This is a genomic window from Shewanella indica (assembly GCF_002836975.1).
In the GTDB taxonomy this organism is placed as follows: Bacteria; Pseudomonadota; Gammaproteobacteria; order Enterobacterales; family Shewanellaceae; genus Shewanella; species Shewanella indica.
The window spans coordinates 57,672-114,192 of record NZ_NIJK01000022.1 but is presented as its reverse complement, the minus strand read 5'-3'; the positions used below and the strand labels follow the sequence as shown (position 1 = coordinate 114,192).

The following is a 56,521-nucleotide window of genomic DNA, read 5'->3' as shown; positions in this document are numbered from 1 at the left end:
AGTGCCCCGGCAGCTCAACAACTCTCTGACTGTTGAAGTGCTTGGGCTCAATCACTCTGACTTTTACCTCGCCATTGGCACAGCGGCTCAGATCTTGGGTCAGGGTCTGCTCGACGGCTTCAGTACTGTCAAAGCGGGTTTGATTGAAACTGTTCAGATAGAGCTTGAAGGATTTGGACTCAATTAAATGCTCACTGTTGAGATCCAGCTGGAACTCGGCGATGGCTACCATGGGCTTGCCCTTGGCATTGAGCCAGGAGAGCTCATAGCCGGTCCAGATATCGGCCCCCTGAAACGGCAGAGGTGCACTCAGGTTGATTGCATCACGGTTGAGTTTGCGGGGCACACCCTGCAACAGCTCTGGGGCGTAATGCTCTTGATAATCTGTCTGCTGACCCAGTGTCAGGCCAGATAAGGCTTCGGCGTTCCGGTAAGGGTCGTGATTCTGTGTCATCAAGCGGGTTTCCGTGTCAAAATAGGTCACCATTATACCTGAATTTGGAAGTGCGATAAGTGTCTTGTGCCCAGGCGTTGGAGCAATTTTTCAGCCGTTATCATCAAAGTTACCAGTCGAGTCTGGGGGAAGGCCCCAGATATTATGCCAGGGGAGAAGCCTCGCCCTGCTTGCTGCAGGAGGATGGCGAAGATCCACTACTGTGGCAGACTATTCGCCGTGAACAGCCTGGCAGTTTTGCCAATGTCAGTCATGCGCTGGAGTTGCCGCTGCATGCCGATATCGACGAGTTTTATGGGCAGTTTTTTGCCGCGCATCTGTTGTTTGAAGCCGATTTCGGCGAAGGGGAACTATTGCAGCCCTGGAGTCAGGATGATTTTGAGTTTCTGCAGCAGAATCTGATTGGGCATTTGATGATGAAACGCAAGCTCAAGCAGCCACCGACCTGGTTTATCGGTCTATTGGGGCAAGGTGATGAGATGATCTGCGTGGATAATGAAACCGGTGCTGTCTGGCGCGAGACCCCGGGTGAGCTCCCCTCAAAGAAGCTGGCAGACAGTCTGGAAGAGTTTCTCACTTTGCTGCGCCCCAGAGTGGCGCCGGCAATTGAGCCAGTGGAGCCGGCCATGGCGGATGTCGACCATCCCGGTCTCTGGGCGCGGATGAAGCTTATGTGGCAACACCTGTTTTCCCGCCGCTGACAGTCGGGGTTACCACAATCACTATTGATTGATGATCACTGTTATTGATGATCCTAGGCTATTGATTGTCCCAGTTTATTGATGATCCCAGGAGAGGTTGGAGACTATCCGGCAGTTGTCACAGCGGAAATGAAATAGATCCAGCAACGGGCTGGGTTGGCGCCAATCCGGGTTGCCGCAGCGGGGGCAGGGACGGGCCAATTCGGCTTGTTTACTCTCTCCCCCGACCCGGTAAAGGTAGTAATAGGTAGGAATTTTTGTCAAATATTCGATACGGCCACGCAAATCCCAGCCGCGGCGAAACAGATCGCTGTCCGGGCAGGAAAGCTCCTCAAGGGCGGCAAATTCGGCCTTGGTTGCTGCGGCCATCTGCAGTTCATCACAGGCTTGCCACTCGGTTTGCCAACGGATCACCCGCTTGTGATCGCCGTTGAAGGTCGCGGGAATACGGTAGAGGGGAATGGGTAGCAAGTTATCGCCGCTGCGCAGTGGCGAGCACATATGCACATAGCTGGTATAAAGCAGCTGCCAACTTGGGGGCTCCAGGGTGCTGACCTCGGAATTGATATCCTGACCTATGAGCTTTTCCTTGGGGGCCAGCAATTTGGCCTCGGTTAACTGTTGCAACGCCTGTTTGGCCCAGGGACTGTTATGCCTGTTGGCCAGACTGGTTTCTTCCGGCAGCAGCAGCCTGACTCTGAACTCCCCGTCTCTAAAGGCCACCGCAAATTCCCTCCCCAATACCTGACCATTGGCTCGCCAGGCTTCAAGCAGGGTGTTGATGGCTTTTTCTGCGGCGCTGATCGTGGTGTTGGCAAAGCATTCAAACCTGAGTTCGCAGACAAACATTATTGCTGCTCCTCAAGCTTGGCGAGCCTTTGTTGCAAGTCCGCGAATTCTTGTTTCAGTTGTTGTTGTTCCTGGCGTAGCCAGCTGATTTCCTGCTGAAGAACTTCTACTGTGGGCACTGCTTGCTGTGGTGCAGTTTCATCCTGTTGAGGTTGGCTTTGAGACATTTTTTCCCGTTCACTCTCTGGTAGGGATTTGAAGCGCTGTAGACCTTCAACCAGCAGTGGCATTGGTAACTTGTTGCCGAGTCTTGCCTTAATCAGTGCCAGAGAGGGAGTATGGCCGCTTTGGGCTACTGCCGCAGCTGCGGCCATGACCTGTTCCAGTGGAGTGGACATCTTGGTAAAAAACCTCACATTTTCGCCAATAGCTACATAGTGCAGCTGGCGTTTGTTTTTATCTTTTTGATATTTATTGAATTATTTATTGGCCCACATGTTGCATTGCGTTTGCTGCATTTGCTTAACAAAAGTCAACATTTGATAAATATAACAAGGAATGACAATGAATAAGTTATTACTGCCACTAGTGGGGATTGCAAGCTTAGGGCTTAGTGCCTGTGTGGTCAATGTCGGCGATCACGAAGCCAACTGGGATGAAAAGGAATCCTGGCAATTACAACAACAGCAAAATCAGCAACAACTGGCCAAGTTGAACCTGGGGATGGATCAGCAACAGGTGCAGCAGCTCATGGGGCAGGCCGACTTTAATGAAGCCTTTCTCTCCAATGATCAGCAAGTACAGGTGCTCTTTTATCGTACCCGCCACAGACACAGTGATGGCAAGACCACCAAGGATGAGTGCACCCCCTTGGTGTTTCGCGATCAACAGCTGATAGGCTGGGGCGATAAGGCTTACGCGCAGCTGTAATTCAAACTCATTTCAATCAACTCCTGAGCTGGGCGTCCAAATGATCTATGGTATCTGACCATTGGGCGTCTTCGGCCAGAGCCTCTGTTAAAAAAGTGCGTTGCGCTTCATTCCAGAATGGTGCATCCACCAGTTTGACTCCCTCGGGGATAGAATGTGCGTCGATAAAGCCTTCTATCGCCTTGCTGCCGCTGGGGAGTCCCAATTGCTCAAACAAATGGGCCAAGTCTGTGTGGGTGGTATCCATATTCTGACCTCCTGAAATCCCGGCATATTGCCAAGTGATGAGTGATGGGCGAACAAGCCTTCATAAAAAAAGTAAGTATTATTGCTTCCTTAGCTTATATCAATTGAACAGCAGATCCATTTCTTTAAATTGAGGAGGGGGCGCTTGTGCACCAGGAGCGCCTAAAGGCTTGGATGCAAGGTTGTAGGTCAAGAGCTTAGTTAATCCCATCTATAATTTGAATAGATACGCTGCCGGCAGAAACTGTGGTGATAGTTGGTAAGCAAGATGTTGTACTCTGATCCAATATTGTTAAATTGGAAAGTGCCCTTTTGGCTGACAAGGACAACAACAAATGGAAACTCAGACTCCTGATTCCCTGCGTGCCGTTTACCTGACGGCAGAAGATTTACGCTTGGCCGCATCAATTCTTTATAACGCCTATCACGATGATGCGTTTTTTCTGCAGACCTTGCCGGCTGCCAATGCCACCGAATATGAACAAAAGCTCAGGGCCGCAATTCGTGAAGAGCTCAATGAACTTTGGCAACAGGAGCAGCCCCTTATTGGTTTGTTTGACGCTGAGCGCTTGATTGGGGTTGCCTGCGTGGTGACTTCATCACTTCCTCAAGGCGAAGGGCGCTATTGGCATTGGCGTTTGAAAATGCTGCTGGGGACGGGCTGGCAGTCGACGCAGAAGTTGATGCAGAAGGAAAATTCAATTCTGGAGCACCTGCCGGCGACAGAGTACGGCGTTATTCAATTTATCGCAGTAGCGTTAACCGAGCAACACAAGGGGTATGGCAAGTTGCTCGTCCAGGCGGTATTGGGTTGGTGTGATGAGCAGCCGGAGCTGGAAGGAGTTGGGGTCTTTGTGACCGAGGATGGTCATTCTCATCTGTTTCGAGAGCAAGGCTTTGTACCTGTGGTTGAGCTCAATATAGGGCAGTTAACCGGAGAGTTGCTCTTTTACCACAGTCATACCGATGATGACGTCTACCAATAACAGGAGTTAAGAGTGGAGCAAAAGTACAAGAGTTTTGCTGAGTTTTATCCTTTCTATCTATCTCAGCATTCCGATCCCGTATGCCGAGGTTTGCATTATCTAGGTTCGACCCTGGTATTGCTTTTTCTGTTATTCAGCTTGCTTAGTGGACAATTTGTATGGCTCTTGGCTCTGCCTGTGGTGGGTTATGGCTTTGCCTGGATTGGTCACTTTGGTTTTGAACACAATAAGCCGGCGACCTTTCAATACCCAGTCTATAGCTTGATGGCTGACTGGGTCATGTTGGCCCAGTTTGTCAGTGGCAAACGTCGTTTCTGAGTGTTTTTGGTTATTTACCAGTACCAATGTGAGACATGTCTCACAAAGCTGTGCGATAAACATAAGCCTTATTGGCTGTTCTTACTGGTGAATAATTAAATATTGTTAATAAACAAGAGATTAGACTTATATCAGTGACTGATGAATATTTGTTGTTCCCAGCCTGTTCTAAAATCGACCATCTCAAAGAGGGGTCTTTGGGTACACTTAAGTTGTGGTCAGGGCAGGATGCTTTGACAGAGCTTCCAAGGAAGAGGGAGCAGCAAGGAAAGCAACGCCAAGGAGTTTAAGGTGGCAGCCAAGGAAGGGCAAGTGTCAGGATGATACGTTTTGGAAAGGCCTATTCAAGGATGAGCTGCAAGGAAGCCTGATAAATGGATTTTAATCATGGATGACAATCAAGACAGGACGTCTTGAAACCATTGCAGGGAAGTTAAAGCCAAGGAAACGGCTCGCAGGGAAAGCAGACACCAGGATGGATCCACAGGAGATTTTTTCCGGTAATAAGGAAATTGCCGCGCCAGGAAAGGCCATTTGAGACAGGAAGGTCTGCTAAGGAAAGTGTTCAGGATGAAGTAGAGGACAGGCTCAGGGATGCCAGCCTTTGGGTTAAGGGAAAACCCAACTCATGGACGACACCGCTCGTGGATGGGCAAACATGGAAGATGAGTGCCAGGAGGCCACAAGGAGGCTCAAGGGAATTGAGCAGACACCAGGATGGTTGTAAGCAGGGATGAAAAGATGGCTTGGAAGCTGTCATCACTGAGACAAGGTGTCCACAGGAAGAAATTCATACGCATGGAAGGTGCAGGGAGCACAACTCAGCGGGATGGCTGACAGTAGTAAATAGGGCGCGTCTTAGGACGCGCCTTTTCTTTGTGCGTCAGGCTGTAGTGACCAACTCGTTTCAGTTCAGTTCAGTTGGTGTTGGTAGGATGCCATTGTAAGCCCTCTTTAAGCCCGGTCATGGACGCCATTGGCTGTACGGCGAGGGAGCGCATCTTGAGGTGGGAAAGGAGTAATATGGAAAATAGCTCACAGATCTGACGAACTGGAATCGAATAGATGTACCTGCAATGGCTGAAGTAAGTGGATTAAAGTTCAGCATTGAATTGTCACCAATAATCCAGACACTTACCTGCTGTTCTTTCCGCTGAGTGACATGCCATTTACACTGTCTTTTGTACTGTTTGAAACCTGGATAGAGCGATGACTTCTCTGCTTTGTGAGAATAGCATTTGTTTATCTGGCCTCTCTTTGGCGAGAAGGTACAACAAACACAGGATAAAGAAACCTCCAAGCAAGGTGGATTTTTACTTTTTGTCATCCTCATGGCTTGATGATTTGGCGATTTTGTTGGTTACCACAAGTGAGCCAAGCTTGGCATTTAAACCTAGACAGAACACAAACTGAAACCGTTTGCTGTTTTCTTTGCAATAAAGATGAAAATTTTTCCGATTTCGCCCTTGATCTCCCGCTTCAGTCTCGGCATATTGTAATGTCGTAATGGTGTACCGCTACAGTAATGCGTTCAGGTATGCCGCACAAAATAATTTCAGGTGATCAGAATGCAGTCCAGTAACATAGAGAATGTGCACATCAGTGCCGAACAAGTCCTCATCACTCCCGAAGAACTCAAGCAGCAGTTGCCACTTTCTGATCACGGCTATCGCTATATTCTCAGCGCTCGCAAGACGGTTTCTGACATAGTTCACAAGCGTGACAACCGGGTGTTGGTCGTTACCGGCCCTTGCTCTATTCACGATATTGAGTCGGCCAAGGAATATGCCCTGAAACTGAAAAAGCTCCATGACGAGCTCAAGGATCAGTTTTTTATCCTGATGCGGGTCTATTTTGAAAAGCCCCGAACGACTGTGGGCTGGAAAGGGATGATCAATGATCCCGATATGGATGAGTCCTTCAATATTGAAAAAGGGTTGCGGATGGCGCGGGAGTTGATGCTGTTTCTGGCCGAACTCGAGTTGCCGGTTGCCACTGAAGCGCTGGATCCCATCAGTCCGCAATATATTTCCGAGCTGGTGACCTGGTCAGCCATAGGCGCCAGAACCACAGAGTCACAAACCCACAGGGAGATGGCCTCCGGGCTTTCCATGCCGGTAGGATTTAAAAACGGTACGGATGGCAATCTGGGGGTGGCCATTAACGCCCTCAAGTCGGCGGCCAGCAGTCACAGATTCATGGGGATCAATCAACAAGGGCAGGTGGCTTTGCTGCAAACCGCCGGTAACCCGGATGGGCATGTGATCCTGCGGGGTGGTGCTGGCCCCAACTATGACGCCGATTCGGTGGCTGAGTGTGAACGGCAGCTGCATGGTGCCGGGCTCAATGCCAGACTGATTATCGACTGTAGTCATGGCAACTCCAATAAAGATCATCGGCGGCAACTGCCTGTGTGCCGGGATGTACTTGACCAGATAGCGGCGGGCAATCGCTCCATCATAGGTTTGATGTTGGAAAGCCATCTGTTTGCCGGTAGTCAGGCCTGTGACAAGCCGCTTGCCGAGCTTGATTATGGGGTTTCGGTCACAGATGCCTGCATAGATTGGCAGGATACGGAGCAACTGCTCAGGCAAGGGGCAGCGCAACTGAGTTCTATTTTACCCACTCGCTTTGATATGCTCAGGGTGGCAAATGGCTGACGGAAGATTTGAGATGAGTGAGAAAACCACGGCAGAGCTGGAAAAGTTACGCGGACTGATTGACGGCGTCGACCAAGAGTTGCTCAAGTTGCTGCGTCAGCGGCTGGATCTGGTGGCCCAGGTCGGCGCGGTCAAACACAATGCCGGCCTGCCCATCTATGCACCGCAGCGGGAGGCCGCCATGTTGGCCAAGCGCCGCGTAGAAGCCGAAAGTCTGGGGGTATCGCCGCAGTTGATAGAGGATGTGCTCAGGCGTCTGATGCGGGAATCCTATCTCAACGAGAAGGATGTGGGTTTCAAGCAGGTGAACCCGGATATCAACAAGGTGGTGATCATTGGCGGCCGTGGCCAGTTGGGCACCCTGTTTGCCCAGATGCTGACACTCTCCGGCTATCCAGTACATCTGCTCGATAAAGATGATTGGGATAATGCCGATGCTATCCTCGACGGTGCCGGTCTGGTATTGGTCACTGTGCCGATTGCCATTACCTGTGAGCTTATCCGCTCCCGTTTGCGGCACTTGCCCAAGGATTGCATTCTTGCGGATCTGACCTCGATAAAGTCGGAGCCGCTGCAAGCCATGCTCGAGGCCCACAGCGGGCCAGTGGTGGGGCTTCATCCCATGTTTGGCCCGGATGTGGGCAGCCTTGCCAAGCAGGTTGTCGTGGTATGCCATGGTCGGCAGAGTGAGGCCTATGCCTGGCTGCTGGAGCAGATAGCTATTTGGGGAGCGCGGCTGGTGGAAGCGGATGCCGGCAAACATGATAAAGCGATGCAACTGGTGCAGGCGATGCGTCACTTCTCCAGTTTTGTCTATGGCCTCAACTTGTGCCGGGAGCAGGCCGATCTCGATAGTCTGCTGCAGTTCAGTTCACCGATTTACCGGTTGGAGCTGGCCATGGTCGGTCGCTTGTTTGCCCAAAGCCCAGAGCTTTACGCCGATATCATCTTCGCCCAGCAAGAGAGCCTGGGTGCTATCTCCGACTATCTGGACAACTATGCCGGCGCTTTGGCCATGCTCAAGGCCGGTGACAGAGACGGCTTTGTGCGCCAGTTCCGTGAGGTGGCCGAATGGTTCGGTGACTTTGCACCACAGTTTCGCAGCGAGAGCCGCAGCATGCTGCAGTCGGTCAATGATATGAAGAGTCACTGATCTCAAGGCGGTCAACTCCGCTGGCAGTGCAACGCGATTTATCCAAGGGAGCCTTTTAGGCTCCTTTTTCATTTTTATCAGCCAGATAGAAGTCAAAAAGCCATTTATTCAGCAATCGCTTAAGGTGATCTCCTTCAAGCTTTATGACTCACGCTCTTTCGTCTGAGCGATGAAAGAGTACACTGATTTAAAACATGCAAAAATAAAGCATGATTAAAGGAGATATGCCGTGTTTTGTATTCAGTGTGAGCAAACCATTCGAACCCCGGCCGGTAATGGCTGCAGCTATGCCCAGGGGATGTGCGGTAAATTGGCCGCGACCTCGGATCTGCAAGATCTGTTGATTTACATGTTGCAGGGGCTGTCCGCCTATGCCGTCAAACTCCGGGAGTTTGAGGTTATCGAGCCGCAAGTTGATACCTTTGTGCCCAAGGCATTTTTCGCCACTCTGACCAATGTTAACTTCGACGACGAGCGGATTAGCGAATATGCAAAGGAAGCCGCTCGCTTGCGAGACCAGCTAAAGCAGCGCTATCTGGAGCTTTGCGAACAAAGGGGCGTGACTCCCGAGCCTATGTCCGCCGCGGCGACTCTGCTGCTGGGGGCGTCCAAGGCCGAGCTGTTACAGCAGGCCAAAGTGGCTGCGCCCAACCGCGGTGATGACCTCAATGAAGATATTCTCGGTCTGCGACTCCTGTGCCTCTACGGCCTGAAAGGGGCGGCTGCCTATATGGAACACGCCCGGGTTCTGGATCAAACCAGCAGCGAAGTGGCCGGTCGTTTCCACGAGATCATGGCCTTTCTGGCGACTGACAGCACAGATGCTGACAAGCTGTTTGCCACCGCGATGGAGATAGGTCAGCTCAACTATTCTGTGATGGCTATGCTCGATGCCGGTGAAACTGCGGCCTTTGGTCATCCAGAGCCGACTCAGGTCAACACCAAGCCGGTGAAGGGCAAGGCTATCCTGGTATCGGGCCACGATATGAAAGATCTCGAGCTCATCCTGCAACAGACAGAAGGCAAGGGCATCAATGTCTATACCCATGGTGAGATGTTGCCGGCGCTGGCCTATCCCGAACTGAAGAAATACCCGCATCTGGTGGGGAACTACGGCAGCGCCTGGCAAAATCAACAGAAGGAATTTGCCAACTTCCCCGGCGCCGTGGTGATGACCTCCAACTGCATTATCGATCCCAATGTCGGTCAGTATGCCGACCGCATCTTTACTCGCAGTATCGTTGGTTGGCCGGGCGTGACTCACCTGACCGGCGACGATTTCAGTGCTGTTATCGACAAGGCACTGGCGCTTGAAGGCTTTGCCTATGATGAGATCCCCCATATGATCACCATAGGTTTCGCCCGCAACGCTTTGATGAACGCGGCGCCTGCCGTGGTTGAAAACGTCAAGAACGGCAATATTCGTCACTTCTTCCTGATTGGCGGCTGTGATGGTGACAAGGCTGAGCGCAGTTACTTCACCGACCTTGCCAAGGCGGCCCCCAAAGACAGCCTGATCCTGACCCTGGGCTGTGGCAAGTACAAGTTCAACAAGCTCGAATTCGGTGATATCAACGGTATCCCCAGATTGCTGGATATCGGCCAGTGCAACGACGCCTACTCGGCGATCCAGCTGGCGCTGGCACTGTCTGAGATATTTGAGTGTGATATCAACGAATTGCCGCTGAGTCTGGTGCTGTCCTGGTTTGAGCAGAAGGCGATAGTGGTCCTGTTGACCTTGCTGTCACTGGGAGTGAAGAACATACGTACCGGCCCAACCCCACCGGCCTTCCTGACCGCCAATTTGCTGAAGGTACTGGAAGATAAGTTCGGCCTGCGCAATGTTGGCACGGTTGAGGAAGACCTGGAGGCGATTCTCGGCGCCGCTTGATGCGTATCTCTTGAGGCCGGGATGCCAGTAGGCATGCCGGCCATTTCTTTCTCTGTAGAGGGAGTTTCGATGACACTCAATCCATTACAAGTTTCGCCGGCAATCAGTCAATATCAGGCTGGTCAATGGGTTCCCGGAGAGCTGCGGCTCATTTGTGTCGCCCGCTGGCAGGAAACCCCGGATGTGGTGAGTTTTCGTTTTAAAGCAGCCCAGCCGCTGTCTTTTCATTTCAAGCCCGGGCAGTTTGTGGCATTGCAATTGGAGATTGCCGGTGAGGAGTATCGCCGCTGTTATACCATCTCCTCTTCGCCATCTCGGCCCAACTCATTGATGCTGACCATCAAGAGGGTCGAGGGCGGCAAAATTTCCAACTACCTTATTGATAATCTTAAGCCGGGTCACAGCCTGATGGCTTCAGGGCCTTACGGCCAGTTTAACCTTATCGATATACCGGCCGAGCGCTATCTGTTTTTAAGCGCCGGTTGTGGCATTACGCCGATGTTTTCCATGAGTCGTTTTCTGACCGACAGTTATCTTGACAGCGATATCGCCTTTATTCACAGTGCCAGAAGCGAGCAGGATCTCATCTTCCGAGACAGTTTGCGGGCCATGAACAGCCGTCACGATAATTTTAAGCTGGGCTATCTGCTGGAGCAGGGAAGTGAGACTGCCTCAGTCTCCGGGGACCTTGCCGAGTGTCCTATGTTACCGGGACGCCTGAGCTTGGCGGCACTGGAGCAACTGGTGCCGGATTATCGCCAGCGCACTGTGTATGTTTGTGGCCCTGAGGCTTATATGACGGCCACAGAGCAGATGCTGGCGCAAGCGGATTTCGATATGACGCGTTTTCATAAGGAAAGCTTTGCTGAAAATACCTCGGCGCCCGCGGGTGACGGTTCGGCCAATTACCGTTTGAGTGTTGCCGGCCTTGAGCTCAGCATCAATGGCGAGCAGACCCTGCTTGAAGCGCTGGAGTCTGAAGGTTTGCCCATTATTGCCGCCTGTCGCAGCGGTGTTTGTGGCTCCTGTAAGTGCCGGGTTGTCTCCGGTGAGGTGGAAAGCAGCAGCCAGCAGACACTCAGCCAGGATGAGATTGACTCAGGTATGGTGCTGGCGTGCTCCAGCCGGGTGAAGAGTGATATTCAACTGGAAACCGGCCCCTTCTAATTCTGTTTCCGGCATTGCAGAAGTGGCGATCTCACAGTATGGTTAAAGCAGGGCAAGAGCTTTGGGCCCTGCATTCCAGATGTTGGCCGGAGACAGACTATGACCAGCTTACCCTCAGAAGCATTTGCCAGTGAAGATCGCAGCATGGGCCATTTTTTATATGCGCTTATGTGTGCCTTTCCGTTGTTTTTCCTGCCTGTGATCCTGAGCCTGTTGATTAACTTAAGCCAAAGGCAGGTTGCACCTCTGTCGCTGCTGGGCTCTCACTTGCGCTGGCAAAGGCGCAGTATTATGGGTTTGGCACTGCTACTGGTTATGGGCTACTGGGTCAATCCACTGTGGCTCAGCCTCAGCTTGTGCGCCCTGGGAGTTATCTGGTTCAGCTACCGGATCTTCAAGGGCTGGCTCAGCCTTACAGATGGACAAGCCATGTAGCTCTTGTCTGCTACCAGGGAAGCGGTCAGCCTGATCGCAAGGAAATATGACGGACTATCAACTCTTCTGTGTGCTGGCGGCGCTGGCACTGATTATCTCGCTGTTATCCAGCCGTTTTCACTCACTGCAGGAAACCATTGCCATCACAGGCCTGGCCATGCTCCTTAGCCTGATTATCCTGGTGGTGGGCAAGTGGTTTGAGCTGGATATCCATATCAAAACCATTTCGGTATTGCAGCGCCTCGACTTTCAGGCGCTGCTGCTGAACGGTATGTTGGGTTTTCTGCTCTTCGCCGGTGCACTGCAGATAAGGCTCAAGGTGCTGGCCAGCCAGAAATGGGAAATTCTCTGTCTGGCTCTGTTTGGTACTGTGATTTCCACTCTGACAGTAGCGGCGCTTTGCTTCTATTTGATGCCGCTGCTGGGGCTGGCGCTACCCTGGAGTTACTGCCTGTTGTTTGGGGCCTTGATATCACCAACCGATCCGATAGCGGTTTTGGCCATCTTGAAAAAACTCGGCGCGCCTGAGGATATTGCCATTCAGGTTGAGGGTGAGTCGCTGTTCAATGATGGCATTGGCCTGGTGCTGTTTGTTGCTGTTTCGCAGCTGGCTTTTTCCGCCGAGGCCCTGAGCCTGGCCGATGTCGGCGCGCTGTTTTTCCATGAGGCCGTTGGCGGCATCGCCTATGGCCTGGCGCTGGCCTTTGCGCTACATCAACTGATGAAACTCACGGATGAAGAAACCCAGAGACTCTTGATTACCTTGGTGGTGCCTACCGCAGGTTATGTGATGGCAGAAAAGCTTTCGGTGTCCGGCCCTCTGGCCATGGTGGCCGCTGGAATCGTGCTGGGTAATTTCACAGTGCCCAAATGCTTTGGGGTCACGGGGAGAATATTGTTGCAAAGGTTCTGGGGCCTGCTTGAGCACTTCTTCAATTCGCTCTTGTTCCTGCTATTGGGACTCCTGCTGCTGTTGACCCATCTGGATATGCAACTCTGGTGGTTTGTGCTGCTGAGTATCCCTGTGGTGTTGTTGGCAAGATGTGTCAGCGTGTACTTACCTTATCTGGGGTTCAGGCGTATGCGGCAATACAGCCAAGGCGCGGAGGGGATCCTTATCTGGGGCGGGCTCAAGGGTGGCCTGGCGCTGGCTATGGCCATTAGTATTCCGGCGGGGATAGTGCTGACCCCCGAGCTGGAGCTCAGGGATCTCTTGCTGGTAATGACTTATGCCGTGGTGGTCTTTTCTATCATGGTGCAGGGCTCAACGGTTTCCCGTTTGATCCGCCGCAGCCGTGAGGCGGCAGAGGCCGGTAAAGCCGCTGCCGAAGCGACTCAGGTTGTCTGATACAGCTTGGTGATTAAGCCTGCATGTTGCTGTGGATGACGGACATCGGCAGCGATGATTAAACCATCTACGCCCAACGCCTTGATAGCCAAGGCCTGAGCCGTCAGTGTTTGCTCACTGCTGCTTGGGTTGAGGCACAGGCTTGGATTTACCAATAGCGGCAGGTGACTCAGGGTTTTTAGTTCCACCAGGGCGGCGAGATCCAACACAAGTTGTTCTGGTTGATTCAATCCACTGACCCCCGCATCACAGAGGATCAACTGCTGATTCCCGCCGGCGAGCAGGGTATCGGCGCTGGCCAGCCAATCCTGTTGGCTGGCCATGGGATTACGCTCCAATATTACCGGCAGGTTCTGTCCACCAAGCGCATTGAGCAGCTCTGTGTTGTACATCTGTTTGCCGCTGAGCAATAGCATGTCGGCCGTGGTCTGGGCCAGAGCCAGATCTTCTGCATGCTCCAGGGCAACAATGCTCTGCAGCCCGGCTTGGTTCAACAGGCTCTGCAATTTGGGCAGTTGCTGCTTGGCATCGGGCTGACGCGTCAGCGCACTGAGAACCACCCCTTGAAATCCGGCTTCCCTGAGGGCCTTGGCGCTTGGGGCAAAGCTGTCTGTATCTATGGGGAGGTTCAGTTGCGCCAAGGCGGCGAACTGGCCTTGTCCCAGTTTGAGCTGACCGCAACTAATTTCTGTGCTTGCCGGTTTATAGTGGCGGGAATGTCTCTGGGGTGACGGTTTGGCGCTGTCCTGCCTGGAACTCTCTGGTTCAATCAACAGTTGGCTGTGACTCAGCTGAGTTGGCTCGACCGTCTCACAAGGGTAACAGCCAAGTACCTTGATAAAGCGGGTGAGTCGCTCAAGCTCGGCAAGTGCTTGCTGCATAGCTATGGATGCCAGATTGGCATCGACATCCAGATAAAACATCTCTTCCCAAGGCGTGCCCGGGATAGGGCGTGACTCCAGCTTACTCATATTGAGGTTGTGATCTTTGAGGATCAGCAAAGCTTCCACCAAGGCGCCTGGCTTTTGACCGGTTGCCATAATCAGTGTGGTTTTGGCCGGCAGTTGCTCCGGCACTTCTATCGCCTTGCGGGCCACTACGATAAAACGGCTCTGGTTGATTTTTTGATTGGCCAGTTCCTGCTCCAGAGGTTCCAATTGGTAGAGGGCGCCGCCTTCACTGGAGCCGATAGCGGCCACAGTGCTATCGCCCTGGAGAACCTTTTCCATCGCTTCGGCGCTGCTGGCACAATATTCCAGACGAAAGTCGGGATGGCGGCTCAGGTAGCGACTGCATTGGCTGATGGGTTGGGGGTGAGCGTAGACGGTTTTGATATCGGCAAGTTTGCTTCCCGCTTTGGCCAGCAGACAGTGGCCCACTTCTATAGTGGTTTCACCCACAATAGCCAGGCTGGTGTGCTGCAACACATCATACACTTCGTTGATGGAGCCGGATGAGGTGTTTTCTATCGGCAGAAACCCATAGTCGGCATGGCCGGACTCGACAGCCTGCACTATATCATCAAAGTTCTGGCAACCCAGATCCTGCATCTCTACCTGACGGCGTTGACAGTAGCGACTGGCGGCCAGGTAGGAATATGAACCTCTGGCGCCCAAATAGGCGATGCAGTATTGCTGTTTTTGGGTTTCTGGATTGGCTCTGCCCTGGAGGTAGGCCTGCTGGTTCAGCACTGAATCTTCAATTATGGCCTGATAGAGACTGATGACATAATGGGCATCCAATCCCTGTTCCCGCCCTTGGCGAACCAACCTTGCCAAGAGTTCTTTTTCTCTCTGGGTATCACGGATAGGGCGAATGTCCACCTCTTTGCTGCGGGCGACTTCCAGGCTGAGTTGTCGACGTTTGGCCAACAGCGCCAACAGATCCCTGTCCAGGGTAGTGATGTCATCCCTTATTCGCTCCAGCGGCGGTACTTTATTCATTCAGACCTCTAAACCAGTAATACTCAGTGCATGATACAGACAAAAAAGCCTCCCTGGTGGGAGGCTTGGCAATTTTCATTTTCGTTTTTACACGTCAGGGCCGCCTCCGGGAATAAGGTGTAAAAAAGAAAATAAAAAACGAGCGATTAATGTATGGCATGACGATTAAGCTAAAACTATCCCCTTGGGCTGTCAATCAAAAAATCCTAGGCTTCAATAATGAAAAGCGCACCCGGAGGTGCGCTGGTTAGTGGGAGATTGAAATATCAAGCTGCGTAGTCCTCCTTGTAATCGTATTCGAACTCAGGTTCGGTGGCTTCGGGTTCAAAGGCACCACGCTGAGCTGCGGGTTTGTGGGTCAGGCGATTGAGCTGTTTTTCCAGCTTTTGTCCCATTGCATTTATGGCTGCGTAGAGATTTTCATGTTTCGCCTGGGCAAAAAGTTGTCCGTTGGCCAGTTTAATTGATGCTTCTATTTTAAAGAGTGGCCCTTCTTTGAGGATGATGACATGGGGATTAATCAGCTGAGTATCGTAACGGTCCAGTTTGGTAAGGCGACTCTCAACACGTTCACGGATGGCAGCTGTGACTTCAAATTGCTTGCTGGTGATCTTTAGCATATTGTCAAACCCTCTGTTGCTTCCTTGGCTTCAGATTAACAATCCCCAGACTTAAAAATGTGATCCAGATCAATGTTTGTGGCGAGTCAGAGAGCGTTTGTCACTTATTTGATCACTTAGACAAGTTTGGATTATTTTGCCCTGAAAAGTCTTGAACCCTGGTTGATAAAGGGCCATATTTGATGAGATCACTGAGTATCAGTCCTTTCCGATTGCCTCCTCCCGTCGCTTTAAATATCATCATGTGTATTATCTACAACTCTTTACCCTTATGCCGTTCGGGCCAAAACGGGTGATAACAGGAAGTACTTTATGAATAACAACGAAGTTAAAGTGAAGGTCTGGGATATACCTGTGCGGGTGTTTCATTGGGGCATGTTGCTGCTCTTGGGCGGGCTGTGGTGGAGTGCCGATCAGGGCGAGATGAGCTATCACCAGTTGTTCGCCTATAGTCTGATGATCTTGTTGGTGGTACGGCTTATTTGGGGCTTTATCGGCAGTGACACCGCCCGCTTCAGTCATTTTGTTCGCCATCCCCGTCAGGCATTGGATTATCTTGCCAAAATGCGGGCCAAGCAGGCTCCTCATTCTCTGGGGCATAATCCTCTAGGGGGTTATATGGTAATACTCTTGCTGACCATCATCAGTCTGCAACTGGTGTCGGGGTTATTTGCCACAGATGAGATATTTACCGAAGGACCCTTGGTTTCTTTTGTTAGCGGTGAAACTGCCAGTTGGTTTACCTGGCTACACAAGAAAAATTTTGATCTTTTATTGATCCTTGCCGGGATTCATGTGGCCGCCGTCTTGCTGCACCGCTTCAAAGGTGAAAAGCTGGTGGGGGCAATGTTCAGTGGCTATAAGCGCTTACCGGCTGCGGAAGCGCAGCAACCCAGGTTTGCCTCTTTGATACTGGCATTGGTGCTTTTATTGGTAGTCGCCGTGCCTGTGGTGCACTTTTTGATGATGCCCGTGATAGGTATGTTGTAAGCTTCCAAACAATAAAAAGCCTGCTTGATGCAGGCTTTTTTAATGTAATCAACGAAAGAGATTAGTCTTTCTTGTATACGTCGTGGCAGCCTTTGCAGCTCTTGCCAACGGCACCGAAGGCTTTTTTCAGCTCATTCTTGTCGCCGCCTTTGGCTGCAATAGCCAGGGCGTCGGCATTGGTTTGCAGTTCTTTGAACTTGGCTTCAAAGTCAGCCTTGTCGGCCCAAATCTTGGCCAGGGCTTCAGTATCACCTTTGTCTGAACCATCGATAAAGCCTTCCAGTGGCAGTTTCGCCAGGGCTGCCACATTGGCTGCACGCATAGCTGCAACATCGGCGTTAAAGTCTTTCTTGCCTTTGAGCATGGCACCGATATCACCGAAGTTATAGGCCATCAGGCTGAAACCAGACTGACGGTACTGGATGGCATCATCGCTGCTTTCAAAGTTGTGGGCCTGAACAGCTGTAGCGCTAAGCGCCGCGGTGGCGGCTAACATCAGTAAGTATTTTTTCATTATCATTCTCACAAGTTTGTGCGTTAATGTGACATTGCTTGGCTATTGTACACATTTTGTTTGACCTAGGGAGTAGACTTTTTCAGTTTACATGTAAAGTTTTGTCAGTAACTGGCTGCTAAAACACGACTTTTTTTCGCAAGAAAACAACGCTATACTGTGTTCACGTACCATTACGTGAACACGAAAGAGTTGCTATGCGCCCTGATTGGATATCAGTACTGGAGAAAGTACTGACTCACAATAATCCCGAAGATCTTAATTGCCTGTTTGAATTACTGCTGACCGATGATGAAAGACATGCCATCGCCGGCCGTTTGAAGGTGTTTCAGGTATTGCTTGAAGGTGAGATGAGTCAGCGGCAGATTGCGGCCGAGTTCGAGGTGAGCATAGCAACCATAACCCGTTGCTCCAATTATTTGAAGCATATGCCCGAAGCGCTTAGAGAAAAAATCCGCGCCTTGATCCTTTGAGTCACATCAGGGGTTGTCGCGGCAATTTGTGGCGGCGGTATAGATGGCGCTGATTCAAAATATAGCCGCCCCAGGCACAGATGAGCAGTCCTAATAGTTGATATACTTCCTGGTCGGCAAACCTTAACAGCAACATGCCCGACAACAGCCAGAGGAAAGGCAATCCTGCATACAGGGGGGCGGGCCAAACTCCTCCCCGTCGCAGGCGTTTGGGATCGCTGCGTCTGTGACTCGAACGCAGGTTGTAAATCCGGGCCGCAACCAATATAAGCAAAACTGATCCCAGGATCCCAAGTAAGGATTCGAGTAAATAGAGCGTCAGGCTACCGGTTAAAAAATACAGATAGGGCAGGCTCTCATAGACCAATCTGGATAAGATCACGGGGCATTTCTTCGCATCCGGGAGTATCTATTAATTTTAGTCCAAAGCAGGGCACCAGGCCTTGTTTTTCCAAGTGCTATAAACAAAGAGTCCGGCATTGGCCGGACTCTCGATTGTAATCAGTAATATGTTTAGGCGTCAGTATGACTGGCTATCAACCTCGGCAGCCGCAACCACCGTTACCGTCACAACCTTCTTTCTTGGCGTCTTCTTCGGCATCTGAATTACAGCAGCCGCCGTGTTCGTGATCGTGACCGCCACAGCAACCGCCGTGATCGTGGCCGTGACCACCACAACCGCCATGGGCGTGGATATGGCCGTGATCAATCTCTTCGGCTGTCGCTTCACGCACGTCCATCACTTCGACATTAAAGGTCAGTGATTGGCCTGCCAGAGGGTGGTTGCCATCAACGATAACACTGTTGTCCAGTACTTCGGTCACTTGTACCGGGCGCTGGCCCATTTCAGTTTCGGCGATGAAGCGCATACCAGGTACTATGTCCTGGATATCGCCAAAGGCTTCCAGAGGAACTTCCTGACGCAAACCATCATGGTATGGGCCATAGGCTTCCTCGGCATCTATGGTCACTTCCAGCGTATCGCCTTTGCTCTTGCCTTCCAGTGCTTTTTCAAGTCCCGGGATCAGGTTTTCCATACCGTGGAGGTAGACCATAGGATCTGCCTCAAAAGAACTTTCTATCAACTGACCCTTGGCGTCAGTCAGGCGGTAGTGAATGGTAACCGCGCTGTGTTGGGTGATTTGCATATCGCCTCCCGTTCAGAATGTGGCCGCATGATAACGTGCTTTTTCCGCGCTGGCGATATCCGAGCGTTGCTTATGCCAACTGTTGCACAGAGTTTTGCCACCAAGATGACATTTTGGGGCAGCTTGGCATTAGAAAAGCCATTATTGTTCAGGCGTCTTTTCTAAAATTTCCATTTGGGGGTACTGACTTGAATCTTGGTGTGCTTGACTGCGCTTGCTTGGCTGATACTCAACTTTTAATCCAATACACTTTACGTCAAGGTTAAAGGTAATAAGGGAGTTTTGTTGATACTTATCCAGTTAAAAACAGACTTTGGTGAGACTTATTTAATGAGATTGGCATTTTATTAAAACTTTCATGAAAACGCCCCTTGACAAGCGCCACATAAAAAAGCAATCCTGTTTGCATTGCTGCCATTCCTGGGAGATTGACTCCTGAATGAACCGGCCTGAATAAAAGAGAACGAAACGAGTATAGAAACCTAATGTATCAGCTAAGCTCAGTTGTAATTACCACCATTACAACCACCACCATTACCAGTGTGGGGGCGGGCTGACTATACCCTGAAGAATTGCAAACAAGAAGCCCGCTCCCATCCAGGAGCGGGCTTTTTTGTTTCCTGGGCGGGCGCGGTAATTAAAGGAGATACAGATGAAAGTGATGAAGTTCGGCGGTACCTCGCTGGCAAACTGGCAAAGGTTTGAAATGGCAGCAGAAATTGTTCTGACCAGTGCCAGAGAAGAGCAAGTGGCCACAGTACTGTCGGCGCCGGCAACCGTAACCAACAATCTGTTGGCCATGGTCAATATGGTGTTGGCCAAGGGGGATGTTGACGAGGCCCTTGCCAAGGTGGCTGAGGTATTTGAAGCCTTGTATGCCGATGCATCTGTATCTCTCGCAGAGGAAGCCAGACAGCAGTTGAAGAAGGTATTGGCACGGCAACTGGCGAGTTGGCGCGCAAAATTGGCAGGAGTTCAGCTTCTCGGGGAGTGTCCTGACAGTGTGCGGGCCGAGATCCTGGTAGCCGGGGAGCGACTCTCGGCAGCCTTGATGGTTGAAGTGCTCAAAAATAAGGGAGTCAGCGCCGGTTTACTCGATCCGAGGGAATTATTCCTAGGTGTCGGTACACCCCTGGAGTCTGTGGTGGATATCGCCGTCAGTAAGCCCAGATTTGCGTTGCTCAAACTCGATGAGCAAAGAGTGTGGGTTATGCCCGGGTTTACCGCCGCCGGTGCCGATGGCAAGGTGGTGACTCTGGGACGCAATGGTTCGGATTATTCGGCCGCAGTTCTGGCAGCCTGTCTGGATGCCGACAGCTGCGAAATCTGGACAGATGTCGATGGGGTATACAATACCGATCCCCGGGTGGTTGCCGATGCCAAGCTGCTCTCTCAGCTCAGTTATCAGGAGGCAATGGAACTTTCCTATTTTGGCGCCAAGGTGCTGCACCCCAAGACCATTTCACCCATAGCCCAGTTCCAAATTCCTTGCTACATCAAAAACAGTTTCAACCCCCAGGCGCCGGGTACTCTGGTATCCAATCAGCCGGATCAGACCGGGCTGCAGGTCAAGGCGATCTCCAATCTGGACAACCAAACCATGTTCAACGTTTCAGGCCCGGGAATGAAAGGCATGGTGGGTATGGCGTCGCGTATTCTGGAGTCCATCGCCAGAGCCAAGGTTTCGGTATCACTAATCACTCAAAGCTCCAGTGAGTACAGCATTAGTTTCTGTGTGGCCACTTTGGATGCCCCCAGAGTCAAGTGGGCGCTGGAGCAGGAATTTGAACTAGAGCTCAAGAGTGAACTGTTGGAGCCGCTGGAGATGCGGGATCAACTGGCGATAGTATCCCTGATAGGTGACGGTATGCGTACCCACAAGGGCGTGGCCGCGCGCTTCTTTCAGGCTCTGGCTCAGGCCAGTGTCAATATCATTGCCATTGCCCAGGGTTCGTCCGAGCGCTCTATTTCTGCCGTGGTCGAGCAGCGCAAGACGCGTCATGCGGTGGCGGCCTGTCACCAGGGCTTTTTCGATGTGCAGCAGTATCTCGATGTCTTCCTGGTTGGTGCCGGTAACATAGGTGCTGGCTTGTTGGAGCAGATAAAACAGCAGGAAGCCATGCTCAAAGGGCAACATATCAGCATTCGGGTTTGTGCCATCGCCAACTCAGGCAAGATGTTGCTCGACGCCGCCGGTATCTCCCTGGCCGATTGGCAGTCAAGGCTCAACGATTCGCCCGTTGCCTTTGATCTGACACAGATGTTGGCCTGGGCCAAGGAGCAGCAGTTGCTCAATCCCGTATTGCTGGATTGTACCTCTTCGGATGTTATTGCCGGTCGTTATCTGGATGTGATGAATGCCGGTTTGCACGTGGTGACACCTAATAAGAAGGCCAATACCCGTGAGCTGGCTTTTTACCGCGCGCTGCGGCAAACCGCGCTGGCTCAGCGGCGTCAGTTCCTTTATGAAACCAATGTCGGCGCCGGTTTGCCGGTTATCGATAACCTGAAAAAGCTGCTGTTTGCCGGTGATAAGCTGTTGCGTTTCCAGGGGATACTCTCGGGTTCGCTGTCGTTTATCTTCGGTATGCTGGATGAGGGGATGAGTCTGTCACAGGCCACGGCCATTGCCCGGGAAAAGTGCTTCACCGAGCCGGATCCCAGGGACGATCTCAATGGTATGGATGTGGCGCGCAAGGTGTTGATTCTGGCCCGGGAAGTGGGCTTGCCGCTGGAGCTGGATGATATTCAGGTGGAGTCTGTCTTGCCGGATGACTTTGATGCATCAGGCGATGTAGCCCAGTTTATGGCGGCTTTGCCACAGCTGGATGCCGCCGTTGCCGAGCGAGTGGCTGCTGCCCATGCCAAGGGTAAACGCCTGCGTTATGTCGGCCAGATAGATGAATCAGGTTGCAGGGTGCGTATCGCCGAAGTGGCGGCTGATGATCCCCTGTTCAGCGTCAAAGGTGGTGAGAATGCGCTGGCTTTCTACAGCCGCTACTACCAGCCGATCCCCTTTGTGCTCAGAGGCTATGGCGCCGGTACTGAAGTGACGGCTGCCGGGGTGTTTGCCGACTTACTCAGAACCCTCAACTGGACTCGGGAGGTCAGCGCATGAGTCAGTTTGTTCCCGCCAATGTCCCCGTGACTGTCTATGCGCCCGCCTCTATGGGAAATGTCGGTGTCGGCTTTGATTTGCTGGGCGCCGCACTGGCCCCCATTGATGGCAGTTTACTGGGGGATACAGTCACAGTGGGCGCCGCGCCTTGCGGCGTTTCTCTGACTCAACTTGGCCCCTGGGCTCATAAGCTGCCGCAGGAGCCGCAGCAGAATATTGTCTATCGCTGCGCCGAGTTTTTCCTAGGTGAGGCCGGGATCAATCAAGGCGTTTCCTTGACTCTGTCCAAGAATCTGCCGGTTGGCAGTGGTCTTGGTTCCAGCGCCAGTTCAGTGGTGGCAGCGCTCTATGGTCTCAATGAATATTTCAACCGTCCCTATGATGAGCAGGCCTTGCTGGCGTTGATGGGGCGTTTTGAAGGGGAGATCAGCGGCTCGGTGCACTATGACAACGTGGCGCCTTGCTATTTGGGTGGATTGCAACTGATGCTGGATTTGCCCGGGCGTATCTGCGAGCCCTTACCGGCCTTTGATTCCTGGTACTGGTTGGTGGCCTATCCCGGGATTTCATTGTCGACGGCGGCAATGCGCGCCTTGATGCCGAACCAATACGACAAGGGAACCTGTATAGAATTCGGTCGCAATCTCAGTGCCTTTGTTCATGCCTGTTACCGCCAGGATGAGGCACTGGCGCTGACTGTGTTGAAAGACGTGTTGGCTGAACCCTATCGGGCCGAGGCTATCCCCGGGTATCTGGCGGCGCGGCGCGGATTGTCTGAGCTGGGTATGTTGGCCACCGGGATTTCCGGCAGCGGCCCAACCCTGTTTTCCATCAGCGGCGATCTGGCCCGCGCCGAGCAGGCCAAACGCTACCTGGAGCAACATTATTTAACCGAAGCGGGCGGCTTTGCCCACATCTGCCGCCTGGATATTCAAGGCACCCGGATATTGTCCTGAAACGCATTTTCATCCAAAAAAAGAATTTAAGGCATCAATATGGAATTCTATAACCTCAAGCACCCGGCACAGCGGGTAAGTTTTACTGAAGCGCTCAAGCTGGGTCTTGGCATGGACCGAGGGCTCTTTTTCCCAACCCGGATCCCGAAACTGGCAGATGTCGATGCCCTGTTGGCTCTGCCTTTTGTCGAGCGCAGCAAACAGATACTCGGTGCCTGGCTCGCCGATGAGCTGGGGCAGGACTGTGTCGACAAGCTGGTGGAGAAGGCGTTTAATTTCCCTCTGCCGTTGGTGCAGGTGGATGAGCAGCGCAGTTGTCTGGAGCTGTTTCATGGGCCAACCTTGGCTTTTAAAGACTTCGGTGCCCGTTTTATGGCTCAGTGTCTCAACCAGCTTGGCGGCTCAGAGCCTCTGACTATTTTGACCGCTACCTCAGGGGATACAGGCGCGGCGGTGGCCGATGCCTTCTTTGGCCTGGATAAGGTGCGGGTGATGGTGCTCTATCCCAAAGGCAAGATAAGTGAGTTGCAAGAAAAGATGTTTGCCACTCTGGGCGGCAATATTCACACTGTTGCGGTCGAAGCCGACTTCGATGCTTGTCAGCATTTGGTCAAGCAGGCCTTTGAAGACAGTGATATTCGTGACGGTTTACACCTGAACTCGGCCAACTCCATCAACATCAGCCGCTTGCTGGCGCAGATCTGTTATTACTTTGAAGCGGTTGCCCAGCATAGAAAGCAGCATCAATCGGCGCCGGTTGTCAGTGTTCCCAGTGGTAACTTCGGTAACCTGACCGCGGGTCTGCTGGCCAAAGCCATGGGATTGCCCATCAAGCGCTTTGTGGCGGCCACCAACAGCAATGATACTGTACCGCGCTATTTGAGTTTTGGTGATTGGGCACCGCGGCAGACTGTTGCGACCATGTCCAACGCCATGGATGTGTCCGAGCCGAGTAACTGGCCCAGAGTGGAAGCGATTTTTGCTGAGATGAAATGGCCGTTGTCTGACTTGTCCGGCTTGGCGCTGTCCGAGGGGCAAACCCGTCAGGCCATGCTATCGCTCGAGCAGACAGGTTATCTGGCCGAGCCTCATGCGGCGGTGGCAGCCGAGGCACTGCGCTTGTCATTGAAGGAGGAAGAGCAGGGGATCTTTCTGGCAACCGCACATCCGGCCAAATTCAAGGATGTGGTCGACCGCGAGCTGAACATCAGCCTGCCACTGCCGCAGGCGTTGCAAAGAGTGGCCGATAAGGCGTTGCTGTCGGCTGTTCTGCCGGCCGATTTTGATAGCCTTAAACAGCACATGTTTGCGGTTCTGGATGAGGAATTATAGTCTGGTTTTGGAAGCCAAGCAGGCCTCCAAAATTAACAGTTAGATGAAATATCTACAGCTGTAGGTTAATAAACACAGATCCAACTGATAAACAATACGTTGGATCTGTGTTTGGCTTGGCAGTGCCTACCAAGTGCATTATCAATCCGGATGTGGATCTGAGCCGGTTTGGTAGTCGAAGGTTGGCATGGCCCAGTGATACTTTATAGCCAGCATCCTCAAACTGAACCCTAGAGTGAGGCACAGGCTAAGATTTAGCCATTCAGTCAGTTGCCATTGCGATAAAAATACATAGAGCCCGGCCGTGATAATGGAGATCACAGCGTACAACTCTTTGCGGAATATAAGCGGCATCTGATTACAGAGAATATCGCGAATAATACCGCCAAAAACCCCGGTAATCACTCCCATCACCACAGCGACAACTGGGCTGAAGCCCAGCAGCAGGGTCTTTTGAGCTCCGACAATGGAAAACACTGCCAGGCCAAGAGCATCGATTGCCAGAAACAGCTTTGACAGGTAACGCATCACAGGGGCGATTATCACCGTCAGCAGTGAAGCAAAGCCGATAGCCACCAGATAATGCCAGTTTTCTACCCAGATTAACGGGTAGTTACCCAACAAGATGTCTCTGAGCGTGCCGCCGCCTATGGCGGTAGCACAACCTATAATTACCACGCCAAAGAGATCCATCTGTTTTTTACCCGCCGCCAAGGCACCGGTCATAGCTTCGGCCAGTACACCAATCAGCCAAAGTATGGCGATAAACTGAGCTTCTTGCATAATATTCGCATCAAAATAACGGAGGATCAGAATTCTGCCGGAAAACACCACAGTTTAATAGTGATTTTATTTAAATATTTGGATTAGTTTTATTTATGTTTTATTTGAGTTGTTTGGATTCTTGTTTTGTAGTTTTATGATTTTAAATGGTTTTGTATTTTTTGTGCATGAGGATTACTGATTGATTTTTATGTTTGTCTTGCTGTCGGTTTGTTTGGGTTTGTTGTTGCTCCCAATTAGGTGAAAACTTCAGTTATTCAGCTTTGCGCTCCTGGCGCTGTACAGTCAAGCCGAGCAGCGCTAGAGTGTTTTGGCCTCATGTATCTTAATGTGGGGCAACTGGATGTGATATGGGGGATAGATGATAGATTTCAGAAGCGATACCGTGACTCAACCTACTGCTGCGATGCGTCAGGCCATGGCGGCCGCGCAGGTGGGCGATGATGTTTACGGCGATGATCCTACGGTAAATCGCCTCGAAGCCCTGGCCGCCGAGATGTTCGGCTTTGACAGTGCCTTGTTTACCAGCTCGGGCACTCAGGCCAACCTGTTGGCACTCATGTCCCATTGCGAGCGGGGCGATGAATATCTGTGTGGTCAACAAGCCCACAATTACAAGTTTGAAGGCGGTGGTGCGGCCGTGTTAGGCAGTATTCAGCCTCAACCACTGAACAATCAGGCCGATGGCAGCATAGCGCTTGAAGATATTCGCGCTGCCATCAAACCCGATGATTTTCACTTTGCCCGCACCCGTCTTTTAAGCCTGGAAAACACCATAGGCGGAAAGATATTGCCGCAGGAGTACCTGGCCAAGGCGCAGCAGCTGGCCTTCAATCACGGTTTGAAAATCCATCTCGATGGCGCCAGGGTGGCCAATGCGGCTGTGGCGCAGGGGTTGGAGATAGCCGATATAACCCAGTATTTCGACTCGGTATCCATCTGTCTATCCAAGGGGTTGGCGGCACCGGTTGGCTCTTTGTTACTCGGGGATGAGCGGCTTATTCACAAGGCGCGTCGCTGGCGCAAGATGCTGGGTGGCGGAATGCGCCAGGCCGGGATCCTGGCTGCTGCCGCTGAGTTGGCCTTGACTGAGCAGGTGGCGCGCTTGGCGGAAGATCACGCCAATGCCAAGGCTTTGGCCGAAGGTTTGAGTCAGTTGGATGAGCTGGCACTGGATATGAGCCAGGTACAAACTAATATGGTGTTTGCCACTTTGGCCGATGAAGTGGATATTGAAGCTCTGGTCAAAGGCTTGTTGCAGGAAGGAGTGCGTATCAGCGGCGCTCGGCAACTACGCTTGGTGACGCACAAAGATATCAGCGCCGCCGATATCGACAAGACTCTGCAGGCCTTCAAGCGGGTGCTCAGTCTGGTTTGAGCATGGGCCATTACGGTGCAGCAGGAGTTATCCTGGTGCACCGTAATGGCATTTATGAGCATAAGTGTGGTGTAACTTATTGAATTATATTGATTGAATGTTTGGCGTCCAATTTGCTTTAGTTCAAGTGAGAATTCCAATCACAGGTGAATGCGAGGACGCAAACATGAAATACTACAGTCGGCGTTTGGTTAAACATGAACATCTCAACCCGGCGGGAGCCTTGTTCGGTGGACAGTTGATGAGCTGGATTGATGAGGAAGCCGCCATCTTCGCCGCATGCCAGATGAAGAGTGTCAGCCATGTGACCAAGCTTATCTCGGAAATCAACTTTATGACCCCGGCCAAGCTTGGGGATGTGATTGAGTTTGGCCTCGAGCTTATCAGCCTGGGACATACTTCCATCACTATTCGCTGCGAAGTGCGCAATAAATTGAATCTGGCGCCTATTGTCAGCATTGACAAGATGGTCTTCGTTAATGTGAATGAAGCCGGTTTGCCCGTGCCTCACGGTATGAGGGCCAATGCCGCCTGATAACTCTGATGTTTGAATGTGCTTGCCAACCGGGCAGAACTTTGCCCTGTTGGCTGGCGAGAAAGGGCTTGAACTTCTTGGACGTGATGGCTCAGTCTTTCAATTCTTCCTTGACCGATTTGGCGGCATCACGGGAGGCGTGGCCGATTTCACGGGTCACATCCCGGGTGGTGTGGCCTATCTCCTTGGTCACGTCTCTGGTGGTGTGGCCTATGGTTCGGCCGGTTTCCTTGAGCTCGGCACAGGCGCCAAGACTGAGTAATGCAGCAATAAGCAGTAATGTTTTCATCATTTTATCCTTATAGCTTGCCGGTCAGTTGAGCGTATTTTACCAGCAATTCGTCTTGGGTTTCCTGATGTTCGGGATCCTTGTCTATACAGTCTATAGGGCAAACAGAAACACAGGTTGGGTTGTCGTAGTGGCCAACACATTCGGTGCAGCGCGCCGGATCTATCTCATAGATCTCTTCCCCCATAGTAATGGCTTGGTTGGGGCACTCGGGCTCACACATGTCGCAGTTAATGCAGCTGTCATCAATGATTAAGGCCATTGCCTTGTATTACCTCGGAATTACTTATCCTGCCGAGCAGGTTTTCGGTCAACGCTTGGCGCACAAAACAGTAGCAGGTGCAGCCCAAACTAAGTCATAGCACAGATTTTATCACAGGGGGAGCACCTCTGTCGGCAGCACTATTATTGATAACCAGCACGCATGACTACAACGGGATTGTTATAGAGCACTATGACTTGCGTAAAACGAAAGACTGCCTGAAGGCAGCCTTTCGTGTAAGGTTGGGAATATACTCAGGAAGACAGGACTCACTTGGTTACGGCGTGGGGATTGCGGGTGTCCATCCCCTCCGGCAAGTTACGCAGCAAGATGGCTGAGTCCAGTTCCAAATCGGCCGGTACCGGCATGTAGACGGTATGGCCCGAACCTAAACCTGCCTCAATGGCTTCGCCCTTACGGTTTTGCAAGCTTTCCAATATCAGGTTGATGTTGCCCTGCGGCGTCATCATCTCCAGGCTGTCACCCAGCAAAAACTTGTTCTTCACTTCGATTTCGGCCAGGCCTTCGGCGTTACGCTTACCGGTAAACTCACCGACAAACTGCTGGTTGTCACTGATAGAGTGGCCGTATTCATAGTTCTGGTACTCATCGTGAACGTGACGCCGCAGGAAGCCCTCGGTGTAGCCTCTGTGGGCCAAGCCTTCCAAGCGATTCATTAAGCTGCGGTCGAAGTCTTTTCCGGCTGCGGCATCGTCTATGGCCTGACGGTAAAGCTGCGCCGTGCGGGCCACGTAGTAGAAGGACTTGGTGCGGCCTTCAATCTTCAATGAATCCACGCCGATACGGCTCAGGCGCTCCACATGCTGAATGGCGCGCAGATCTTTGGAGTTCATTATGTAGGTGCCGTGCTCGTCTTCGAAGGCCGGCATATATTCGCCGGGACGGTTGGCTTCCTGCAGCAGGAAAATCTGATCGCTGCTAGGGCCCTGGCCCAAAGTCGGCTGCTCTATCTGCACCGGGTTGACTGCGACTATGTCGCCGGTTTCATTTTCCTTGGCCTCGTGGGCATCATACTTCCAGCGGCAAGCATTGGTGCAGGTGCCTTGGTTGGGATCGCGCTTATTGATATAGCCGGACAACAGGCAACGGCCGGAATAGGCCATACACAGTGCGCCGTGAACAAACACTTCCAGCTCTATGTCCGGGCAACGCTGACGGATCTCTTCAATTTCATCCAGTGATAGCTCGCGGGAGAGGATCACGCGCTTGATCCCCTGAGACTGCCAGAATTTAACCGAGGCCCAGTTGATGGCGTTGGCCTGTACTGAAAGGTGTACAACCTGTTCGGGAAAGGCTTCACGAACCATCATGATGAGACCGGGATCTGACATGATGAGGGCATCCGGCTGCATAGCAACCACTGGCTCCATATCCTTGATATAGGTCTTGAGCTTGGCATTGTGGGGAGCGATATTGCTGACCACATAGAGTTTTTTACCCAGAGCATGGGCTTCCTGAATGCCTGTAGCCAGATTTTCCATCTTAAAGTCGTTGTTACGTACCCTTAAGCTGTATCTGGGTTGGCCCGCATATACGGCGTCTGCACCATAGGCAAAGGCATAACGCATATTTTTCAGGGTCCCGGCGGGAGACAGAAGCTCTGGTTTAAACATAATTTACTCTCAATTAACGGCAGTCCGGCGGTTGCGCGACTTGGCAGCAGGGGCGGCATTTTACTTAATAAAAGTGGGGCTATGCAAACATCGCAAGATAAGTGTTTTAGTAAAGGATGTTGATTATAGCATTTCGGAGCAGCAGTTCATCTCGCCGGGGAATATCTGCTAAGGGGTATTTTATTCTATAAATCAATATTCCCCCCACAGCGTCGTCGGCCTGGTGATACTCTCCGCCACGGTTTGGCACAAATCCTAGAGATAACTTATTACCTAAATAAATTAGTATTAATCTGTGACCTACTGTCGATTTCAGGTGTTGGCTTTAAACGAATTGATATCATTTGACGCTTTTTTACGCTCGCGGCCACCTGGGTTACTGATATACTGAGTCACAGTATTTGAACAGTTTTTTTACATTGGAGAGTGCATGTCTACCGAACATCAACTCTTGGTTGGTTTGTTGCGGAAACTCAAGAACGATACCCTGGTGCTGCCAACCTTGCCGGAAGTAGCCATGCGGGTGCAGGAAGTCGTCAGTCGTCCCGATTCAAGCTTGAGGGAAGTTGCCGATATCATAGGTCAGGATGCCGCCATATCGGCGCGTATGATCAAGGTAGCCAACAGTGCTTTCTACAGCCGGGGGATCCCGGCGGAAAACATCAACAGCGCGGTGACCCGTATAGGTTTGGCGCAGATAAAATCTATCGCTACCTCTATCGCCATGGAGCAGTTGTTTATCTCCACCAACGAGATGGTGTGGGAGGTCATGGACGAAGTGTGGCGCACTTCAATAGATGTTACTGCTGCGGCCGGAGCCATGTTACTTATCTATAACAAGACCCATCCGGGTAGCGGCCTGAATTATGATACTTTGACCCTGGCCGGGTTGGTGCACAATATCGGTGCCTTGCCGGTACTGACCGAGGCCGAGGCTCACCCAGAGCTTTTTGGCAGTATAGATCAGCTAAGAGCTTTGGTGCGCAAGATGCAAGGGCCGATAGGGAGAGCGGTACTCAAGAGCTGGGACTTTGCCCCGGATGTGATGGAAGTGGTCGAACGTTGGGCTGATCTGCCCTATCTGCCGGATCATGTGACTTACCTGGATTTTATTCGCTCGGCGGCTTTTTATACCGGTGAGTTACGAGCCGGCGCCGAGCTTGAACAGCGTCTGGAAGTCTTTGTCGACAGAGGCTTACCCGTCAGTGCCGAACTACTTGGCTGTGATGAGTTTTTGGACAAATATCACTCAATCAAGCAAAGCTATGAGTAAAAGTTAAAATAATTCATTTCGATCATTAACGGGAGAATACCGCTTTGATGATAGGCCCATGGTTGCTTTCTATCGCGTTAATTACTGTGTTTATTCTCCTTTTGTGGCGCCGCCAGCGTCAAAAAGAGCGGCGTTTTATCAAACAGCTCGGCAAACAACTCGACAATCAGATAAAAGCCCGCGCGCCACTCGATCTCCCTTGGGTGCCGGTCGCTTTTTATGATTTGGTTAATAGCCTGGAAAAGTTGCTGCAGGCGCTTCCGCCACCTGTGGGGAAAGATAAACTCACAGGCCTTGCCAATCGGGTAGGGCTCAAGCGCAGCGTGACCGCTTTGATGCCGCTGCAGCAGGGGACTATGGTGCTGCTGGACATCTACCGTTTCCGTTACGTCAACGACCTGTTTGGCTTTGCCTTTGGCGATCAACTGCTCAAGCAGATGGCAGATCGCCTGCTGGGGTTGCAACATGCGCCCAGGTTATTGGCGCGAATGAATGAAGATGAGTTTTTGCTGTACTTTGAGCAACAACAGACAGAGGAGGATCTTCATCGGTTGCGGGGACGGCTACAGGTTCCTTTTGATATTAAAGGTACGCCTTTGAGCCTCCGCATCCAGATGGGCTATCTGGATTTGCATGCGCATCATACCGATCTCAGCTTGATGTTGCGCCGCCTGGATCTGGCGCTGAAAAAAGCCCGTAATAGCCGTGATCTGCTGGCCGGTTATCAGACGGGTGAAGACAGCATTCAAATGCGCGAGCTGGAGATCATCAATAGTCTACCCAAAGCGTTGAAAACCGGTCAGTTGTATCTTGTTTATCAGGCCAAAGAAGAAGTGAGCAGCGGCCTTTGCCGCCAGGTCGAAGCGCTTATTCGCTGGGAACATCCTAAATTCGGCGCCATTTCTCCAGCCGAGTTTATTCCGTTGGCCGAGTATTCCGGCATGATAGGCCTGGTGAGTCATTGGGCGCTTGAGCAAGTGATGTTACAGCAGCGTAAGTGGCGCAGTGGCGGCTTTAAAGTACGAATTGCACTTAACCTATCGGCGCAGGATCTCAACAACGGCTGTATGTTGCAGGAGATTGAACGCCAATTGCAAGAATACCAGTTGCCGGGTGATGTGCTGGCGCTTGAGATCACCGAGAGCAGCTTGATGGCCGACCTTGAGCAGGCGATTAAAATTTTACAACGTTTGCGGCAACTGGATATTCGTCTGGCGATAGATGATTTTGGTACCGGGCACTCGTCATTGGCCTATTTGAAGAATCTGCCGGTAGATGAAGTTAAGATCGATAAGGCGTTCAATGAAGAGCTGCTCAGTAACAGTAATGCCAAGCATATAATGCGCGCCAGTATCCAGATGGCCAAGTCATTGGGTTTTGAGGTTACAGTTGAGGGGGTTGAGTCTATGGCGCTGAAACAGGTGCTAATTTCTATGGGGGCCGACCAACTACAGGGAGATATTATCGCCAAACCCAAAACGGCGCCGGAATTGGAATACTGGTACGCTAAACACAGCATTCATGCCAAGAGCGCAGGCTGAGTTCAAAGGAATTAAATCTGTTGTAGTTGAGCGCCCAATTGTTCAAGCAGCGTTGCCGGCATGGGGCAAAGTTGGCGCTGACGATTCATGCACACCATTTCCACTCGGCCGTTGACTGCTGCTCTGACAGCGTTTTCACGCCAGATCTCTTGCTCCCACACGGTGCGATATTTGCTTTCGAAGGCAAAACGGGTGCGGATATCCAGGATATCGGCAAACTCGACTCCCTCCTGACAAATAAGCTCGGAGCGATAAACGGCAAAGCCCACTCCCTCAGATTGCCACAGGCGTTTTAATTCGTTGGCACCTATGACTTGCTCACGGGCGCGTTCGAAATATTTCAGAAAATTGGGGTGATACACCACGCCGGAAAAGTCCGTATCTTCATAGTAGATCTGCAATTGAAAATGAAACCAAGGGCTGAAGCTGAGCTGCATGCAAATACCTGTAATTGAGTCGCGCCCGGCAGTTTAACACTGTGATAGGCAAAGATGAGCACTCAGAAGCGACCATTGTTGATTATTTGCTGATATTGACCGCTTTGTTTCATCTGTCGCAACCCTTTATCCAATGCCTTGGCCAACGTCGGTGAATCGGCATCCTGTAGTGAGAATGCCAGGAATATTCGGCTCTGATGGTTGGGAAATGCCGGCAGAATCTCCTCTTTCACCCCCATACGTTTGATAACGCCTTCGGCTACCTTGTCGAACATAATGGCGGCATCGATACGATTGAGCAGCAAGAGATTGAGCAGTTGCTCCTGACTGGCAACCTGTACCAGTTGCAACTGTTTGCTCAGCTCGGAAAACTCATCGCCATATTCATAACCCTTGATAACCCCAACGACACTCCCCCTCGGAAGTTGCCATTTGTTTTTGGCACTCAGTGGCCGGTTTTTGTTGTAGTAGAAGGAGGCGTTGGCAATAAACAATGGCTCTTCACCGAACAAAAAAGCCGCCTCAGTACTGCGCTCACGAGTCACATTGAACACTCCTTGAACCTGTCCCTTTCGGGCCATCATCAAGGCTCTGGAGTAGGGCACCACCAAGCTTTCCACTTGGATATGTTCAATAGAAAAAGCCGCGGCTATCAGTTGGTGAGATAAGCCTTGCCCGGTTCTGTCGGCGAAAGGGGGCCAACTGTCTTCGGCGGCGAGTAAGACTTTATTCTGAGGGGTTGCCCTGGTTGACTCGGTAGGTAATATGCAAAGAAAACAAATTAATACAGTTATTATTCCAGATCTCATTCTCGTCCTTGGGTTGAGCGGCCCGGTTATAAAGACTAAAAATAGTACCTGAGTCTTAGTCTTTTCGATAGTCTCAGCGAGACAAGTTTTTGAGTTGTGAGCTTGGCGACATTTACGTTATACGGGTTTGCATTACAATAATCATTAGATTAATCTCATTAAAAATTTTCTAATGGATGAGGTAGTACCATGCCAGAAAAGATCATTGAACTCGAAACCAAAATGGGCAAAGGCTGGAAAGTGACGGCGCAGGTGCGTGAGCATACCTTGGTCATTGACCAAGCTTCCGCCGGTAACGAAGGAGCCAATCCGCTGGAGACCTTCCTGTTTTCTCTGGGCGGCTGTATTTCTGCTATTGCCAGAATGGTAGCCAGAGAGCAGAAAATCGATCTCCGGGGAATGAATATCAAGGTGCGTGGCGAGATGAATTCCGACGGGTTGCTTGGGAAACCCAGTGAGGATCCTGTTGGGTTTCGCCGTATTACCCTGGATGCCGATATCGATGCCGACTTGACGGCAGAACAAAAGCAGCAGTTTCTCGATACTGTCTGCCATCGTTGTCCCGTGCATGACAACCTGTTGAGCGCTTCCAGAGTAGAGCATCAAAGCGTCTGAGGCCTGAAGCTTCAATTGCTCTTGGCTTGAGCACAGCCAATCCTGACCAAGCCCGGGCTAAATAAAATAAAGCGCTGAACCAGGCCTGCTGCGTGAATACTGACAGGCTGACAGATAACCACTGACTCAGACGGCAAAATGCCGTTGCGCCTCCTACACTTGCAAGGGAAGATGCAAGTGTAGGGAGAACAGAGCAAAGGAGGCGAAAATGAGTTATATCGATGTGATGGTCGCTCCGGTTCCAACGGCCAAGAAGCAGCAGTATCTTGAGCATGCACGCAAGGCGGCGGGGTTGTTTAAGTCTCAGGGCGCTTTGGAGCTGGTAGAATGCTGGGGGGATGATGTCCCGGAAGGTAAGCTTACTTCCATGCCTATGGCGGTAAAGCGCCAGGATGACGAGACTGTGGTGGTTTCCTGGATCGTTTGGCCGGACAAGGCTACGCGCGATAGAGGCATGCAGTTCATCATGACAGATCCTTCCGTTCCCGAGACTCTCGGTGATATGCCGTTCGATGGCAAGAGAATGATCTGGGGCGGCTTTGAGATGCTGCTCAAGGATTAGTTTTTCTTTGACGCCTCAATAAAACAAGGGATGCCGTATGGCATCCCTTGTTTTATTGAGGCTCCTTATTGACCCAGACAGAATCAATCTGAACCTGAGCCTATGTTTATTTGCGCCTGCTGCCGGGCGATAGCGGCATTGAGCCTGTCTTTGACATGGCCGGGCGACTTGGTGTTATAGGACAAGAGTCGATACATGGCCGGGATCACCAACAGGGTGACAAAGGTCGCAAACGCCATACCGAAGAACACCACAGTACCCACGGCAATACGGCTCTCAGAGCCGGCACCAGTGGAGAAGATAAGGGGAATCGCGCCGACAATCGCGGTGAAGGAGGTCATCAGGATCGGCCGCAAACGCCGCGCCGAGGCATCGATAACCGCCTGTTCGAAGGCCAGCCCCTTGTCTCGCAGTTGGTTGGCAAATTCGACTATCAGAATACCGTTCTTGGTTACCATGCCTATCAACATGATCATCCCTATCTGGCTATAGAGGTTGAGTCCTTGTTGTGTCAGCCACAGACCAAGGAAGCCGCCGAATACCCCCATAGGGACGGTCAACATCACCACCAGTGGGTTGATAAAGCTTTCGAACTGAGCCGCCAGTACCAGATAAACCACCAAGAGGGCCAAACCGAATACCAGCAGCATGCTGCTCTGGTTTTCCTTGAAGTCTTTCGACTCACCTGTGTAGCTGATACTGATATCACCGGGCAGGGATTCAATCGCCTTGGCGTCGAGGAAATCCAGTGCTTCCCCCAGAGTGGCGCCATCCATGAGGTTAGCTTTGATGGTGATGGATTTTTGTTTATTGGTATGGCTCAGTCGCTGCGGCGAGGCGACTTCTTCGATATGCGCCAGGCTGTCGAGGGTAACCAGCTCGCCCTTGCTGGTACGCATATAGATCTGGCTGAGGTCGCTCATGTTGCTGAACTGTTTTTCATCTCCGCGTACGTAGACATCATACTCTTCACCCCTGTCCACATAAGTGGTTTGTTTGCGGCCGCCGAGCATCACCTCCAGGGTTTCCGAAACATCGGCAACACTGACACCAAGCTCTGCCGCCCTTTGTCTGTCAACCGTGACCAGAAGCTCAGGGGTGGTTTCGGCATAATCGAGATCGGCGCCGCGCATCAGGCCGCTGCTGTTGGCCTCCTGTTGCAGCAGTTGTGCCCATTTGAACAGCTCTTTATAGTCGGATCCGCCGATCACAAACTGCACCGGCTCACTGGAGCGGCCACGGAAGCCGGGTAACATGGGACGCACCATCACATCGGGAATATCTTTCAATACCTGGGCTATCATCACCAGCGCCTGCTCGGCGTTGATATCCCTGTCTTTCCAATCCTCGAGCTGCATGATCACAAAACCTGTCTGATCACCGGCGCGGCCACCAAAGGCCGGCGCCTGCACACTGAAGGACTTGAGCACGCCCTGGCCCAGCAGCGGCATCAGCCTGTCCTGTACTATATCCATGTTGGCTGTCATGCGGTTATAGCTGGTGCCTTCGGCGCCCTTGATAAAGGCGAAGATCACCCCGCGGTCTTCCTGTGGCGCCAACTGAGCTGGAATATGGTTTACCAGCAAGGCACTGCCGCCGATACAGGCGAGGATCACCAAGGGCGCCGCAACCTTGTGACGTATGGCAATGGCCACCATGGCGCGATACTTAAGCTCGAGCGCCGCAAAGAAGCGATTCAAGGCGCGGTTGAAGGCGTTGGGTTTGACATTGGCCTTGAGCAACTGGCTGCTGAGTACAGGAGTCAGTGTCAGCGCGACCAGGGATGAGAACAGTACTGATACCGCCAGTAGCACGGAAAACTCGGTGAACAGTAAGCCGACCATGCCTTCCATAAAGGAGATGGGCAGAAATACCATCACCAATACCGCCGTGGTGGCAATAACGGCAAAACCCACTTCGCGGGTGCCCTTGTAGGCGGCCAGCAGCGGATCTTCCCCGCGCTCTATGTGGTGAAAGATATTTTCTACCACCACAATGGCGTCATCCACCACCAGGCCTATGGCCAGGATCAGTGCCATCAGGGTCAGCAGGTTGATGGAAAAGCCCATGAAGTAGGCGGCCATAAAGGCCGAGATCAGCGATACCGGCACAGTCACTGCCGGAATTAGCGTTGCCCGCAGCTGGCCGATAAAAATATACAGCACCAGCAGTACCAGCGCCGCCGTAATATAGAGGGTGTAATACACCTCGTCTATGGCCTGATCGATAAACACGGTCGAGTCGTAGTCCACATACAGCTCGGTACCGGCCGGCAGAAACTTTTGCAGTGCGTCCACCTGCTTGTAAACATCTTTGGCGACATCCAGCGGGTTGGCATCCGATTGCGGTACTATCCCCAGGCTGAGGTTGACTATGCCGTTGCTCTTGAAGGTGGAGTTCTCATTTTCGGCGCCGACAAACACTTCGGCTACATCCTTGAGATAAACCGGCGAGCCGTTTGCGCTGCTGACCTGCAGATAGTCGAACTGTTCAGGACTTAGATAGAGGCGGGCGGTGCGCACAGTCATCACAGTGGTGTCGTTACGCAGCTCGCCGCCGGGGGATTCCATATTCTCCGCCTTGAGGGCTGCAAGGATATCCTGCACAGTGACATTGCGACCGGCCATCTGCTCAGGCTTGAGGCGCACATACATCACCTTGTAGAGGCCACCTGAGATATCCACCGAGCTGACCCCCGTGATCAGGTTGAACTTATCTTCCAGTACCCGGCGGGAATAGTCGGTGAGCTGGGTACGATCCATCTCGCTGGAGCTCAAGTTGACATAGATGGAGGGCTCGCCCGAGCCGTTGTCTTTGGAGACTATCGGGTCGTTGGCCTCTTCCGGCAGCCGGCGCTGCGCCCTGGCCACCGCATCACGGACATCGCTCACCCCTTCGGTGAGGTTCCAGCCCAATTTGAAGGTCACTGTGATCCGCGACATGCCGTTGCGGCTCACCGAGGTGATTTCATCGATACCGCTGATGCCTGTCAGCTCATCCTCAAGGTTTTTGGTGACCTGACTCTCCATGATAGAGGCGCTGGCCCCTTCATAGGTGGTCATCACAGTGACGACCGGGCTCTCCACATCCGGCATTTCCCGCACCGACAGCTTGCTGAAAGACACCAGACCAAAGACACACAAAAGCAGGCTCAGCACTATGGCACTGATCGGCCGTTTGACCGAGACATCGGATAACAACATCAGTGAAGCTCCCCGGTCTGCTGTACCGCTTCGGCGGTCAAGGGCTTGACGCTGGCGCCATCACGAATATTCACCAGCCCCTGCACCACAATGCGATCTCCCAGGCTGACGCCATCTGTGATCAGTACCAGATGTTCGACCCGGGCGCCCAGATGCACTTCGGTTCGGTGGGCTATGTTGTTTTCATCTATGCGATAGACATAGCGCTTGGTGCCGGAATACTCCAACGCCTGCACCGGCACTACCGCCTGGTGCAGTGGTGGGAAGGTCAGGGTGGCCGACAGCATCATGCCCGGTCTCAAGCGTTTGTTTGGGTTGTTGAATTCTACCCGCACCCTGACATTGAGGGTATCCGGGTTGACTCTGGGATCTATGGCAATCACCTTGCCCTGAAACAGTTGGCCGTTCCAGGCACTGCTGCTGCCTTGAACCTGCATGCCGACACTCAGTTGCGACAGATAAGACTCGGGTACCTGCAGATCGAGCCGCAACAAGCTCAGATCATCGAGACTCAAGAGTTCGGTTCCCTGGCTCACCAGCTTGCCCTTGCTGAAATCCACCAGGCCCACTGTACCGGAAAAGGGAGCCCGCAGATGGTGGTAGGACAGTTCGGCCCTGGCCGAGGCCAGTCTGGCTTCGGCGATACTGACGCTGGCGCGTTGGGCATCAATTTCTGTCTGGGTAATGGCGTTACGGCCGATCAGTTTTTCATATTCGCCCAACTTACGCCGCTCATCGGCCAGATAAGATTCGGCTTCCATCACCGCCGCTTTGGCCTTGGATTCTTCCAAAACCAGCAAGAGCTCACCCGCCTTCACCTCTTGATTGGAGCGCACCGCGATAGCGTCTATCTTGCCGGCGACTTGAGGCGCTATGGTGACAGAGCGTTCAGCTTCCAGCTTGCCGATCAGAGTCAGGGATTGCGCCAGGGATTGCTCTGTGACTGTGGCGGTAATTACGGGAACGGCGGCTTTGCCCATCCCCATGCCTGAGCCGGGCTTTTTGACGGTATTTTCTGCCGTTGGAGTTAATAGGAGATAGGTGGCCACACAAAGGCCAAGGACCAGGAGTCCGATATAAGGTTTTTTCATTGTGTCCCATCTGATGCCGTTAGAGATCCGCTAGGATCTGATTGCCGCCTATTTTACGGGAGCCTCGAGCATAAAACTGGTAAATCAATGTAAAAAAGCGCAAATTCCGGTGCGAAAATGTGACTGAAAAACTTATCTTGGAAATGTTTGTCATCAGTCGAACTAAGCAAGGTGCGAACAAGTCCCATGTGTGCTCTGCGTCGACTTACAGGCATGGATGTAAGGCGTGGTTCGCAGCAAATGGTCTAGTCCTTTGCAAGAAGCATTCCCTAAGTAAGTACATAAAGTGACCTTAATAGATGAGTCAGATATTTGGCTAAGGTCAATATTGTTTGTTTTTTATGAGGTTTGGTCGACACATTTTGATAATAATGTGAATAAATCTATTTATTTGTTGTTTGCTTGTTTTTTGCCGTGGTAAATAGAAGGCTAAAGAGATAAAAGCCTTATTTTACAGTCTAGTGTGTTGTTTGTCTCTCATCGAAAAGTGGAATAAACACAGGGTGAAATACAAGCTGGTTACCATGAACAAGCAAATATTTATCAGTCCTTATTGGCGTTTTGACGGCAAACAATTCTTAACCTTACTGCTTTCCTGTATTGGCAGTTTTATATTGGTCAGCCCGTTATTGGCCGATGACACAGAGCTTTATGTTTACGAGTCTTCATCGCGTACAGGTGCTCGACCGCAAATGCTAATTATTTTCGATAACTCCGTCAGTATGGGTAATTATGTATACGATGTGGATGAGAGTTATTTCCCCGGCGCAGGTGGTGGCGCCCTTGAGCCCAAGAAAGAGTTTATTTATTTCACCAAAGGAGCACCGGATTCCGATAATATGCCGGTTCCGGGTAAGCAGGATAAAACCTGGCGTTTTCTGCGCAGCAATAACGGCTGTCAAACCTCCTGGGAGTATCTGAATAAATATGGAATTTATACCGGGTTTGTTCGTGAGTACAGTTTCTCCGGGCAAAATGGCACCTGGAAAGAGTTGCCGGAAAATAATGGCGCCAATATCACTCTGGTAGATTGTTTGGAGGATATTCAGGATGAGCGTTATGGCAATGCGGCTGGGATACCCGATGGTTTGCCGCTGGATAGCGTCGGTAACCGCAATCAGGTGATCAGCTACACCCAGGTCAGCAATCGTTCGACCGAAGCGCAGAAGAAGGCGGCCAAGGACGCTGCAGGGCGTACAGGTTTTGGCACTGGCCGCGTGGTAACCCTCTATACAGAAGATTATTTGCGCTGGCATCACAGTGATAAGAAAAAGGTCACCAAGACACGTTTGCAACTGGCTCAGGAAGCGATTCAGAACGTGATTGTGACAACTCCCGGGGTAGATTTGGGGCTGGCCATTTTCAACTTAAACCATGATAGGGAAGGCATGCGCGATGGTGGGCGGATTATCTCCGGGATTAAACCGCAGAGTGCCGACAGTAAGATAGCGCTTATTAAAAGCGTCAATGATATTACCTTCGCCCAGAATACACCCTTGTGTGAAACTCTCTATGAAGCCTATCGATACTTTAGTGGCCAAGGGGTGTATTTCGGTGATGATGATAGTGATTACACTTATTACCGGCGTGATGAATGGGGAAGGCTCAGAGTCGTAGGTTATTATGATTCCGCCAATACCCCGCAGCAGGATATGAGCATTATCAAGAACGGTATTTATGAGTCGCCGTTCAAAAAGTGTCAGAACCAAGCCTATATAGTCTATATCACAGACGGTGAGCCGACGTTGGACAAGGCCGCCGACGGCTTGGTGCAGAGTATGACCGGGGGCAAGGATGCTTATGTGAGCAGTAATCGTCGCCGAAGTTATCTCAGTGCCCTGAGCAGTTGGATGGCCCGTAATGACGTTAACCCCAATATGGCCGGCAAACAGACGGTCAATACTTTTACCATAGGTTTCAGTGAGGGGGCGGCCAGGGCGGAAGCCTTATTGAGAAAGACTGCTGAAAAAGGCGGCGGCCGTTACTTCGATGCCCAGAATGCCAGCAAGCTGCAGTCGGCAATTCAGTTGGTGGTCAATCAAATTCTGGAGAAGAATGCCAGTTTCACCTCGCCCTCAGTGGCCAGCAACAACTTCAACAAGGTACAGACCTTTGACTCTGTGTATTACTCCATGTTCCTGCCCAACAAGGGCCCCCGTTGGCGTGGCAATCTCAAGAAATTCAGGGTGACAGGCACAGGGGATGTGGTAGACAAAAACGGCAATCCGGCCATTGCCGACAATGGCAATATCAATACTTCGGCCTGCTCTTTCTGGAGTTCTCAGGCCGTTTGCAACGCCGGTGGTGATGGCGATGATGTCACCAAAGGTGGGGTGGCCGAGGCCCTCTATAACCAACAGCAGCGCACTTTCTACGGTAATTTTGCTGCCAAAGGTGGTTTGTCGCCTCTGACCAAGGTCGCGGCCAGCAGTTACGCCGGCGGCGAGGCCAAGCTGGCGCAGCATATGGGAGTAGATAAAAGCCAACTGCAGGATCTGTTCGACTGGGTTATCGGCAAGGATATTGACGATGACAACCAGAATAACAGCCACAGCGATAAGCGCCGTGACCTTCTGGGCGACCCCTTGCATTCCAAACCTTTGGCGATAGATTTCGGTTTGTCCGCAAAGAACCCGGATATCCGTATTCTGCTGGGCAGTAACCACGGCATGTTGCATATGTTTCAGGACAAAGGGGACTCGGTCAATGAGAGCTGGGCCTTTATGCCCTGGGAGTTTTTACCCAATCTGGCAACGCTCAGGGCCAACGTACCTTCCGGCGTGCATTCGGTTTATGGTTTTGATGGCTCACCCGCAGCTTATATCAAGCGCAGCGGCAACAAGATGGAGAAGGCCTGGGTATTTATGGGGCTGCGGCGTGGTGGCCGTGGTTACTACGCCATGGATGTGACCAATCCGGATAAGCCTAGTCTGATGTGGCATATCAGCGCAGACTCGGCCGGCATGAGTGAGTTGGGGCAAAGCTGGGCCAAGCCTGTGGTGACCACCATTCCAGGTCAGGGTGACAAGCCGGTACTCATCTTTGGAGCAGGGTACTCTCCGGCCAAGGATACTCTTGAGGTCGGTGGCGCCGATAGCCAGGGCCGCGGGGTGTTCATTCTGGATGCCGAAACCGGCAAGTTACTCCACAGATTTGGCCCCGGCGGTGATACGCCAATGCCGGGGCTGAGGGACAGCATTCCCAATTTGGTCGCGATTCTTGACAGCAATAGTGATGGCGTTACTGACCGTATCTATGCCACAGATACCGGGGCCAATGTTTGGCGACTGGATATGGCTGGTGCCGACAGCAAACAATGGAGTGCCTTCAAGTTTGCTTCTCTTGGCGGCAGCACAGAAAATACCGACAGGCGCTTCTTTGCTGCCCCTGTGGTGGCGCAAACCATGTTTGGCAATCTGAGCGAGAACCGTGTCACGGTCAATGGCCAGTCAAAGATGGTGATTTCGGCGCAGCAAGTCCCTTACGATGCCGTGGTGGTCGGCTCCGGACTCAGGCCATCTCCATCGAACACCAGTCGCTCGGATATCTTCTTTGTTCTGCAGGACAGAAATACCCTCAGCCGGAGTTTCAAGGGCAAGGCAGTGCCTCAGGCACTGACGTTGGCGGATCTTTACGATGTGACGGCCAAGGCACCGGCTTCAGAGAAAGAGCACATCGCTTTTGGCCGTAAGCGTGGTTGGTATTACGACTTTACCCGCAATGGTGAAAAAAGCCTTGCCGATGCCAGTATCATCAAAGGGCGGGTTTTCTTTACCTCCTATGTGCCTGGCTCGCAGACTTCCAGCAACCAGTGTTTGGTTGTCGGGCAGGGCTATCTCTATGGCTTTGATCTGCACAAGGGCACCCGCAGTTTCACAAAAACCTATCTGGAGATGGGGGAGAGTGTTCCGGATACACCGCAGTTGGTTGTGCCGCCCAATATCAGCAGTGATGGTACTGTGGCCGATAGCTATATGTATTTGATAGGCATTGGCAATGCCGGCGAAAAGATGGAGAAGGTGATGCCGGATCCCGGCTGCCCACCCGGCGATCACAAGTGTGTCGGCGGTGGCCCGGCCACTAACAAAATCTATTACTATCAGGCCAATTGAGGAGCGGATGATGAATAAGCTGATATTGCCTTTGGCCATACTCTTGAGCCTGCCTCTGGCTGCCGCACAGCCCAAGGGGCGACGTCAGGACTATAAGTGCCTGGTGGAAACAACAAGAGCGGCGCAGGAGATTATTCGGGTCTCTTGGGATCCGGCCAAGGCCGAGCTCTACCAGCGGCAGATGCCGGGAATGAAGCTGGAGCGGATAGGTAACCGCGGCAAACGCCATTATGTGCGTGAAGTGTTTGAGTGTGTGCCAAGAGAGCAGGCGTTTCGCTCGGACAGTGGCAGGCAACTAGACGATTCTGAAGCCGGCCTGGGTTAAAGGAAATAAAAAACGGAGGCGTTTGCCTCCGTTTTTGTACGGTTTTTCTATTACTTGGTCATCCGCTTGTACTTGAGTCTGTGCGGCTCAATCACATCGGCACCGAATTGGTTTTTCAGCCAGGCCGAGTATTCTGTGTAGTTACCTTCGTAGAAGTTAACCTGCCCCTCGTCACGGTAGTCGAGGATGTGAGTACAGATACGGTCGAGGAACCAACGGTCGTGCGAGATCACCATGGCGCAGCCGGGGAATTCCAACAGCGCTTCTTCCAGTGCCCGCAGAGTTTCCACGTCCAGATCGTTGGTCGGTTCGTCGAGCAGCAACACGTTGCCGCCGGCCTGCAGCAGCTTGGCCAGATGCACCCGGTTACGTTCACCACCTGAAAGTGAGCCGATGATCTTCTGCTGATCGCCACCACGGAAGTTGAAGCGACCGACATAGGCGCGGCTCGGGATCTCCAGATTGTTGATCCGCATTATGTCCTGACCGCCGGAGATCTCTTCCCAAACAGTGTTCTTGTCGTTCATCGAGTCACGGAACTGTTCCACAGAGGCGATTTGTACCGTATCACCTATCTCGATTTCACCGCTGTCCGGCTGCTCGGCGCCGCTGAGCATTCTGAACAGGGTCGATTTACCGGCACCGTTGGCACCGATAATACCGACGATGGCGCCCTTGGGAACGCTGAAGCTTAAGTTGTCTATCAGAATGCGGTCACCATAGCTCTTGGTGAGATTGCGCACCTCAATCACCTTGTCACCCAGGCGAGGACCGGGCGGAATAAACAGCTCATTGGTCTCGTTGCGGCGCTGATAATCTGAGCTGTTCAGCTCTTCGAAGCGGGCCATACGGGCTTTGCCCTTGGACTGACGTCCCTTGGCACCCTGACGCACCCACTCCAATTCCTTGGCAATCGTCTTCTGGCGGGCGCTTTCGCTGGCGGCTTCCTGCTTCAGACGGGCATCTTTCTGCTCCAGCCAGGAGGAGTAGTTGCCCTGCCATGGAATACCTTCACCCCGGTCCAGCTCCAGGATCCAGCCCGCGGCATTGTCGAGGAAGTAACGGTCGTGGGTAATGGCAACCACAGTACCTGAGTATTCCTGCAGGAAATGCTCCAGCCAGGCAACGGATTCGGCATCCAGGTGGTTGGTCGGTTCGTCCAGCAGCAGCATCTCCGGCTTTTCCAGCAGCAGACGACAGATGGCCACCCGGCGACGTTCACCCCCGGAGAGCACCTCCACCTTGGCGTCCCATTCCGGCAGACGCAGGGCGTTGGCGGCGCGCTCGAGAATATTGTCCAGATTGTGGGCATCCTGGGCCTGAATGATGGCTTCCAGTTCGCCTTGCTCCTTGGCCAGGGCGTCGAAGTCGGCATCCGGCTCAGCATAGGCCGCATAGACTTCATCCAGACGCTTGAGGGCGTTTTTGGCTTCGCTGACGGCTTCTTCTATGGTTTCCCGTACTGTCTTGTTGGGATCAAGCTGGGGCTCCTGGGGCAGGTAACCTATCTTGAGTCCCGGCATGGGACGGGCTTCACCTTCAATTTCTGTGTCCAGACCTGCCATGATTTTCAACAGGGTGGATTTACCCGAGCCGTTGAGACCCAGGACACCAATTTTGGCGCCGGGGAAGAAACTCAATGAAATATCTTTGAGGATCTGCTTTTTGGGCGGCACTATTTTGCCGACCCTCAGCATGCTGTATACAAACTGAGCCATATTGTTTCTCTGTTGTCCTGAACTGAGTTTTCCTAAACTGGCGGCAGTTTACCAATTTGCCAGGGCTCCTGCCAGATGCGGCCGGATAGCGGCACCATTGTTCAGCAAATGAAACATAGTCATCTGCTGACACAAGGATTTTCATCATCCTGCGACTGGGATATTTGTCACACTCAGAGTAGAATACCGCGCAACCCTACCAATAAGATTTGCCAGCTGGAGTGACAGATGCTGAAGAAAAGTATGAACATTGCCGACTATGATCCTGAGCTGTTCAAGGCGATTGAGGATGAAACCCGTCGTCAGGAAGAGCACATTGAGCTGATCGCCTCCGAAAACTACACCAGCCCCAGAGTCATGGAAGCCCAGGGCTCACAACTGACCAACAAGTATGCCGAAGGTTATCCAGGCAAGCGTTATTACGGTGGTTGTGAGTATGTCGATGTGGTGGAGACTCTGGCAATTGAGCGTGCCAAGCAGCTGTTTGGCGCTACTTACGCCAACGTTCAGCCACACTCAGGTTCACAGGCCAACAGCGCGGTTTATATGGCGTTGCTGCAACCCGGCGATACCGTACTGGGGATGAACCTGGCTCACGGTGGTCACCTGACCCACGGCTCTCCGGTTAACTTTTCCGGCAAGCTGTACAACATCATCCCTTACGGTATCGATGAGTCCGGCAAGATTGACTACAGCGAACTCGAAACGCTGGCGCTGGAACACAAGCCCAAGATGATCATCGGCGGCTTCTCGGCCTACTCAGGCATAGTTGACTGGGCCAAGCTGCGCGAAATCGCCGACAAAATTGGCGCTTACCTGTTTGTCGATATGGCCCACGTGGCCGGTCTTATCGCTGCCGGTGTTTATCCTAACCCTGTGCCGCACGCCCACGTGGTGACTTCGACCACTCACAAGACGCTGGCCGGTCCCCGCGGTGGTGTGATTCTGTCGGCTGCCGACGATGAAGATCTGTACAAGAAGCTGAATTCCGCAGTATTCCCGGGCGGTCAGGGTGGTCCTCTGATGCACGTTATCGCCGGTAAAGCCGTGGCCTTCAAAGAAGCACTGGAGCCGGAATTCAAGACCTATCAGCAGCAGGTGGTCAACAACGCCAAGGCCATGGTTGAGGTGTTCCTCGAGCGCGGTTACAAGATAGTTTCCGGCGGTACCAGCAACCATCTGATGCTGGTGGACCTGATTGGCCGTGAGCTGACCGGTAAAGAAGCCGACGCCGCTCTGGGCCGCGCCAACATCACAGTTAACAAGAACTCAGTGCCTAACGACCCCCGCTCACCATTTGTGACCTCCGGGGTGCGTATCGGTACACCGGCCATCACTCGCCGCGGTTTCAAGGAAGCCGAAGCCCGTGAACTGACCGGCTGGATCTGTGATGTGCTCGACAATGCTCACGATGACGCCGTTATCGAGCGCGTGAAGAGCCAGGTGCTGGAACTGTGCGCTCGCTTCCCTGTTTACGGTTAACCTTTTCAAGGGAATAGGATAAACTTCGATGGCCGCTGAATTCAGCGGCCATTTTTGTTCCTGCCATTTAGCAGCAGCCGCTGCCGGCAACTGAGCACCAGGAGGCATAATGCATTGTCCATTTTGCAGTGCGACGGATACCAAGGTGATAGATTCCAGGCTGGTGGCAGACGGTCATCAGGTGCGCCGTCGCCGGGAATGTACTCTGTGTCATGAACGCTTTACCACCTTTGAAGGTGCCGAGCTCGTCATGCCCAGAGTGATCAAGCGCGATGGCAGCAGGCAACCGTTCGATGAGGATAAGCTGCGCGGCGGTATGCTGCGCGCCGCCGAGAAACGTCCGGTTTCCATGGATAAGATTGAAGAGGCGATCAGCAAGATCAAGTCCACCCTCAGAGCCACGGGCGAGCGGGAAGTGACCTCGGAAATGATCGGCAACCTGATGATGGATCATCTTATTGAGCTGGATAAGGTGGCCTATATTCGTTTTGCCTCTGTGTATCGTGCCTTTGAAGATGTGTCAGAGTTTGGTGAAGCGATTGCCAAGCTGGAGAAAAAATAGGCTGTCAGTCACAGCCAACTGTTAAGTAACGGAAACCCCCATGTGGTCCAATACTGATATCGCCATGATGAGCCGCGCCATAATGCTGGCTCGCCGTGGCCGTTATACAACCCGCCCCAACCCCAATGTCGGCTGCGTCATCATAGATGCCGATGGCAAGATTGTCGGCGAAGGCTGGCATCAGCGTGCCGGTGAGCCCCATGCCGAAGTACATGCCTTGAAAATGGCCGCTGACAAGGCCCGCGGCGCTACTGCCTATGTCACCCTCGAACCCTGCAGTCACTATGGTCGCACCCCGCCCTGTGCCGAAGCCTTAATTAAACATGGCCTCAAGCGGGTGGTGGTGGCTATGACAGATCCCAACCCTCAGGTGGCCGGCCGAGGTATCGGCATGCTGCAGGAGGCCGGGGTTCAGGTGCAGAGCGGTCTCTTGGCTGAGCAGGCCAGAGCGTTGAATCCGGGCTTTTTATCGCGGATGGAGCGAAATCGTCCCTGGGTCACCCTCAAACTGGCGGCGAGTCTCGATGGCAAGACGGCACTGGCCAACGGTGAGTCCAAGTGGATAACCGGCCCCGAGGCGCGCCGCGACGTGCAAAGGCTCAGGGCCCGCAGCTGCGCTTTGCTCACCGGCATTGAAACCGTATTGGCCGATGACCCTTCCTTGAATGTCCGGCACTCTGAGCTTGGCAGCCTGGGTGAAACCCTGAGTGAGCAGGAGCTTATTCAACCGCTGCGAGTGATACTCGACAGTAACTGCCGTATGCCGCTCGATGCCAGGTTATTGAAGATTGTCAGCCCGGTACTCTTGGTCAGCTGCCGCCCCTATGAGGATGAGTTCCTGGCCGCTTTGCCGCCTTATGTCACCACATTGGTGCTGGCCGGTGAAGACAACAGAGTCGATATCACAGCGCTGCTGCAACACCTGAGCCAGAGCTGTAATGCGGTGTTGGTCGAGGCCGGGGCAACGCTTTGCGGCGCCTTTATTAGTGCCGGTTTGGCCGATGAGCTGCTGCTCTACCAAGCCCCGAAACTGCTTGGCGCCGCTGGCCGAAACCTGCTGGCCTTGCCCAACTATCAGCAGATAGCCGATACCCCGGCGATACGGGTAACAGATCAACGTAAGCTGGGCAATGATACCCGGCTTACTCTCAAGATAGGTGATTGAATGTTTACCGGAATAATTGAAGCTGTCGGTACAATACGGGCCTTGGAGCGCCGTGGTGATGATATTCGTCTGACAGTGGCCAGCGGCAAGCTGGATCTTGGCGATGTCCAATTGGGTGACAGCATTGCCACCAACGGTGTGTGTCTGACCGTGGTTGAACGCCTGGCGGATGGTTATGTGGCCGATATTTCGGCTGAAACCGTTAGCCTCACCGGCTTTGACCGCTACAGTGTCGGCACCAAAGTTAACCTGGAAAAGGCGGTCACGCCCAGCACCCGCTTGGGCGGGCACTTGGTCAGTGGCCATGTGGATGGTATGGCGCGGGTCATCAGCGTGACCCCAAGGGGCAAGGCGCTGGAGTTTTGGCTCGAGGCGCCTGCTGAGCTGGCCCGTTACATTGCCCATAAAGGCTCCATTACCATAGATGGCGTCAGCCTCACGGTCAACGAAGTCGATGGCTGTAATTTCCGCCTCACCATAGTGCCCCATACCGCCAGCGAAACCACTTTACTTGATCTGCGTCCCGGAGTTCAGGTGAATCTGGAGGTGGATCAGATAGCCCGCTATCTTGAACGTTTAATGCAGCATAAAGAGGAAGGGCAGCCGAGCGAAGGCGTGACTCTGGCTATGCTCGCCAAGGCCGGTTTCATGCGCTAGATGTGCGCAAGCACACTGGTTATCGCGCGCTAACAGGTTAGAATTCATTGATTACACAGAACAAGAGATAAAGGTCTTACAATGGCGCTACACAGTATCGAAGAGATCATCGAGGATATTCGTCAGGGCAAAATGGTTATCCTGATGGACGATGAGGACAGGGAAAACGAGGGCGACCTCATCATGGCGGCGGAGAAGGTCACCCCGGAAGCGATCAATTTCATGGCTCGCTTCGGCCGTGGTCTTATCTGCCAAACCATGACCAAGGCTCGTTGCCAGCAGCTGAATTTGCCGCTGATGGTCAGCAATAACAACGCCCAGTTTTCAACCAACTTCACCGTTTCTATCGAGGCCGCTGAAGGGGTGACCACAGGTATTAGTGCCCATGACCGCGCGGTAACTGTGCAGGCGGCTGTGGCTAAAAATGCCAAGCCATCGGACATAGTTCAGCCCGGGCATATTTTTCCTTTGATGGCGCAGGATGGCGGGGTGCTGGTGCGCGCCGGTCATACCGAAGCCGGTTGCGATCTGGCGCGTCTGGCCGGTTTGGAGCCTTCGGCTGTGATCGTGGAGATCCTCAATGAGGATGGCACCATGGCGCGTCGTCCGGATCTGGAAGTGTTCGCCAAGGAGCACGGCGTTAAGATGGGCACCATTGCCGATCTGATCAACTACCGCAATAACACAGAAACCACAGTGGTGCGTGAAGCTAAGTGCAAGCTGCCTACCCGTTTCGGTGAGTTTGAGCTGCACACCTTCCGCGACACCATAGACAATCAACTGCATTTTGCCATGGTCAAGGGCGAGATTGTTGACAATATTCTGGTGCGGGTGCACCTGCAAAACACCATTAATGACCTGCTGTTCTCTGAACGCGACGAAGTGCGCAGCTGGCCGCTTGAGCAAGCTATGGCGCGAATCGCGACCGATGGTGGTGTGCTGTTGCTGCTGGGTAATCAGGAGCCGAACGAGAGCATTATCGCCAAGCTCAAGGCCTTTGAGGCCGAAGACAAGGGTGAAGTGCCGGTAACGGCCAAATGGCAGGGAACCTCCCAACGGGTTGGCGTAGGCTCACAGATTCTGGCGACGCTTGGCGTCAACAAAATGCGCCTACTCAGCTCGCCCAAGCGTTATCACTCATTGGGTGGTTTTGGCCTGGAAGTCACAGAGTATATTCCCGGCGAATGAGCCAACAGAATTAATTAACCATTTCCGAATAATTGCATAGGGCGGAGGGGTAAATTGCGTGCTATTATAGCGCCACTTTTTGCCCCCGGCCGGGTGCTTTAGCTAAGTTAGGTAAGATAATGAACATAGTTCAAGGTAATATCGAAGCAAAAAACGCCAAAGTCGCGATCGTTGTATCCCGTTTCAACAGCTTTGTGGTTGAAAGTCTGCTGGAGGGTGCCGTAGACACTCTTAAGCGTTTCGGTCAGGTAAGTGAAGACAACATCACTGTGGTACGCGTACCTGGTGCTTTCGAGCTGCCTTTGGCCGCCCGTCGTGTTGCCGCCAGTGGCAAGTTCGACGGTATCATCGCCCTGGGGGCAGTGATCCGTGGTGGTACACCACACTTTGATTTCGTTGCAGGTGAATGCAACAAGGGTCTGGCTCAAGTGGGTCTGGAATTCGATATCCCGGTCTCTTTCGGGGTACTGACCACAGACACTATCGAGCAGGCCATTGAGCGTTCCGGCACCAAGGCTGGCAACAAAGGCGGCGAAGCTGCCCTGGGTCTGCTGGAAATGGTGAACGTGCTGCAACAACTTGAGCAACAGCTGTAATACAGGAAAAAGCATGAAGCCTTCAGAGCGCCGCAGAGCCCGCCGTTTAGCGGTTCAAGCCATCTATTCATGGCAACTGAGCGGGAACAATATTGCCGATGTGGAGCACGAGTTTCTGACCGAGCAAAACATAGACGGCGTGGATGTCGCCTACTTCCGTGAACTATTCACCGGAGCGACAACCAAAAAGGCTCAACTGGACGAGTTAATTGCCCCCCATCTGGATCAACGTCCCATGGAGGAGGTCGATCCCGTGGAGAAGGCCATTTTGCGTTTGGCGGCTTACGAGCTGACTTTCCGCAAGGATACGCCTTACAAAGTGGTGATCAACGAGGCTATCGAGTTGGCCAAGGCGTTCGGCGCCGAGGACAGCCACAAGTTTGTCAATGGCATATTGGACAAGCTGGTAGCTCGTCGCTGAACCAGAAAGAAATTAGACAAACGGTATCGTCAGATACCGTTTTTTCATTGGAAAACCGGGAGGCTGCGAACCTGTGGCCAAGTCAACAGTGAAAGAATTTCAACTTATCGAGCGCTATTTTCATGGTCGTGGCCAAGCGCGCAAAGATGTCCGCCTTGGCATAGGTGATGATTGTGCCTTGGTGCAACCCGCCGAACACAAATCCATTGCCATCTCCTGCGATACCCTGGTGGAAAATGTCCACTTTTTACCGGATATGCCGGCTCAGGCACTGGGTTACAAGGCCTTGGCGGTCAACCTGTCCGATCTTGCTGCTATGGGGGCCGAGCCCGCATGGATGACCCTGGCGCTGACCATGCCCAGTGTCGATGAAGTTTGGCTGGAACAGTTCAGTGCCGGTTTGTTTGAAGCGGCTGATTACTATGGTATTTCTCTGGTTGGAGGCGATACCACCCGCGGCCCTAAGGCCATCAATATTACGGTTCATGGCCAGGTGCCGGAAGGCAAAGCTCTCATTCGTAGCGGCGCCCGCGCCGGTGACTGGATTTATGTCACAGGTTCCCTGGGGGATTCGGCCCTGGGGCTGGATATCATACGTGGTGAATTGAAGGCGAGGGCAGAACACAAGGAATATCTGGTCAACCGTCACTATCATCCCAGCCCCAGAGTCCTGGCCGGTCAATCCCTGAGAGGCTTGGCATCTAGCGCTATAGATCTCTCTGATGGCTTGCTGTCGGATATCAAGCATATCCTCAAGGCATCGGCTGTCGGTGCGGTTATCGAAGTGGATAAGCTGCCGCTGTCCCAGGCGATGAAAGATACTGTGAGTTTGGAGACGGCGCTCGACTACGCCCTTTGTGGCGGTGAAGATTATGAACTGCTGTTCACTGTGCCGGAAGCGCAGCGCGGTGCGCTGGAAACCGCCTTGGGCCATGCCGGAGTCAAGTTCTATCAAGTCGGCCAGATACTCGCCGGTAATCAACTCAGGCTGCAATATCATGGTGAGGTATTCGAGCCGCAACAGACAGGATTTGAGCATTTTTAAATGAAGTGGTTTGCTCATGACGAGGCGCTCGCAAGGGTCAGCCTTAAGAACCCGGTGCACTTTCTGGCACTTGGTTTTGGCTCTGGCCTCGCGGCCAAGGCGCCGGGGACTTTTGGAACCCTGGCTGCCGTACCTGTGTATCTATTGCTGTCTCAGTTCAGTTTGGAAGTGTATCTTGCCGTGACGCTGCTGGCCTGTATCGGTGGTATCTATCTATGCGGCAAGACTTCCAAAGATATGGGGGTGCACGATCACGGCGCCATAGTTTGGGACGAAGTGGCGGGGTTACTGATCACCATGATTGCCGCACCGGCCGGAGTGCTCTGGTTGTTGCTGGGCTTTGTGCTGTTCCGCATTTTCGATATCTTTAAGCCCTGGCCCATTCGGGTGCTGGATGCCAAGGTACATGGCGGCCTTGGGATCATGGCCGATGATATCCTGGCCGGCATCTTCTCAATGCTGTCACTGCAGGCGATTGTCTGGGCGGTAGGCTGAATCAGCCTTGAGCCGAAATGTATAAACCTTGAGCCAAAATATATAAGCCTTAAGAATGGGTTATCAGCGCTTGCACTCTATCCTTGAAGCAAGCTAGCCCGCTAATCCAGAAAAAATAACAGGCGTCGTCGATTCGGCGCCTTTTTCCTTGTTACCTCCTCCTGCTCATATTTACCTGCTTGGGTTAAAGCCATTATTTGTGTGCTTTATGCCTAATCCCCAAAGCCGACTATCCTTAAGCTAAGGGAACCCTCATGGGGGCAGTATGATAGGTTGGCTAGCCAACGCCTTGTTCCGGCGCTGTGGCTGTGTAGGACTCTTGGCTCTGTTGTGGATCTTGCCTGGCTTAGGTGCAGACCACGTCCGGCCAGAATCTTACTCCCCGGCCGCAGCGCCGACCATTACCCTGCTCAGCGTCAAAGGGGCTATAGGTCCCGGTGTCAGCGACTATTTGATCCGGGGTATAGAGAGCGCATCGGATACGCCAAACAGCCAGTTGGTGTTGATCACTCTGGATACCCCTGGAGGTCTGGTGTCCAGTCTACGGGATATCAACCAAGCGATTCTCGGTTCCAGGGTGCCGGTTGCCTGCCTGGTCTATCCATCCGGAGCTCGTGCAGCCAGCGCCGGGACTTACATGCTGTATGCCTGTCATATCGCCGCTATGGCAACGGCCACCAGCCTTGGTGCGGCGACTCCTGTGCAACTGGGCCCCATGGGAAATGAGCCGCAACAGCCCAAGCCGTCAGAGAATGAAACCGAAAAACCTGTGGGCGATAGCAATAGTCAAAAACTTGAGCGCAAGCAGCTCAATGATGCCATTGCTTATATTCGGGCGCTGGCGGAATTGCGTCAGCGTAATGTCGAGTGGGCCGAGAAGGCGGTACGTGATGCGGCGACCCTGACGGCCTCGGAAGCGCTGGAGGCCAATGTTATCGACTATATCGCCGATACGCCGCAGCAACTCTTGACCATACTTGATGGCAAGTCGGTAGCCATGCCTGGTGGTGCTCGGATACTCAATACCGAAAACGCCATAGTGCTGGATCGCAGCCCGGATTGGCGTGCCCGATTCATCAATCTGCTCACCAACCCCAATATCGCTTACATCCTGATGTTATTGGGGATCTACGGTTTGCTGCTGGAGTTTTACAGTCCTGGCGCCATGTTGCCCGGGGTAATAGGAGGGATCTGTTTGCTGTTGGCCTTGTATGCCTTCCAACTGCTCCCTATCAGCTATGCCGGTGGCGGTTTATTGCTTTTGGGAATTATTTTGCTGCTCGCCGAGGCCATGCTACCAAGCTTTGGAATTTTAGGATTCGGTGGCCTGGTCGCTTTCGTGCTGGGGTCGGTATTTTTGGTGGACAGTGAAGTTGAGGCTTTTCGCATAGCCTGGCCCGTGATAGCCCTGGTCAGCGTCGTGAGCCTGCTGTTTTTCCTGCTGCTGATAAGCTTTGTGTTCAAGACTCGCAAATTGTCCGGAGTGGCCGGCGCCGAGGGGATGGTAGGGGAACATGCCAGGGTGATAGACGGCTTTCCCGGGCGCGGCCGGGTGCACTTTATGGGAGAAGATTGGCAAGGTGACAGCGAACAGGCCTTGAGCCCTGGGCAGCGGGTGCGGGTTTTGGGGCTTGAGGGGTTAGTCCTTAAGCTGGCTGAGGTGAAAAGCGCTGATATCGAGCCGACTGAAAATCAACGCAGAGGAGACTGACATGGGTGAAGCTATCAGTGGTAGTTTAAACATTTCTTTTGGGGTGTTGTTGGTGCTGTTTGCGGCCTTGCTTATCAGCATGTTTCGCATCCTCAGGGAGTATGAACGCGGGGTGATTTTCTTTCTCGGGCGTTTTTACCGGGTCAAGGGGCCTGGGCTTATCATACTGATCCCTGTGGTGCAGCAGATGGTGCGGGTGGATCTTCGAACCATAGTGATGGATGTGCCCTCTCAGGATGTGATCAGCCGTGATAATGTCTCGGTGCGGGTCAATGCCGTGCTCTATTTTCGGGTAGTCGACCCGCAAAAGGCGATTATCAATGTGGAGAACTTCCTCGCCGCCACCAGTCAACTGGCCCAGACCACCCTGAGATCCGTGCTCGGTCAGCATGAGTTGGACGAGATGTTGGCCAACAGGGAGATGCTCAATGCCGACATTCAAAGGATCCTCGACTCCCACACAGATGCCTGGGGCATCAAGGTGGCCAATGTGGAAATCAAGCACGTGGATCTCAATGAAAGTATGATCCGCGCTATTGCCCGTCAGGCCGAGGCCGAGCGCGAGCGGCGGGCCAAGGTGATCCATGCTCTGGGGGAGATGGAAGCCTCGGAAAAACTGGTGGAAGCGGCGCAGACGCTGGGCAAAGAACCCAATGCCATTATGCTGCGCTATCTGCATACCCTGACCGAAGTGGCGGCAGAAAACAACTCGACTATCCTGTTTCCGCTGCCGCTTGAGTTACTGAGCAAATTAAATGGTGCATTTAGCAATTTAAATGAAAAATCCAAAAATTAGCCTGAAACTGTTTGAAATGTCGCCCATTTACAAGGGGGTTAATATATTGTTAGTTTGAGCGTTTGGGGATAGCTCAATAATAGGCCTCCGGCCTAAGTTATTTTAGTCGCGACTTGATCTGACACATTATCTTGAAAAGGTGAGAGTTACCCGTTTTGATAAAGGTGTCAAAGCTTCAATCAAAACAAAAGAGGTAACTCTCATGCTGCATACTAACAATCCCATCATTAAACACAAAGCAGATCACACATGGGACTTGCTTGTATCTTCCTTAGGCTCTAGTTTCACAATACCATAACGGCTATAATTGCTGCACCTAGTATATATAGGCCACTAGTTAATGAAATTGATTTAATCACGCTAAACTCTTTCATCTCTATCTTCTTGATATTATCTATTTTTACAGAATTCCCTTCTCCGGATAACGTCGAATCAGTTGTGCTCTCGACTTTAAACTCAATTATTTCATCTGAGGTGGTGGTTATTTTGATATCCTTTCCTATATAGTTTGATGTGGGGGTGGAATCAAGTTTAACTTCGTTCAATGATGTACAGCCAGATAACATCAAACTGATTAAGAAGATCATGGTTAAATTTTTCATAGTAACCTCAACTTTATGGTTCATAACATTCATGGCTTGCGCCACCTAGTCTCGCGCATGGGTTTATCCAACTTCCTGTATCATAAACGGCTTGGTTTTCGTAAGATATTTTATAGTTTCCTGATATATCAAAATCAACTTTGTTCATGTAGTACTCTCTGTAATTCCAACCAGTGTAATATCTATGGTTTTTTCAGATATTGCTATTGATATATACTTTTCAGGATGTATTCCTTTAAGTGTGCTTTTTATTTCAAAACCTAAGTCCATACCATTAATAATCCAAGTGTTATCAGGTATAACGCTTTCAATGCCAGCTACATAATATTTATGGTTGTGAATACTGCTTAAAATTGAGTTCAATTCTTGTTGGAAAAAGTTAGGCTTAAAAGCCTTTAGCAAGGACTTTGTTACCTTTACTGCTAACTTGTTGAATATTCCATTTCCGTCAATATCTACAAGGACTCTAAGGTTCTAATATTATAGACTTGACCATTAATAGGGTTGTAATCTGCAGAAAGATTTAACTCAGATGTTTTGATTTTTGTGTATAATGTCAGGCCGGATATGTCAATTTTTACCTCAGTCGATATTGTAAATCCTTTCACAGTTGCTGTTGTTATTCCATCTGGCTGTGTCATTATTTTGGTTTCTAATGGCCCATTTAAAGTTACATGTTTCAACTCTCTACACCTGAATGTTGGTAGCTTGTTGATTTCCGTTCTTGCGCTTGATTCTATAGATGAGAAGATCTTTTTATTAATAGATTTTAATATTTTTTTTGTTTCATTATGTATAGGGAGTCCTATGGATTCATTGTTGATAACCATCAAGCTATTCCATTGGCCTGATTGTTTTTCACTAATTTCAACAAGATGGTTAGTTCTAGATACATAAGTTGGATAATAAGCCGTACTTGATGTTGAAAAAAACAACGTTAATATTAGTATGATTTTTCTCATAAAAACTCCTTTTTCGTATTTGCCCTTGAGCATAATTTGTAAATTATGCATTTCTTAAGTAATCAAAAAAATGTGTATAAGGCAATCAAAAAAAATCAAT

Annotated in this window: 56 protein-coding genes and 2 other annotated features (1 of these 58 running past the window's edge); of the genes, 34 read left to right on the top strand and 22 right to left on the bottom strand. The window is 52.0% G+C overall.

Features of this window, described 5'->3' with window-relative positions; translation table 11 throughout:
* Nucleotides 1-454, bottom strand: the 5' portion of a protein-coding gene (gene queF, locus CX650_RS05385; protein ID WP_186300084.1) for an NADPH-dependent 7-cyano-7-deazaguanine reductase QueF. It extends 404 nt beyond the left edge of the window; only the first 454 of its 858 coding nucleotides appear in the window; it begins with the start codon at nt 452-454; its stop codon lies off the left edge, out of view.
* 59 nt (nt 455-513) lie between these two features.
* On the opposite strand from queF, the gene syd reads away from it, so the two are divergent.
* The gene (syd, locus tag CX650_RS05380) at nt 514-1,155 is read left to right on the top strand and encodes a SecY-interacting protein (protein WP_101095210.1); all 642 of its coding nucleotides are present in this window, start codon (nt 514-516) and stop codon (nt 1,153-1,155) included.
* Between the two features lie 75 nt (nt 1,156-1,230).
* Here syd and CX650_RS05375 read toward each other — a convergent pair whose 3' ends face one another.
* Complete coding sequence (locus CX650_RS05375) at nt 1,231-2,004, bottom strand: Zn-ribbon-containing protein (RefSeq protein WP_101095209.1); 774 nt, start codon at nt 2,002-2,004, stop codon at nt 1,231-1,233.
* Nucleotides 2,004-2,342 (bottom strand): coiled-coil domain-containing protein, encoded by a 339-nt coding sequence (locus CX650_RS05370; protein WP_101095208.1) that lies wholly within the window; start codon nt 2,340-2,342, stop codon nt 2,004-2,006. The genes CX650_RS05375 and CX650_RS05370 overlap by 1 nt, the downstream gene beginning before the upstream one ends.
* Before the next feature lie 160 nt (nt 2,343-2,502).
* Here CX650_RS05370 and CX650_RS05365 point away from each other — a divergent pair, with 160 nt between their 5' ends.
* Entirely contained in the window at nt 2,503-2,874 is a 372-nt protein-coding gene (locus tag CX650_RS05365) for a DUF3192 domain-containing protein (RefSeq protein ID WP_101095207.1), read from the top strand.
* A gap of 16 nt (nt 2,875-2,890) precedes the next feature.
* Here CX650_RS05365 and CX650_RS05360 read toward each other — a convergent pair whose 3' ends face one another.
* Nucleotides 2,891-3,121: a DUF2789 domain-containing protein gene (locus CX650_RS05360; protein ID WP_101095206.1), complete on the bottom strand. Its 231-nt coding sequence runs from the start codon at nt 3,119-3,121 to the stop codon at nt 2,891-2,893.
* Between the two features lie 334 nt (nt 3,122-3,455).
* Between CX650_RS05360 and CX650_RS05355 the strand changes: the two genes are divergently transcribed.
* The 8 genes from CX650_RS05355 (at nt 3,456) to CX650_RS05320 (ending at nt 13,078) form a co-directional block, all read left to right on the top strand.
* Entirely contained in the window at nt 3,456-4,106 is a 651-nt protein-coding gene (locus CX650_RS05355) for a GNAT family N-acetyltransferase (RefSeq protein WP_101095205.1), read from the top strand.
* Between the two features lie 12 nt (nt 4,107-4,118).
* Nucleotides 4,119-4,424, top strand: a complete 306-nt coding sequence (locus CX650_RS05350; RefSeq protein WP_039034222.1) for an Mpo1-like protein — start codon at nt 4,119-4,121, stop codon at nt 4,422-4,424.
* A gap of 1,568 nt (nt 4,425-5,992) precedes the next feature.
* Nucleotides 5,993-7,084: a 3-deoxy-7-phosphoheptulonate synthase gene (locus tag CX650_RS05345; protein WP_101095204.1), complete on the top strand. Its 1,092-nt coding sequence runs from the start codon at nt 5,993-5,995 to the stop codon at nt 7,082-7,084.
* A 13-nt stretch (nt 7,085-7,097) separates the two neighbouring features.
* Nucleotides 7,098-8,237, top strand: a complete 1,140-nt coding sequence (gene tyrA / locus CX650_RS05340; RefSeq protein ID WP_071477219.1) for a bifunctional chorismate mutase/prephenate dehydrogenase — start codon at nt 7,098-7,100, stop codon at nt 8,235-8,237.
* A gap of 229 nt (nt 8,238-8,466) precedes the next feature.
* Nucleotides 8,467-10,128: a hydroxylamine reductase gene (gene hcp, locus CX650_RS05335; RefSeq protein ID WP_101095203.1), complete on the top strand. Its 1,662-nt coding sequence runs from the start codon at nt 8,467-8,469 to the stop codon at nt 10,126-10,128.
* A 69-nt stretch (nt 10,129-10,197) separates the two neighbouring features.
* Nucleotides 10,198-11,295, top strand: a complete 1,098-nt coding sequence (locus CX650_RS05330) for an FAD-binding oxidoreductase (protein WP_229800037.1) — start codon at nt 10,198-10,200, stop codon at nt 11,293-11,295.
* Nucleotides 11,296-11,394: 99 nt separating this feature from the next.
* Nucleotides 11,395-11,730, top strand: a complete 336-nt coding sequence (locus tag CX650_RS05325; RefSeq protein ID WP_039034226.1) for a hypothetical protein — start codon at nt 11,395-11,397, stop codon at nt 11,728-11,730.
* A gap of 46 nt (nt 11,731-11,776) precedes the next feature.
* Complete coding sequence (locus tag CX650_RS05320) at nt 11,777-13,078, top strand: cation:proton antiporter (RefSeq protein WP_101095201.1); 1,302 nt, start codon at nt 11,777-11,779, stop codon at nt 13,076-13,078.
* Here the strand turns inward: CX650_RS05320 and CX650_RS05315 are convergent.
* Nucleotides 13,066-15,021, bottom strand: a complete 1,956-nt coding sequence (locus CX650_RS05315) for a chorismate mutase (protein WP_101095200.1) — start codon at nt 15,019-15,021, stop codon at nt 13,066-13,068. The two genes, CX650_RS05320 and CX650_RS05315, sit on opposite strands and share 13 nt — an antisense overlap.
* Before the next feature lie 38 nt (nt 15,022-15,059).
* Nucleotides 15,060-15,177 (bottom strand) — a sequence feature (Phe leader region).
* A 110-nt stretch (nt 15,178-15,287) separates the two neighbouring features.
* Complete coding sequence (gene hpf / locus CX650_RS05310) at nt 15,288-15,641, bottom strand: ribosome hibernation-promoting factor, HPF/YfiA family (RefSeq protein WP_039034229.1); 354 nt, start codon at nt 15,639-15,641, stop codon at nt 15,288-15,290.
* A gap of 312 nt (nt 15,642-15,953) precedes the next feature.
* Here hpf and CX650_RS05305 point away from each other — a divergent pair, with 312 nt between their 5' ends.
* Nucleotides 15,954-16,631, top strand: coding sequence for a cytochrome b/b6 domain-containing protein (locus CX650_RS05305; protein WP_039034230.1), 678 nt, complete (start codon nt 15,954-15,956; stop codon nt 16,629-16,631).
* 61 nt (nt 16,632-16,692) lie between these two features.
* Here the strand turns inward: CX650_RS05305 and CX650_RS05300 are convergent, their stop codons facing one another.
* The gene (locus CX650_RS05300) at nt 16,693-17,145 is read right to left on the bottom strand and encodes a c-type cytochrome (protein WP_039034231.1); all 453 of its coding nucleotides are present in this window, start codon (nt 17,143-17,145) and stop codon (nt 16,693-16,695) included.
* A 197-nt stretch (nt 17,146-17,342) separates the two neighbouring features.
* Here CX650_RS05300 and trpR point away from each other — a divergent pair, with 197 nt between their 5' ends.
* Nucleotides 17,343-17,618, top strand: coding sequence for a trp operon repressor (gene trpR, locus CX650_RS05295; RefSeq protein ID WP_039034232.1), 276 nt, complete (start codon nt 17,343-17,345; stop codon nt 17,616-17,618).
* A 1-nt stretch (nt 17,619) separates the two neighbouring features.
* Here trpR and CX650_RS05290 read toward each other — a convergent pair whose 3' ends face one another.
* From CX650_RS05290 to CX650_RS20520, 3 genes are all read right to left on the bottom strand, one after another.
* Nucleotides 17,620-18,000, bottom strand: a complete 381-nt coding sequence (locus CX650_RS05290) for a hypothetical protein (RefSeq protein ID WP_052248087.1) — start codon at nt 17,998-18,000, stop codon at nt 17,620-17,622.
* A 154-nt stretch (nt 18,001-18,154) separates the two neighbouring features.
* Entirely contained in the window at nt 18,155-18,766 is a 612-nt protein-coding gene (gene slyD / locus CX650_RS05285) for a peptidylprolyl isomerase (protein ID WP_101095199.1), read from the bottom strand.
* A gap of 292 nt (nt 18,767-19,058) precedes the next feature.
* On the bottom strand, nt 19,059-19,184 hold the full coding sequence (locus tag CX650_RS20520) for a hypothetical protein (protein WP_256213954.1): 126 nt from the start codon (nt 19,182-19,184) through the stop codon (nt 19,059-19,061).
* Nucleotides 19,185-19,263: 79 nt separating this feature from the next.
* Nucleotides 19,264-19,384, top strand: a sequence feature (Thr leader region).
* Nucleotides 19,385-19,418: 34 nt separating this feature from the next.
* Between CX650_RS20520 and thrA the strand changes: the two genes are divergently transcribed.
* The 3 genes from thrA to thrC are packed head-to-tail and all read left to right on the top strand — an operon-like array spanning nt 19,419 to nt 24,172.
* The gene (thrA, locus tag CX650_RS05280) at nt 19,419-21,884 is read left to right on the top strand and encodes a bifunctional aspartate kinase/homoserine dehydrogenase I (RefSeq protein ID WP_101095198.1); all 2,466 of its coding nucleotides are present in this window, start codon (nt 19,419-19,421) and stop codon (nt 21,882-21,884) included.
* A complete protein-coding gene (thrB, locus tag CX650_RS05275) occupies nt 21,881-22,840 on the top strand; it encodes a homoserine kinase (RefSeq protein ID WP_101095197.1) in 960 nt (319 codons plus the stop codon). The genes thrA and thrB overlap by 4 nt, the downstream gene beginning before the upstream one ends.
* Nucleotides 22,841-22,879: 39 nt before the next feature.
* Nucleotides 22,880-24,172: a threonine synthase gene (gene thrC, locus CX650_RS05270; protein ID WP_101095196.1), complete on the top strand. Its 1,293-nt coding sequence runs from the start codon at nt 22,880-22,882 to the stop codon at nt 24,170-24,172.
* A 141-nt stretch (nt 24,173-24,313) separates the two neighbouring features.
* Here the strand turns inward: thrC and CX650_RS05265 are convergent, their stop codons facing one another.
* The gene (locus CX650_RS05265; protein ID WP_039034237.1) at nt 24,314-24,955 is read right to left on the bottom strand and encodes a trimeric intracellular cation channel family protein; all 642 of its coding nucleotides are present in this window, start codon (nt 24,953-24,955) and stop codon (nt 24,314-24,316) included.
* A gap of 361 nt (nt 24,956-25,316) precedes the next feature.
* On the opposite strand from CX650_RS05265, the gene ltaE reads away from it, so the two are divergent.
* Both ltaE and CX650_RS05255 read left to right on the top strand, forming a co-directional pair.
* Nucleotides 25,317-26,333, top strand: coding sequence for a low-specificity L-threonine aldolase (ltaE, locus tag CX650_RS05260; protein ID WP_101095195.1), 1,017 nt, complete (start codon nt 25,317-25,319; stop codon nt 26,331-26,333).
* Nucleotides 26,334-26,499: 166 nt separating this feature from the next.
* A complete protein-coding gene (locus CX650_RS05255; RefSeq protein WP_025009448.1) occupies nt 26,500-26,868 on the top strand; it encodes an acyl-CoA thioesterase in 369 nt (122 codons plus the stop codon).
* A 91-nt stretch (nt 26,869-26,959) separates the two neighbouring features.
* On the opposite strand, the gene CX650_RS05250 is transcribed toward CX650_RS05255, so the two are convergent.
* The 3 genes from CX650_RS05250 to trhP form a co-directional block, all read right to left on the bottom strand.
* Complete coding sequence (locus CX650_RS05250; RefSeq protein WP_373297519.1) at nt 26,960-27,157, bottom strand: hypothetical protein; 198 nt, start codon at nt 27,155-27,157, stop codon at nt 26,960-26,962.
* A gap of 10 nt (nt 27,158-27,167) precedes the next feature.
* Complete coding sequence (locus CX650_RS05245; protein WP_028779037.1) at nt 27,168-27,419, bottom strand: YfhL family 4Fe-4S dicluster ferredoxin; 252 nt, start codon at nt 27,417-27,419, stop codon at nt 27,168-27,170.
* Nucleotides 27,420-27,688: 269 nt separating this feature from the next.
* Nucleotides 27,689-29,053 (bottom strand): prephenate-dependent tRNA uridine(34) hydroxylase TrhP, encoded by a 1,365-nt coding sequence (gene trhP, locus CX650_RS05240; protein WP_101095194.1) that lies wholly within the window; start codon nt 29,051-29,053, stop codon nt 27,689-27,691.
* Nucleotides 29,054-29,483: 430 nt separating this feature from the next.
* On the opposite strand from trhP, the gene CX650_RS05235 reads away from it, so the two are divergent.
* Nucleotides 29,484-30,326, top strand: coding sequence for an HDOD domain-containing protein (locus CX650_RS05235; RefSeq protein WP_039034241.1), 843 nt, complete (start codon nt 29,484-29,486; stop codon nt 30,324-30,326).
* Nucleotides 30,327-30,373: 47 nt separating this feature from the next.
* Nucleotides 30,374-31,867 (top strand): putative bifunctional diguanylate cyclase/phosphodiesterase, encoded by a 1,494-nt coding sequence (locus CX650_RS05230; RefSeq protein WP_101095193.1) that lies wholly within the window; start codon nt 30,374-30,376, stop codon nt 31,865-31,867.
* Between the two features lie 11 nt (nt 31,868-31,878).
* Here the strand turns inward: CX650_RS05230 and CX650_RS05225 are convergent, their stop codons facing one another.
* Nucleotides 31,879-32,304, bottom strand: a complete 426-nt coding sequence (locus CX650_RS05225) for a thioesterase family protein (protein ID WP_101095192.1) — start codon at nt 32,302-32,304, stop codon at nt 31,879-31,881.
* Nucleotides 32,305-32,366: 62 nt separating this feature from the next.
* Nucleotides 32,367-33,113, bottom strand: coding sequence for a substrate-binding periplasmic protein (locus CX650_RS05220; RefSeq protein WP_101095191.1), 747 nt, complete (start codon nt 33,111-33,113; stop codon nt 32,367-32,369).
* Nucleotides 33,114-33,302: 189 nt separating this feature from the next.
* Between CX650_RS05220 and CX650_RS05215 the strand changes: the two genes are divergently transcribed.
* Together CX650_RS05215 and CX650_RS05210 are read left to right on the top strand one after the other, a co-directional pair.
* Nucleotides 33,303-33,728: an OsmC family protein gene (locus tag CX650_RS05215; RefSeq protein ID WP_039034245.1), complete on the top strand. Its 426-nt coding sequence runs from the start codon at nt 33,303-33,305 to the stop codon at nt 33,726-33,728.
* Nucleotides 33,729-33,936: 208 nt separating this feature from the next.
* Nucleotides 33,937-34,290 carry a DUF1428 domain-containing protein gene (locus CX650_RS05210; RefSeq protein WP_039034246.1) on the top strand — a complete coding sequence of 118 codons (354 nt, stop codon included), beginning with the start codon at nt 33,937-33,939 and terminating at the stop codon, nt 34,288-34,290.
* Nucleotides 34,291-34,373: 83 nt separating this feature from the next.
* On the opposite strand, the gene CX650_RS05205 is transcribed toward CX650_RS05210, so the two are convergent.
* Together CX650_RS05205 and CX650_RS05200 are read right to left on the bottom strand one after the other, a co-directional pair.
* Nucleotides 34,374-37,493, bottom strand: coding sequence for a multidrug efflux RND transporter permease subunit (locus CX650_RS05205; RefSeq protein WP_101095190.1), 3,120 nt, complete (start codon nt 37,491-37,493; stop codon nt 34,374-34,376).
* The gene (locus CX650_RS05200; RefSeq protein WP_071476814.1) at nt 37,493-38,584 is read right to left on the bottom strand and encodes an efflux RND transporter periplasmic adaptor subunit; all 1,092 of its coding nucleotides are present in this window, start codon (nt 38,582-38,584) and stop codon (nt 37,493-37,495) included. Before CX650_RS05200 ends, CX650_RS05205 begins: the two co-directional genes overlap by 1 nt.
* A gap of 524 nt (nt 38,585-39,108) precedes the next feature.
* Here CX650_RS05200 and CX650_RS05195 point away from each other — a divergent pair.
* Together CX650_RS05195 and CX650_RS05190 are read left to right on the top strand one after the other, a co-directional pair.
* Complete coding sequence (locus CX650_RS05195; protein WP_101095233.1) at nt 39,109-42,696, top strand: PilC/PilY family type IV pilus protein; 3,588 nt, start codon at nt 39,109-39,111, stop codon at nt 42,694-42,696.
* A 10-nt stretch (nt 42,697-42,706) separates the two neighbouring features.
* A complete protein-coding gene (locus CX650_RS05190; RefSeq protein WP_101095189.1) occupies nt 42,707-43,021 on the top strand; it encodes a TapY2 family type IVa secretion system protein in 315 nt (104 codons plus the stop codon).
* Between the two features lie 50 nt (nt 43,022-43,071).
* On the opposite strand, the gene ettA is transcribed toward CX650_RS05190, so the two are convergent.
* Nucleotides 43,072-44,739, bottom strand: a complete 1,668-nt coding sequence (ettA, locus tag CX650_RS05185; RefSeq protein ID WP_025887609.1) for an energy-dependent translational throttle protein EttA — start codon at nt 44,737-44,739, stop codon at nt 43,072-43,074.
* A gap of 228 nt (nt 44,740-44,967) precedes the next feature.
* Here ettA and glyA point away from each other — a divergent pair, with 228 nt between their 5' ends.
* The 11 genes from glyA to CX650_RS05130 all read left to right on the top strand — a co-directional run bounded on the left by glyA (nt 44,968) and on the right by CX650_RS05130 (nt 54,857).
* Entirely contained in the window at nt 44,968-46,221 is a 1,254-nt protein-coding gene (gene glyA, locus CX650_RS05180) for a serine hydroxymethyltransferase (protein ID WP_039034256.1), read from the top strand.
* 109 nt (nt 46,222-46,330) lie between these two features.
* A complete protein-coding gene (gene nrdR, locus CX650_RS05175; RefSeq protein ID WP_025009434.1) occupies nt 46,331-46,783 on the top strand; it encodes a transcriptional regulator NrdR in 453 nt (150 codons plus the stop codon).
* Between the two features lie 40 nt (nt 46,784-46,823).
* Complete coding sequence (ribD, locus tag CX650_RS05170; RefSeq protein WP_039034257.1) at nt 46,824-47,948, top strand: bifunctional diaminohydroxyphosphoribosylaminopyrimidine deaminase/5-amino-6-(5-phosphoribosylamino)uracil reductase RibD; 1,125 nt, start codon at nt 46,824-46,826, stop codon at nt 47,946-47,948.
* On the top strand, nt 47,949-48,605 hold the full coding sequence (locus tag CX650_RS05165) for a riboflavin synthase (RefSeq protein WP_071476812.1): 657 nt from the start codon (nt 47,949-47,951) through the stop codon (nt 48,603-48,605).
* A gap of 81 nt (nt 48,606-48,686) precedes the next feature.
* Entirely contained in the window at nt 48,687-49,793 is a 1,107-nt protein-coding gene (gene ribBA, locus CX650_RS05160) for a bifunctional 3,4-dihydroxy-2-butanone-4-phosphate synthase/GTP cyclohydrolase II (RefSeq protein WP_101095188.1), read from the top strand.
* A 119-nt stretch (nt 49,794-49,912) separates the two neighbouring features.
* On the top strand, nt 49,913-50,389 hold the full coding sequence (ribH, locus tag CX650_RS05155) for a 6,7-dimethyl-8-ribityllumazine synthase (RefSeq protein ID WP_025009431.1): 477 nt from the start codon (nt 49,913-49,915) through the stop codon (nt 50,387-50,389).
* A 13-nt stretch (nt 50,390-50,402) separates the two neighbouring features.
* Nucleotides 50,403-50,810, top strand: a complete 408-nt coding sequence (nusB, locus tag CX650_RS05150) for a transcription antitermination factor NusB (RefSeq protein WP_039034259.1) — start codon at nt 50,403-50,405, stop codon at nt 50,808-50,810.
* A gap of 88 nt (nt 50,811-50,898) precedes the next feature.
* Nucleotides 50,899-51,855 carry a thiamine-phosphate kinase gene (gene thiL, locus CX650_RS05145; protein ID WP_071476817.1) on the top strand — a complete coding sequence of 319 codons (957 nt, stop codon included), beginning with the start codon at nt 50,899-50,901 and terminating at the stop codon, nt 51,853-51,855.
* Entirely contained in the window at nt 51,856-52,350 is a 495-nt protein-coding gene (locus CX650_RS05140; protein ID WP_039034260.1) for a phosphatidylglycerophosphatase A family protein, read from the top strand.
* Nucleotides 52,351-52,615: 265 nt separating this feature from the next.
* Nucleotides 52,616-54,061: an NfeD family protein gene (locus CX650_RS05135; RefSeq protein ID WP_189484305.1), complete on the top strand. Its 1,446-nt coding sequence runs from the start codon at nt 52,616-52,618 to the stop codon at nt 54,059-54,061.
* 1 nt (nt 54,062) lies between these two features.
* A complete protein-coding gene (locus CX650_RS05130) occupies nt 54,063-54,857 on the top strand; it encodes a slipin family protein (RefSeq protein WP_039034261.1) in 795 nt (264 codons plus the stop codon).
* A gap of 284 nt (nt 54,858-55,141) precedes the next feature.
* Here CX650_RS05130 and CX650_RS05125 read toward each other — a convergent pair whose 3' ends face one another.
* From CX650_RS05125 to CX650_RS05115, 3 genes are all read right to left on the bottom strand, one after another.
* Nucleotides 55,142-55,504: a hypothetical protein gene (locus CX650_RS05125; protein WP_229800039.1), complete on the bottom strand. Its 363-nt coding sequence runs from the start codon at nt 55,502-55,504 to the stop codon at nt 55,142-55,144.
* A 99-nt stretch (nt 55,505-55,603) separates the two neighbouring features.
* Nucleotides 55,604-55,861, bottom strand: coding sequence for a hypothetical protein (locus tag CX650_RS05120; protein ID WP_101095187.1), 258 nt, complete (start codon nt 55,859-55,861; stop codon nt 55,604-55,606).
* Between the two features lie 53 nt (nt 55,862-55,914).
* On the bottom strand, nt 55,915-56,421 hold the full coding sequence (locus tag CX650_RS05115; RefSeq protein WP_157822992.1) for a hypothetical protein: 507 nt from the start codon (nt 56,419-56,421) through the stop codon (nt 55,915-55,917).
* Nucleotides 56,422-56,521: the final 100 nt, after the last annotated feature.

Excerpts from the sequence above, each read along its gene's own strand:
- CX650_RS05375 (WP_101095209.1), bottom strand. The coding sequence starts at position 2,004 with ATGTTTGTCTGCGAACTCAGGTTTGAATGCTTTGCCAACACCACGATC.
- CX650_RS05370 (WP_101095208.1), bottom strand. The coding sequence starts at position 2,342 with ATGTCCACTCCACTGGAACAGGTCATGGCCGCAGCTGCGGCAGTAGCC.
- CX650_RS05365 (WP_101095207.1), top strand. The coding sequence starts at position 2,503 with ATGACAATGAATAAGTTATTACTGCCACTAGTGGGGATTGCAAGCTTA.
- CX650_RS05360 (WP_101095206.1), bottom strand. The coding sequence starts at position 3,121 with ATGGATACCACCCACACAGACTTGGCCCATTTGTTTGAGCAATTGGGA.
- CX650_RS05355 (WP_101095205.1), top strand. The coding sequence starts at position 3,456 with ATGGAAACTCAGACTCCTGATTCCCTGCGTGCCGTTTACCTGACGGCA.
- CX650_RS05345 (WP_101095204.1), top strand. The coding sequence starts at position 5,993 with ATGCAGTCCAGTAACATAGAGAATGTGCACATCAGTGCCGAACAAGTC.
- tyrA (WP_071477219.1), top strand. The coding sequence starts at position 7,098 with ATGAGTGAGAAAACCACGGCAGAGCTGGAAAAGTTACGCGGACTGATT.
- CX650_RS05330 (WP_229800037.1), top strand. The coding sequence starts at position 10,198 with ATGACACTCAATCCATTACAAGTTTCGCCGGCAATCAGTCAATATCAG.
- CX650_RS05325 (WP_039034226.1), top strand. The coding sequence starts at position 11,395 with ATGACCAGCTTACCCTCAGAAGCATTTGCCAGTGAAGATCGCAGCATG.
- CX650_RS05320 (WP_101095201.1), top strand. The coding sequence starts at position 11,777 with ATGACGGACTATCAACTCTTCTGTGTGCTGGCGGCGCTGGCACTGATT.
- CX650_RS05315 (WP_101095200.1), bottom strand. The coding sequence starts at position 15,021 with ATGAATAAAGTACCGCCGCTGGAGCGAATAAGGGATGACATCACTACC.
- hpf (WP_039034229.1), bottom strand. The coding sequence starts at position 15,641 with ATGCTAAAGATCACCAGCAAGCAATTTGAAGTCACAGCTGCCATCCGT.
- CX650_RS05305 (WP_039034230.1), top strand. The coding sequence starts at position 15,954 with ATGAATAACAACGAAGTTAAAGTGAAGGTCTGGGATATACCTGTGCGG.
- CX650_RS05300 (WP_039034231.1), bottom strand. The coding sequence starts at position 17,145 with ATGAAAAAATACTTACTGATGTTAGCCGCCACCGCGGCGCTTAGCGCT.
- trpR (WP_039034232.1), top strand. The coding sequence starts at position 17,343 with ATGCGCCCTGATTGGATATCAGTACTGGAGAAAGTACTGACTCACAAT.
- slyD (WP_101095199.1), bottom strand. The coding sequence starts at position 18,766 with ATGCAAATCACCCAACACAGCGCGGTTACCATTCACTACCGCCTGACT.
- CX650_RS20520 (WP_256213954.1), bottom strand. The coding sequence starts at position 19,184 with ATGGCAGCAATGCAAACAGGATTGCTTTTTTATGTGGCGCTTGTCAAG.
- thrA (WP_101095198.1), top strand. The coding sequence starts at position 19,419 with ATGAAAGTGATGAAGTTCGGCGGTACCTCGCTGGCAAACTGGCAAAGG.
- thrB (WP_101095197.1), top strand. The coding sequence starts at position 21,881 with ATGAGTCAGTTTGTTCCCGCCAATGTCCCCGTGACTGTCTATGCGCCC.
- thrC (WP_101095196.1), top strand. The coding sequence starts at position 22,880 with ATGGAATTCTATAACCTCAAGCACCCGGCACAGCGGGTAAGTTTTACT.
- CX650_RS05265 (WP_039034237.1), bottom strand. The coding sequence starts at position 24,955 with ATGCAAGAAGCTCAGTTTATCGCCATACTTTGGCTGATTGGTGTACTG.
- ltaE (WP_101095195.1), top strand. The coding sequence starts at position 25,317 with ATGATAGATTTCAGAAGCGATACCGTGACTCAACCTACTGCTGCGATG.
- CX650_RS05255 (WP_025009448.1), top strand. The coding sequence starts at position 26,500 with ATGAAATACTACAGTCGGCGTTTGGTTAAACATGAACATCTCAACCCG.
- CX650_RS05250 (WP_373297519.1), bottom strand. The coding sequence starts at position 27,157 with ATGAAAACATTACTGCTTATTGCTGCATTACTCAGTCTTGGCGCCTGT.
- CX650_RS05245 (WP_028779037.1), bottom strand. The coding sequence starts at position 27,419 with ATGGCCTTAATCATTGATGACAGCTGCATTAACTGCGACATGTGTGAG.
- trhP (WP_101095194.1), bottom strand. The coding sequence starts at position 29,053 with ATGTTTAAACCAGAGCTTCTGTCTCCCGCCGGGACCCTGAAAAATATG.
- CX650_RS05235 (WP_039034241.1), top strand. The coding sequence starts at position 29,484 with ATGTCTACCGAACATCAACTCTTGGTTGGTTTGTTGCGGAAACTCAAG.
- CX650_RS05230 (WP_101095193.1), top strand. The coding sequence starts at position 30,374 with ATGATAGGCCCATGGTTGCTTTCTATCGCGTTAATTACTGTGTTTATT.
- CX650_RS05225 (WP_101095192.1), bottom strand. The coding sequence starts at position 32,304 with ATGCAGCTCAGCTTCAGCCCTTGGTTTCATTTTCAATTGCAGATCTAC.
- CX650_RS05220 (WP_101095191.1), bottom strand. The coding sequence starts at position 33,113 with ATGAGATCTGGAATAATAACTGTATTAATTTGTTTTCTTTGCATATTA.
- CX650_RS05215 (WP_039034245.1), top strand. The coding sequence starts at position 33,303 with ATGCCAGAAAAGATCATTGAACTCGAAACCAAAATGGGCAAAGGCTGG.
- CX650_RS05210 (WP_039034246.1), top strand. The coding sequence starts at position 33,937 with ATGAGTTATATCGATGTGATGGTCGCTCCGGTTCCAACGGCCAAGAAG.
- CX650_RS05205 (WP_101095190.1), bottom strand. The coding sequence starts at position 37,493 with ATGTTGTTATCCGATGTCTCGGTCAAACGGCCGATCAGTGCCATAGTG.
- CX650_RS05200 (WP_071476814.1), bottom strand. The coding sequence starts at position 38,584 with ATGAAAAAACCTTATATCGGACTCCTGGTCCTTGGCCTTTGTGTGGCC.
- CX650_RS05195 (WP_101095233.1), top strand. The coding sequence starts at position 39,109 with ATGAACAAGCAAATATTTATCAGTCCTTATTGGCGTTTTGACGGCAAA.
- CX650_RS05190 (WP_101095189.1), top strand. The coding sequence starts at position 42,707 with ATGAATAAGCTGATATTGCCTTTGGCCATACTCTTGAGCCTGCCTCTG.
- ettA (WP_025887609.1), bottom strand. The coding sequence starts at position 44,739 with ATGGCTCAGTTTGTATACAGCATGCTGAGGGTCGGCAAAATAGTGCCG.
- glyA (WP_039034256.1), top strand. The coding sequence starts at position 44,968 with ATGCTGAAGAAAAGTATGAACATTGCCGACTATGATCCTGAGCTGTTC.
- nrdR (WP_025009434.1), top strand. The coding sequence starts at position 46,331 with ATGCATTGTCCATTTTGCAGTGCGACGGATACCAAGGTGATAGATTCC.
- ribD (WP_039034257.1), top strand. The coding sequence starts at position 46,824 with ATGTGGTCCAATACTGATATCGCCATGATGAGCCGCGCCATAATGCTG.
- CX650_RS05165 (WP_071476812.1), top strand. The coding sequence starts at position 47,949 with ATGTTTACCGGAATAATTGAAGCTGTCGGTACAATACGGGCCTTGGAG.
- ribBA (WP_101095188.1), top strand. The coding sequence starts at position 48,687 with ATGGCGCTACACAGTATCGAAGAGATCATCGAGGATATTCGTCAGGGC.
- ribH (WP_025009431.1), top strand. The coding sequence starts at position 49,913 with ATGAACATAGTTCAAGGTAATATCGAAGCAAAAAACGCCAAAGTCGCG.
- nusB (WP_039034259.1), top strand. The coding sequence starts at position 50,403 with ATGAAGCCTTCAGAGCGCCGCAGAGCCCGCCGTTTAGCGGTTCAAGCC.
- CX650_RS05140 (WP_039034260.1), top strand. The coding sequence starts at position 51,856 with ATGAAGTGGTTTGCTCATGACGAGGCGCTCGCAAGGGTCAGCCTTAAG.
- CX650_RS05135 (WP_189484305.1), top strand. The coding sequence starts at position 52,616 with ATGATAGGTTGGCTAGCCAACGCCTTGTTCCGGCGCTGTGGCTGTGTA.
- CX650_RS05130 (WP_039034261.1), top strand. The coding sequence starts at position 54,063 with ATGGGTGAAGCTATCAGTGGTAGTTTAAACATTTCTTTTGGGGTGTTG.
- CX650_RS05115 (WP_157822992.1), bottom strand. The coding sequence starts at position 56,421 with ATGAGAAAAATCATACTAATATTAACGTTGTTTTTTTCAACATCAAGT.